The organism is uncultured Oxalicibacterium sp. (assembly GCF_913776015.1).
In the GTDB taxonomy this organism is placed as follows: domain Bacteria; phylum Pseudomonadota; class Gammaproteobacteria; order Burkholderiales; family Burkholderiaceae_D; genus Oxalicibacterium.
The window spans coordinates 1-57,671 of record NZ_CAJYMD010000074.1 but is presented as its reverse complement, the minus strand read 5'-3'; the positions used below and the strand labels follow the sequence as shown (position 1 = coordinate 57,671).

Here is a 57,671-nt window from a genome sequence, read left to right as displayed (position 1 = left end):
CCAGACAACAGGCTGGCAGCGATCTGCTTGGCTTCAGCCGATGCGACAATACCCGTGAAACCGGCAGGCGCTGCAACACCACGTGCTTCCGCAACCGCAGCAATGACTTCACCCAGCGCAGCCAGCCATTCGGATGGTGCCTTGATCATCTTGTTGGCAATCGGCATCAACAGATCATCGTCCGTTGCGTGCAGGATGCTGACATTTGCACCACCCTTCACTGCCAGACGCAAACGCGCTGCCAGCAATGGATGATCCTTGCGCAGGAACGAACCGATCACGAATGCGCGCTTGAGCGATGCAAATTCGTTGATCGACATACCCAGCCATGGCTTGATCGATGCATCCAGCGAGGCATCAGCCTGACGTGGACGGAAATCAATGTTTTCGGAACCCATACCGCGCACCAGCTTCTGCAGCAGCGACAGTTCTTCTAGCGTTGAATTCGGGGTCGCCAATGCAGCGATCGAATCGGCACCATGCTCGTGACGGATATTGCGCAGACCATGAGCAACATACTCAAGCGCCGTCTGCCAATCGGTTTCCTGCCACTTGCCATCCTGCTTGATCATCGGATTAGTCAGACGATCTGCGCTGTTCAAACCTTCGTAGGCAAAACGATCCTTGTCCGAAATCCAGCATTCGTTGACATCTTCGTTTTCCAGCGGCAGCACGCGCATGACCTTACCTGCCTTGACCTGAACGATCAGGTTGGCACCCAGACCATCGTGTGGGCTGACGGACTTGCGACGCGACAGTTCCCAGGTACGGGCGCTATAACGGAAAGGTTTGGACGTCAGTGCGCCAACCGGGCACAGATCGATCATGTTGCCCGACAGTTCGGAATCGACGGTCTTGCCCACGAACGAGGTGATCTCGGCGTGCTCGCCGCGATTCAACATGCCGAATTCCATGACGCCGGCAATTTCCTGACCGAAGCGAACGCAGCGGGTGCAGTGAATGCAACGGCTCATTTCCTGCATCGAGATCAGCGGACCAACATCTTTCGGCACCACGACGCGCTTCTCTTCTTCGTAGCGCGAGGAAGAGTCACCATAGCCGACGGCCAGATCCTGCAGTTGGCATTCACCGCCCTGATCGCAGATCGGGCAATCCAACGGATGGTTGATGAGGAGGAATTCCATCACGCCTTTTTGCGCCTTGACCGCTTTTTCGCTGTTCGAGCGAACGATCATGCCTTGCGAGACAGGCGTCGCGCAGGCCGGCAATGGCTTCGGTGCTTTCTCAACCTCGACCAGGCACATGCGGCAGTTGGCCGCGATGGAGAGTTTCTTGTGATAGCAAAAATGCGGAATGTATGTGCCGAGCTTGTTGGCAGCATCCATTACCATGCTGCCTTCCTGCACTTCGACTTTCTTGCCGTCTATTTCAATTTCAACCATGGCTTTGCTTTTTCTGCGTCAGTGTTCTCACTAGGTATCAATGTACTAAGTGAGGGCTGCTATACGTAAGCGGGCACCAAGCAATGCTTATGCTCGATGTGGTACACGAACTCGTCGCGGAACTGCTGGATCATTGCGCGAACCGGCATCGCGGCGGCATCACCGAGGGCGCAAATCGTGCGGCCCTGGATGTTGTCGGCGATTGAATTGAGCATATCGAGGTCTTCTGCTCTGCCTTGACCGTTTTCGATACGCTGCACCATGCGATACAACCAGCCAGTGCCTTCACGGCATGGCGTACATTGACCGCACGACTCTTCAAAATAGAAGTAGGACAAACGCAGCAAGGACTTGACCATGCAACGCGTTTCATCCATGACGATGACAGCACCGGAACCCAGCATCGAACCGGCCTTCGCGACCGAATCATAGTCCATATCGGTTGCCATCATGACGTCGCCACGCACGACTGGCACAGACGAACCGCCAGGAATGACTGCCTTGAGCTTCTTGCCATCGCGCATGCCGCCAGCCAATTCCAGCAGCGTGGAGAAAGGCGTACCCAGCGGAATCTCGTAATTGCCCGGATTGGTGACATCACCAGAAACCGAGAAAATCTTTGTACCGCCGTTGTTTGGCTTGCCTAAGCCAGCATAGGCTTCTGCGCCAATCTGGAAAATGAATGGCACTGCCGCGAACGTTTCGGTATTGTTGATCGTGGTCGGCTTGCCGAACAGACCGTAGCTTGCAGGGAAAGGCGGCTTGAAACGCGGCTGGCCTTTCTTGCCTTCGATCGATTCCAGCAAGGCGGTCTCCTCACCACAGATATACGCACCGTAACCGTGGAAAGCATGCAGCTGGAAGCTATGCGACGAACCAAGAATGTTATCGCCCAGGAAGCCCGCAGCGCGCGCCTGCTCCAGCGCTTCTTCAAAGCGTTGGTATTCGCCGAAAATCTCGCCGTGAATATAGTTGTAGCCGACCGTCACGCCCATCGCGTAAGCAGCAATGGTCATACCCTCGATCACGGAATGCGGGTTGTAACGCAGGATGTCACGATCCTTGAATGTACCTGGCTCGCCCTCATCCGAATTACAGACCACATATTTCTGACCTTCGTAATTCTTCGGCATGAAGCTCCACTTCAAGCCGCTCGGGAAGCCTGCACCACCGCGACCACGCAGTGTGGATGCCTTGACTTCCGCGATCACCTGATCCGGCGTCATGCCTTCTTTGAGAATACGCTTCAGGGATTCGTAACCACCACGTTTGACGTAGTCTTCCAGACCCCAGTTGTCGCCGGTGAGACCAGCGAAAATCAATGGCTTGATATGACGATTGTGCAAGCTGGTCATTTCTTCAATTCCTCTACCAGAGCATCGATTTTTTCATTCGACATGAAGCTGCACATACGATGATTGTTGACCAGCATGACCGGCGCATCGCCGCAAGCGCCCATGCACTCGCCTTCCTGCAGCGTGAACTGACCGTCCTCGGTCGTTTCACGATAATCAATGCCCAATTTTTCTTTCAAGTAGTGCGCCGCACGCTCACCACCAGACAGCAGGCATGGCAGATTGGTGCAAACCGAAATCTTCGTCTTGCCAACTGGCTTGGTGTTGTACATGTTGTAGAACGTCGCCACTTCCTGCACGGCAATGGCAGGCATGTGCAGGTAATCGGCGATTTCCTGCATGACCTCTGGCGACAACCAGTTGGTTTCAACTTGCGCGATGGCCAGCGTTGCCATCACGGCAGACTGACGCTGCTCGGGCGGAAACTTGGCGATCTCGCGATCGATTTTTTTGTACGCTTGTTCTGATAACAGCATTTTTATGCCTCTACTCATTGCCCGCGATCAGCGGTCAATCTCACCAAACACAATATCCTGCGTACCAATGATGGTCACAGCATCTGCCAGCATATGGCCTCGGGACATCTCATCCATGCCTTGCAGATGGGCAAAGCCTGGCGCACGGATCTTCAAACGATACGGCTTGTTTGCGCCATCCGAAACCAGATAGATACCGAATTCGCCTTTTGGATGTTCAACCGCCGCATACGCTTCACCGGCCGGCACGTGAAAGCCTTCCGTGAACAGTTTAAAGTGGTGGATCAGGTCTTCCATGTTCGATTTCATGCCCACACGCGATGGCGGTGCCACCTTGTGGTTATCGGTCATGACCGGACCAGGATTATTGCGCAGCCATTCGACGCATTGCTTGACGATGCGATTGGATTGACGCATTTCCTCGACACGTACCAGATAGCGATCGTAACAATCACCGTTGGTACCGACAGGAATGTCGAAATCCAGCAAATCGTAAACTTCGTATGGCTGGGTCTTGCGCAGATCCCATTCGATACCTGAACCGCGCAGCATCGGACCGGTAAAGCCCATTGCCTTGGCACGTTCAGGCGACACCACACCGATACCGACCAGACGCTGCTTCCAGATACGGTTATCCGTCAACAGGGTTTCGTATTCATCGACATAAGTCGGGAAACGATTGGTGAAGTCCTCGATGAAATCCAGCAAGGAACCTTGACGGTTTTCGTTCAGTTGCTTGATGGCCTTGGCATTGCGGATAACCGAGGCCTTGTGCTGCGGCATGCTGTCCGGCAGATCACGATACACGCCGCCTGGGCGATAGTAGGCGGCATGCATACGTGCGCCAGACACGGCTTCGTAGCAGTCCATCAGATCTTCACGCTCGCGGAAAGCGTACAGGAACACGGCCATTGCACCGACGTCCAGCGCATGTGCGCCGATCCACATCAGGTGATTCAGGATACGCGTGATCTCATCGAACATGACGCGAATGTATTGCGCACGCAAGGGCACTTCGAGGCCCAGCAGACGCTCGATTGCCATCACGTAGCCGTGCTCGTTACACATCATCGACACATAGTCGAGACGATCCATGTAAGGCACGGATTGCAGATAGGTTTTTTGCTCGGCCAGTTTCTCGGTCGCGCGATGCAGCAAACCGATATGCGGATCGGCACGTTGAATCACTTCGCCGTCCAGCTCCAAAACCAGACGCAGCACACCGTGGGCTGCCGGGTGTTGCGGGCCGAAGTTCAGGGTGTAGTTCTTGATCTCAGCCATTATTTCATCCCGTACTGTTCTTCGCGAATCACGCGCGGCACATTTTCACGCGCCTCAATCGTGACAGGCTGGTAAATCACACGCTTTTGTTCCGGGTCGTAACGCATTTCAACGTAGCCGGAAACAGGGAAATCCTTGCGGAATGGATGACCGATAAAGCCGTAGTCAGTCAGAATACGGCGCAGATCGTTGTGACCTTCGAAGAGGATGCCGTAGAAGTCGAATGCTTCGCGCTCGTACCAGTTGGCCGCCGCCCAGATATCGATGACGGATGCCACGACCGGCATTTCATCGTCAGGTGCGAACACACGCACACGCAGGCGCCAGTTGTGCGCAATCGACAGCAGGTGCGAAACGGCTGCAAAACGCGGACCTTCCCACACGCCATCGCCATAAGCCGAATAATCCATGCCACACAGATCGATCAGTTCTTCGAAACGAAGATCAGGATGATCGCGCAGTACGCGCATGGCAGATAGATAATCCGCCGCCTTGACAACAATGGTCACTTCACCGAGTGCCACCGTCAGATTTTGAAGCTGCTCGCCGAGCGCATTGCGCAAGGCCGCTTCCAAGTGATCGAGTTTGGTCGTCATATAGCTAAACCGCAATCCTTAACGGGCAATCGTGTACGTACGGCGAATCTTGTTCTGCACCTGCAGAATGCCGTAGAGCAGCGCCTCGGCGGTTGGAGGACAACCCGGCACATAGACATCAACAGGAACGATGCGATCGCAACCACGCACGACCGAATACGAGTAATGGTAGTAGCCACCACCATTGGCACACGACCCCATGGAAATGACCCAACGCGGCTCAGGCATCTGGTCGTAAACCTTGCGCAAGGCAGGCGCCATCTTGTTGCACAGCGTGCCAGCCACGATCATCACGTCGGACTGACGCGGCGACGGACGGAACACGATACCGAAGCGGTCCAGATCGTAACGCGCCGCACCCGCGTGCATCATTTCCACTGCGCAGCAAGCCAGACCGAACGTCATTGGCCACAACGAGCCGGTACGCGTCCAGTTGATCAGCTTGTCAGCCGTCGTGGTGATAAAACCTTCGTTCAATACGCCTTCAATAGACATGACTTACTCCCAATCCAGCGCGCCTTTTTTCCATTCGTATACCAGACCAAGGGTCAGCACACCAACGAAAATCATCATCGCCCAAAAGCCCAACATTCCCACATCATTCATTGCCACTGCCCAAGGAACGAGGAAGGCAACTTCAAGATCGAAGAGAATAAAAAGAATCGCAACCAGGTAATAACGCACATCGAACTTCATGCGCGCATCTTCAAAAGCCTCAAAACCGCACTCATACGGAGAGAGTTTTTGCGCATCAGGACTGTAAGGACCAAGGATGCGGCCGAGCACCTGAGGCACCACACCAACGCCGATGCCGACCAGAATGAAAAGCAGAACGGGGAAATAGTTTTCGAGATTCACGATGACAGTATATTGGCTAAGCGGTTGGCAAATTTCGCAAAAATACTTGTTTGACAGGACAGCGAGCCCTGTCGATAAAAAGCCAGCTTGGACTTACCCTTGCTGGCCTTTTCATTTATGGTGCCGACGGCGAGACTCGAACTCGCACAGCTTTCGCCACTACCCCCTCAAGATAGCGTGTCTACCAATTTCACCACGTCGGCAAGACTTCTATTTTAACCTGCTTTGATGCTTTTATTCAATGTGCAATCACATTAAAAAAGCATTAAGTCACATTTATTTTGGCACTTCGTTCGAACGATCATTCGCAGCTGGCGCGACAGGCTTTTCATCCGGCACAACGGTTGCAGCAGGCGCACCCGGCACTTCAGAAACAGGCGCATTTTCCATCACACCGCCATCAACATGCGCCGGGCGATTGCTCACAAAAGCCAGACCCAGCGTTGCCGAAAAAAAGATTACTGCAGCCAGCGCCGTCATCTTCGACAGAAAGTTGGAGGAACCCGTCGCACCGAACAAGCTGCCGGAAGCACCGGAACCGAACGATGCGCCCATGTCGGCACCTTTGCCATGCTGCAACAGCACGAGGCCGATAATCGCCAGCGCGGACAGCACCTGCAGGACGACGATGAGGGTATGCATGGTATTCATTTACGCAAGTTCCAGTTTTAGATAATCAAAAAATAAGTTCACGGACAAGGCCATTACACCTTGGACACAATGGCGAGAAAATCTGCCACCTTCAACGCAGCGCCACCAATCAAGCCGCCATCGATGTCCTGCATTGCCATCAATTCGGCAGCATTGTCAGGCTTCATGCTGCCACCGTACAAAATCTTCACTTCCGCTGCCGCAGCTTCCGAAATTTGCGCGAGGCGCTCACGCAATACTGCATGCACCTCTTGCGCCATTTCCGGGGTCGCCGTGCGACCAGTACCGATTGCCCAAACCGGCTCGTATGCCACAACAATCCGGGACACATCATCTACAGGCAATTGCTTGAGCACCGCATCGAGCTGCATCAGCACGACCGCCTCGGTTTGCCCTGCCTCACGCTGCGCCAACGATTCACCGACACAGACAATCGGGATCAAGCCCGAAGCCAGTGCACGCAAGGTCTTGCTTGCAACCAGCGCATCGCTTTCGCCGAAATAACTACGACGCTCCGAATGACCGACGATCACGTAGCGGCAGTCGAATTCACGCAGCATCGCAGCAGAGACTTCGCCGGTGTAAGCGCCGCTTTCGTGCATCGACACATCCTGCGCACCCAATGCGATCGGACTGTCGACAAGCAGCGATTGACACTGCGCGAGATACGGCGCCGGCACACAAACTGCCACATCACAGCGACTGCCTGCGCTTTCGGCCTTGATACCTGCCAGTAACGCAGCATTAGCAGCCAGGCTGCCATTCATTTTCCAGTTGCCTGCGACGAGTTTGCGGCGCATAAGTAATCCAGAATTCCGATAACCCGCTATTCTAGCCCGCCCTCTGGAAGACGGTCAAACTGAGAACGGCATTCCATAAAGAAAAACCGCCCTTGGCATACGCCGCGAGCGGTTTTTTCGATACTTCGCTTCTGCTAGGCAGGAATTATTCCTGAACGGCAGCCGTCTCCGGATTTTCTTCCACGACAACCGCCTTCATCGACAACTTCAGGCGACCACGGTCATCGGTTTCCAGAACCTTGACGCGGACTTGCTGACCTTCCTTCAGGTAGTCGGCAACCGCATTGACGCGCTCGTTGGCGATCTGGCTGATATGCAACAGACCATCCTTGCCTGGAATGACTTGCACGATGGCACCGAAATCCAACAGTTTCAGAACCGTACCTTCGTAGATCTTGCCCACTTCAACCGAAGCGGTCAGTTCTTCGATACGGCGCTTGGCTTCCTGGCCCGCAGCAGCATCAACCGAAGCAATCGTCACAACACCTTCATCACTGATGTCGATTTGGGTACCGGTTTCCTCGGTTAACGCGCGAATGACGGCGCCGCCCTTGCCGATCACGTCACGGATTTTTTCCGGATTGATCTTGATGGTGATCAGGCGTGGCGCAAAGTCAGACAACTGGCCGGTCGAGCCGCTTGGCACTGCCTTTTCCATTTCGCCGAGGATATGCACGCGGCCTTCTTTGGCCTGTGCCAGCGCGACCTGCATGATTTCCTTGGTAATACCCTGGATCTTGATATCCATCTGCAGCGCGGTAATACCGTTTGCGGTACCGGCAACCTTGAAGTCCATATCGCCGAGGTGATCTTCATCACCCAGGATATCGGTCAGAACGGCAAATTTGTTGCCTTCCTTGATCAGCCCCATTGCGATACCGGCAACGTGCGATTGCATTGGTACGCCTGCATCCATCAGCGCCAAGCAGCCACCGCACACCGATGCCATCGACGACGAACCGTTCGATTCCGTGATTTCCGAAACCAAACGAACCGAGTAGCTGAATTCTTCCGGTGCTGGCAATGCAGCAACCAGAGCACGCTTAGCCAGACGACCATGACCGATTTCACGACGCTTAGGCGTACCGACACGGCCGGTTTCGCCAGTCGCAAACGGCGGCATGTTGTAGTGCATCATGAAACGATCCGAGTATTCACCCATCAGCGCATCGATCTTTTGTTCGTCGCGTGCGGTACCCAGCGTAGCGATAACCAGCGCCTGCGTTTCACCGCGGGTGAACAATGCCGAACCGTGGGTACGTGGCAACACGCCCGTGCGGATCGAGATTGGACGAACGGTGCGCGTATCGCGACCGTCGATACGTGGCTCGCCTTCGAGAATCTGCGAACGAACGATCTTCGCTTCCAAATCGAACAGGATGTTGCCGACTTCAGCCGAATCAGGCGCCTCGCCACCGACCGATGCTGCCTCGGCAACCAGTTCCGCCATCACTTCAGCAGATGCATCCTTGAGCTTGGCCGTACGTGCCTGCTTGTCCTTGGTTTGATAGGCGGCGCGCAGCTTGCCTTCGGCAAAATGCGTCACGCGCGCGATCAGTGCGTCGTTTTTCGGCGCTGGCGACCACTGCACTTCCGGCTTGCCACCATCGCGCACCAATTCGTGGATCGCATCGATGACTGCTTTCATTTGTTCGTGGCCGTAGACAACAGCGCCGAGCATGACGTCTTCAGACAATTGCTGCGCTTCCGATTCGACCATCAGCACGGCGCGTTCGGTACCGGCAACCACCAGATCCAGTTGGGATTTGGTCAGTTGGGTAGCCGTCGGGTTCAGCACATATTGACCGTCGATATAACCGACGCGTGCAGCGCCAACTGGGCCAGCAAAAGGAATGCCGGCAACCGACAAAGCAGCCGAAGCGCCGATCATGGCTGGAATATCAGGATCGATTTCCGGATTGACCGACAGCACGTGCACGATAATCTGCACTTCGTTCAGATAGCCTTCCGGAAACAGCGGACGAATCGGGCGATCGATCAGGCGCGAGGTCAGCGTTTCCTTCTCGGAAGGACGACCTTCACGCTTGAGGAAGCCGCCAGGAATACGACCGGCAGCATAGGTTTTTTCAATGTAATCGACGGTCAAGGGGAAAAAATCCTGACCTGGTTTGGCGTCCTTCTTCGCAACCACGGTCGCAAGGACAACCGTATCCTCGATCGACACGACGACGGCACCGGAAGCCTGACGCGCGATTTCGCCGGTTTCAAGCGTGACCGTGTGCTGGCCGTACTGGAATGTTTTGGTGACTTTATTAAACACGAGTGTTCCTTTCTGATTTGCCGACAGATTTTCAGGGGCTGTCGTTCACCTCACCACAACGGCGCACGGAACATGCACCGTTCATCTCTCCTGCCCTACCTTCTGCTTTTTATTGAACTGCCGAAACGACAAATACAAACTGCAAAAAAACAAAATGCCCGCATCAGAAAACTGACGCAGGCATTTTTCAGTAAAGCTGGGTCGAATACTGCAACGACTTACTTACGCAGACCGAGTTTGGCGATCAGATCGCGATAGCGATTCAGATCCTTGCGCTTCAGGTAAGCCAGCAGGCTTTTACGACGATTGACCATCATGATCAGACCACGACGCGAGTGGTGATCCTTCGAGTGTTCCTTGAAGTGACCGTTCAGGTCGTTGATACGTGCGGTCAGCAGAGCAACTTGCACTTCTGGCGAACCAGTATCGTTTTGAGCGCGTGCGTTATCGGCAACAATGCTTGCCTTGGCGGATTTTTCGAGCGACATGATAAAACCTTTCACATGCGATGCGCGGAGTCGCAACCCCGTTACATCGTGAACAACATTAAATGAATTTGGTCGAAATGACCAAGGCGGGAGTATAACGGAAATACAAGCCTGCTTCAAACAACTTGTCTGTTTACCGCACAGGAAATCATGAAAAACCACCTCACAACCATGCGAAACAAGCTGGCAGCCGTCATTTTACTGCCTTTGATGCTGAGTGCCTGCGCCTCCTGGGAGCCGGCGAACCTCACTACAGGTGCCAGCGAGTCGGAAGTCATTGCCCAGCTTGGCCCACCGTCGTACCGTATTCCTGGCGGCGAAGGTGCCATTCTTGAATACAACCGCAATCCGTGGGGGCAAGCTACCCATCTAGCTAAATTCGATGCCAATGGCCGACTGCTCTCCTACGAACAAGTCCTGACGACACGACACTTTGCCTTACTGACCGTTGGGAGTGCGACCAAGATGGATGTCTTGCGCACCATCGGGCATCCTTCTGAAACCTCCTATCTGCCGCGCCAGCAACTGGAAGTCTGGTCTTATCCGTATCGGGAAAACAATGCCTGGAACTCGATCATGCATGTGCATTTCGACCAAAATGGCGTAGTAGCCTTGATGCAGAACACGCCTGACATGCGCTTCGAGCGAGATGGATTGTTCGGTTTCTTTGGCAACTGAAAGCAGAAACAGAATAAAAAAACCGGGGCATGCCCCGGTTTTTTGTTGGTCCGCCCGATCAGCGGACTGGAGAATCAAGCTCAGGCAGCAACGCGCTGCTCTTTTTCTGCCTGTTGTTGCATACCGGCTTCTTTCGCCAGCAGACGCTTGCGCATCGGGCCGAGGATCAGCTTGGCCGACAGACCTGCGAAGATCGTGATGCAAGCAGCAGCGACGAACACGCGGCTCCAGTTGCCATTGACCGCAAATACCGATGCCAGAGGAACCAGCAAGGCAGCCGTACCTTTTGCCGTGTAAAGGGTGCCCGAGTTACCTGCAGCAAACTTGGAACCGAAGATGTCGGCACAGGTTGCTGGGAAGATCGAGAAAATTTCGCCCCAGAACAGGAAAATCAGTGCAGCGAACACCATGAAGGCATACATATTGTGGCCCCAGGTCATCAAGCCCAGCAGTGACAAACCTTCACCGATGAAGACGATGAACATGGTGTTTTCACGACCGATCTTGTCGGAAATGAAACCACACAGAGGACGCGTAATACCGTTGGCGACGTTATCGATAGACAGCGTCATGGTCAGCAGCGGCAGGGTCACGCCGAACAGCGTGACAGGCAGCGAAGCCAGACCATAGTCGGTTGCGATCGGGCCCAATTGCGCGGTTGCCATCAAACCACCGGATGCGACCAGCACGAACATCATGTACAACACCCAGAACACGGGCATCTTCAACATTTGCTTGGTCGTGTAATCAACCTTGGTCGCCGTACCTGCCTTGGCGACGGCTGCTTTTGGCGCAACCGGTTTCACCAGCAACATGGACAGAACGAAGATGGCGACGCCCTGGATGATGCCAAACGTCAGCAGCGTTTTCTCGTAACCCGACGTCTGGATCATGTTGGCAATCGGGATCACCGTCACCGCAGCGCCTGCACCGAAACCGGCAGCCGTCAAACCAGCAGCCAGACCGCGACGATCAGGGAACCATTTCAGCGCGTTACCGACGCAAGTACCGTAGACGCAACCGGCGCCAATACCCGACACCACAGCGCCTGCATACAACATCGGCAGCGTGGAAGCGAAACTGTAGATGATCCAGCCCAGACCAGCACAAATCGCACCGCCGGCAACCACCGGACGCGGGCCGAATTTATCGACCAGATAGCCTTCGATCGGCACCAACCACGTTTCGGTCACGATAAAGATGGAAAACGCCAATTGAATGGCTGCCTTGCCCCAATGGTGAGCGTTATCCATTGGCGTGACAAACAACGTCCAGCCGTATTGCAGGTTGGCGACAAAAGCCATGCAGATAATGCCGATGAACAATTGTGCCCAGCGATTTTTGTAGCCGGTGCCGGCTTGTGCCGCAACGGCGGCTTGATTGTTGCTCATTTGATACCTCTCAAGAAGTCTTCTAGCGTTTGAGCGTCCGGTGATCGGGCTCACGTCGTGATGAAGGTCGGATATTCGCGAGAAGCGCAGTGCGATCGGCGGTGCATGCAACGGTCTTGCGCCGTTTCAATACATGTTGCGGAAAGCTTGCTGCATGCCAGGCATGCGAGGACGAATATCCTCAGGCGAGAGGAGGAGCGCGGGAAAAGTAATGCGGTGCAACGATGTGGAGGAACTGCGCGAATGCCCAATCCGCATGGGGAACGGCAACACTCGCAAATTGCGGCATGACCAACGCAGCCATGGGCGCATCGTCATACTCGTCGATCAGTAAATGTTTTGACAGATGGCTGTCTGCCGCATCGCCTTCTTCATAGGCGCACTGATGATCGAACGCTGTCTTCTGTACATGATCGAGCGCGCCCGCAAACGCGAACTGCTGCGAGAAAAGCAGCAGAAGCGATAAGCAGATATATAAAAAGGAGCGCGATTTCATGGATCAGCAGTTCATATCAAATTGGCAAATCAGCCTTCTTGAAACATTTCAAAACAATTTCAGTTATTGATATCTGTCATGACAGCGATTTGATTATAAGACGATTTGAAAATAAATGTGGGGAGATATTCAATAGGCGACTGACTGTTATTCAGAAAAACTACAACATGTGGAAAACACGCATATCGCTGCGCAGCATCTGCCTGGCAAAAACGGCATGCAAGTTGATGGGTTTAGCGGGCATGGATTGCGAGACCGCTACGCGACGATGCCGCATTTGTTAAGGCATGCATCCGCGCTGATGAAGCACGCAAGCTTTGTGCGTCCTGCAGACAGCCGTGACGGAGCCACCTGCCCCAGAGGCAAGCTCATGCAGGATCAAACAGAAGAAATGGGAAGAAGTCCGACGCAGAACAGGCCGGACGGAAGAGATCAGTCGAAAGAAATTAGTCGTTACTCGGCTTCAACAACGCCAACTGTGATGCATCCAGATAAGCCCACTCGCCCTCTTCGAGATGCAGCGAATCGAGCATCAACTCGCCGATCGCCACACGTCGCAACGCCGAGCAATGGTTGCCAGCCGCCGCCAACATGCGCTTGACCTGATGATACTTGCCCTGCTCCAGCACGATTTCCAGCGCATGCGTATCCAGTTTGCGGCAAGTTTGCGCGGCAAGCGGGGCGGGTTCGTCGTGTAATTGCACACCGGCCAAAAGCTGCGCTACCAGTTCCGGCGTCACCGGATCGTGCGTGGTCGCCACATAAACCTTGGGGACATGCCGCTTGGGCGAGGATTGCGCATGAATGAACGCGCCGTCGTCCGACATCAGCAGCATGCCGGTCGTATCGTGATCGAGACGCCCTACTGGCTGCAGCTCACGCCAGGTAAATTGTTCGGGCAACAGCGTCAGCACACCCGGATGATGGCTGGGCTTGCGCGAACACTCGAAATTGGCCGGCTTGTTCAGCACGATATAGACATGCTCGCGATACAGCCAGTCTTCCTCAAAGATGGTGAAAGTTAGATCGGTCGTATCGAAGCTCGCCCGATAATCGTCGATCACTTCACCGGCGATGCTGACTTCACCATCTTCAATCAGGCTGCGGCAATATTTGCGGGTACCGAAACCTTGCGATTGCAGGATACGGTCAAGGGACAGTTTGCTCATGGGCGGCACTCTACCAGAAGCCGATCAGGCAGTCATGGGCGAACCGGAAAGCATAGCCCCGCAGACATAACCCACCACAGTCATCGTCAGCACGCGTTACTCACTATAAAATGGCGCTCTGTCTATAAAGGAAATCGCATGAGTCAATTCTGGAGCCCGCTGGTACGTATGCTGACGCCTTATGTTCCGGGCGAACAGCCAAAGGTCAACAATCTGATCAAGCTCAACACCAACGAGAACCCTTATCCGCCCTCGCCTGCCGTCATCAAGGCCATGCATGCCGTGACAGCCGATTCGCTGCGCCTTTATCCCGATCCCGATTCGTCGCAACTCAAGCAAACCCTGGCCGATTATCACGGCATGGACACCAACCAGATTTTCGTCGGCAATGGCTCCGACGAAGTGCTGGCTTTTGCCTTCATGGCATTGCTCAAGCACGATGCGCCGCTGCTGTTCCCGGACATCACCTACAGCTTCTATCCTGTCTATGCGCGCCTGTTCGGCATCGATTATGTCGAAGTCCCACTGAACGACCAGATGGAAATCGACACCGCCGATTATCTCGGTCGCGACTGCGGTGCAATCATTTTCCCGAATCCGAATGCGCCGACCGGCATTCCGCTGGCGCTCTCGGCCATCGAAGACCTGCTCATCAAGCAGCCCAACAGTGTCATCGTGGTAGATGAAGCCTATGTGGACTTTGGCGCAGAAAGCGCGATTACCCTCACGCAGCGCTATCCGAACCTGCTGGTGGTACGTACCTTTTCGAAATCGCGCTCGCTGGCCGGCCTGCGTGTCGGCTTTGCCGTCGGCAACAAGGAATTGATCGATGGCATGGAGCGCGTCAAGAACAGTTTCAATTCCTACCCGATGGACCGCCTCGCCGTCGCCGGCGCAATTGCCAGCTATCAGGATGAAGACTATTTCCAGAAGATGCTGCAAGCGGTCATCACCACGCGTGAAAACACCACGCAAGCCCTGCAGCAACTTGGCTTCAGCGTTTTGCCTTCATGCACCAATTTCGTGTTCGCCAAGCATCCAGCCTTCTCTGCCGACAAGCTGGCCGCCGGTTTGCGTGAACGTGCGATCATCGTGCGACACTTCAAGCATCCGCGTATCGATCAGTATCTGCGCATCAGCATTGGCACGAACGAGGAATGCGACAAGCTGATCGCGGCATTACGTCAATTGACTGCCTGACGACTGCGGCCATCCTGTGCGTCAGGCACTGACTTTTCCTGTTTGGAAGGAGTAAGATATGACGACGCACATTCCCGCAGACCGTGTACTGACACTAACACGTCTCTTCGATGCGCCACCCGCTGCCGTATTTCGCGCCTGGACCGATCCGCACCTGATGCAACAATGGTTCGTACCCAAGCCCTGGAGCATTGCCAGCATCGAGCTTGATGTACGCGCCGGTGGCGGCAACCTGATCGTCATGCGCGATCCTGAAGGTAACGAATACCCCAACCGCGGCGTCTATCTGGAAGTCGTACCCGACCGACGTCTCGTGTTTACCGATGCGTACGTGTCAGCCTGGATTCCCTCTGAAAAACCGTTCATGACAGCGATCGTCATGTTCGATCCCGAAGACGAAGGCCGCAAGACGCGTTATACGGCGCAGGCTCTGCATTGGAGCGCAGCGGATCGCGAAGCGCATGAAAAAATGGGATTCCATGAAGGATGGGGCCAATGTGCAGATCAGTTGGCAGAATTGCTGCGTAGAGTCTGATCCTAGGCACATTTTGATCTCGACCATGTACGCCTGACGTGAAATAAGGCGGTCACGTACGACAGACATGGCGTCGGCAAGCACACGTCTTCACGGAGAATGGCATGCAGGAAAATAACACCCCGCGCAAGAAATCTTTCCTGGCGACATTGGGTGCCGTGTTCTGGTCATTCATCGGCTTGCGGCGACGCAGTGATTACGAAAGCGATGTGACCGGCCTCAAGCCCATTTACGTTGTACTTGCCGCACTGATAGGCGCCATCCTCTTCATCGGCGTTTTGCTGGCGCTGGTTTCCTTCGCGGTAAAAATGCATTGAAATCTCTGGATGGCATGCCGCTGGACTGAAGCCGCTCTGCGCAAACCCGCCATGCGTATGTGCAAAAGCAATCGCATCGAAATGCCGACCAATATGCATTCTCCCCGCCGAACAGTGAAACGCCTATATCAAGACACAGGACAATTGCTTAGCGCAACGCTCGCGGCACATCCCGGCCATGTGCAATCGCTGCTACCATGCAGGACATGACCGTCAAGGCTTCGCCCATCGCCACGCTTTTTCGTATGAGCCACCCGCTGCAACGCTGGCTGGCGGGTAGCTGGCGCACCTTGCTGTTCGGCGTTACGATGCTATCGCTACTATTTTCACCAGGTAGTTATCGACGCGAAAACCGGCGTGCCGTCGCCTACCAGATCGTGCTGGGCACCAATGCCAACCTGATCTGGTTCACGGTGCTGACCGCGCTGCTCAGTCTGATCCTGATCCGCATCGTCGTCGTGACGGCCGTCAGCTATGGCCTCTCTCGCTATGCGCTGGAAATGGTGGTACGCGTTCTGGTACTTGAACTCATTCCATTGACAGCAGCGCTGTTCATTGCCTTGCGCCGCACCTTGCCCGATGGCGTTGAACTCGCCGAAATGCGCGCACGTGGTGAGCTCCACGCCATGCAGGCACGCGGCTTCGATCCGATCCGGCTGGAATTCTTTCCGCGTGCGGTCGCCGGCATCTTTTCGGTGTTGATGCTGGCCGCACTCAGTTGCATTCTGTCGCTGATCCTTGCGTATGTTTCCATCTACGGTTTCAACCACTGGGCCTTGCCCGGCTACACGCGTATCGTCGGCCAGATTTTCAACCCCGCCGTCACCATGATTTTCGTACTGAAAACACTGTTTTTCAGTCTGGCCGTTTCCCTGATCCCGATCGCCTCGTCACTCTACACACAGCATCGCTATCCGTATCTGCATCCACTGAACAGTCGTTCAAAAGCCGCCAATGAACTGGCCGCCATGGTTCGGCTGTTCTTTGTCCTGCTGCTGATCGAAATCGCTTCCCTGATGGGCAACTATTACTGACTTCGCGACCTCATGGCTGAACCTCACCCTCCGAATCCATCCGACACCGAATCGCTACCGCCTTCCACGGCAGCGGCACTTACCTCCAGCAATCTTGAATTCAAGGCCGCCATCCTTCTCGCATTTCTGGTAGCGATGCTTTTGAGTGCGGTCGGCTACCTGATGTATGCACGCGGGGCATTCGAATCGACGCAGGAACTGGTGTTGCTGGCCGACGATGCCGAAGGCGTATCCGTTGGCATGGACCTGACTTTTTCCGGCTTTCCCATCGGTCGTGTCAGTCGCATTGAACTCGGCAAGGATGGCAAGGCACGCATGATCGTTGCCGTTGCGCAGAAGGATGCACACTGGCTGCGCAGTTCCAGCGTCTTCACGATGGAGCGCCCGATTGTCGGCAGCACCAAACTGCGCGCCTTCACCGGTCTGCCCGACGATCCGCCGCTCGAAGCAGGAGCGGAACGCGCCTTGCTGGTCGGCGACGTAGCCGCCGAAATCCCGCTACTGGTGGCCTCAGCCAAACAATTGATCGAAAACCTCAACGGTCTCAGCGATGCGCAATCCGCGCTGTATGCAACGCTGGCCAACGTGCAAGCCTTGACTGAAAAACTCAACGGTCCCAACGGCGCCCTTGGTGCGCTGTTTGGTAACGAAAAGGATACGCAAAAGATGGTAACGACCATCGACCGCGCCAACAGCGTGCTCTTGCGTGTGGATGGCCTGCTGGCAAAGACCGATACACAGGTATTCGGCAAGGATGGCAACAGTCAGGCCACCCTCGTGCAACTCAATGCCATGTTGGCTGAAGCGCGTGAAAGCCTGAAAAAACTTGATCAGGTGCTCACCGATGCGCAAGCGGTGGCCGGTAATGCGCGCAATGCCACGGCCGACCTCGACACCTTGCGTTCGGATGTGGACAAGAGCGTACGCAAAATCGAGCGGCTGGTTACTGAACTCAATCGCAAATGGCCTTTTGCGCGTGACACGGAGTTGAAACTGCCATGAATGCAAGCTCATCATTTTCATTGCTGACGGCTACCCTCCTGCTTGCCGCTTGTGCAGGCAAACCCGTCCCCGAATGGCAAAGTGAAGCGAAAGATGCCATGGGGCGTGCCAGCACCGCCTATCTGAAAGGAGAAAACCGGGTCGAACAGCAGGAATTCACTCTGGCTCGTGATGAAGTCAGCCGGACCGGCAAGATCGATTTGCTGGCACGACTGGAACTGACACGTTGTGCCGCACGCGTGGCGAGCCTTGTGCTGGAAGACTGCAATGGTTTTGATGCGCTGGCACGCGACACTTCAGCGGCCGAACAAGCGTATGCCGATTACCTCGCGGGCCGCGTGCGAGCCGAGCAAATTCGCCTTCTGCCCGAGCCACAACGCACGGTTGCCGGCGCTGGCAGTGAGACAGCAGCCGCTCGCGCCATGCAATCGATAGCAGATCCTTTTTCGCGTCTGGTGGCGGCAGGCGTACTATTTCGCAGCAATCGCGCCACGCCCGATGTTCTTCAGGCAGCGATCGATACTGCATCTGCACAAGGATGGCGACGCTCCTTGCTGGCATGGCTGAATGTACAAGCTTTGCGAGCCGAGCAGGTGGGTGATGGCGAAGAAGCGCAACGCATACGACGGCGCATGGCTCTCGTGGAAAACAAGGAAGATCGGAAGGTCACGCCATGATGGTAAATAACGACAAGGATCATCGGCAGCGACCGATCGATGTCCTGAAGCATGCCAGCTGAAAGCGGCTTGGTAACAACCGTGCTCACGCCATTAGGCTGTGCGCCTTGGCCAGCAACGCATCCCACCAGCCTTGCTCAACCGCTCACCATCCACGACAACGACCGTTCATGAAAGCCGCTCCATGTCCCTCGATTCCCGCTATCTGATCACGCGCCCCGAACAATTGGATGCCCTGTTCGATGCGGTTCCGGCACCATCACTGAAAAAAGAAGTCGATTACCTGCATCCGCTCTATCGTCAAATGATCGCAGCTTCACCTTTCTTTGCTCTGGCAACCAGCGGTCCTGACGGGTTGGATGTATCGCCGCGTGGCGATCCAGCCGGTTTTGTCGTCGTAGAGGATGAAAAAACATTGCTGCTGCCGGAAAGACGCGGCAACAATCGCATCGACAGCCTGCGCAACATGCTCACCGATCCGCGCATAGCCTTGCTTTTTCTGATCCCGGGCATTGGCGAAACCTTGCGCGTCAATGGCCGGGCCAGCATTTCCAACGCACCTGATCTCCTTGAGCGCTTTGTCATAGAAGACAAACCGCCCAAATGCGTCATCGCAGTCCATGTGGAAACCGTGTTTTTTCAATGCGCACGCGCAATCAAACGGGCCGATCTATGGCAAGCCGATGCCGACATTCGCTCACGTGTACCAACGCCCGGCGCCATTCATGCTGCCCTCGGTGGCACGGACGATGGCGCAACCTACGACAAGGAAATAGAAGCGAAACAGCGCGCCACCTTGTATTGATTTCACCCCGGTCACTGGCAATCGCTCTGCCAAGAAACTTGCCCAAATAGACATAGGCGTTGTTTTTCCAACAGCCGCAGCAACACCTTCACGCCAAGATATCGCCCAAGACTTTTATACTGTATATTTATACAGTATATTGATTGTGCGCTCTCGCACTCACGTCTGGAGGTCCCATGAGTCTTGCTTCTTTTTCTTCCCATTCGCCGCACCCGTCCCTACTGAACACGCTGCCGGAACATGTATGGCGTGGCGACCAGATGGGCTCCCATGCCGCTCGACCAGTCACCTCTGGTCATCGTGCACTCGATCGTGAATTGCCGAATGGTGGCTGGCCCTCTTCCGTCCTGATCGAATTATTGATGCGTCATCCAGGAATTGGTGAATTACGCCTTCTCGCGCCAACATTGTCACAACTGACGAAGGCTGGAAAAACGGTCGTGCTGATGGCACCACCACATATTCCATTCGCTGCCGCGCTTGCCGAACTTGGCTTGGATCTTCAGCATGTTTTGCTGATCGAGGCAGACAAACCGGCCGACCGCATGTGGGCGGTGGAACAAGCGCTAAAAAGCGACTGCTTTGGTGCCCTGCTTTGCTGGCTACCGCAAGCGCGTGCAGATCAACTACGGCGTCTACAACTGGCCGCCGCCGGTAGCGAAGGACTGGCTTTCGTATTCCGCCCCCTGATCGCACGCGAGCAATCGTCGCCCGCGCCTCTGCGCATGGTCTGCCAGCCCGCTCCCGCCGGGAGCATGTCGGTTGAAATCATCAAGCGGCGCGGCCCTGTTCATGCTGCGCCCATCATCTTGCCGCTGACCGTTCCCGAGATTCTGATCAAACCCTTTAATTCACGGACCATGGTCGACTCAACCCTGTCTTTTCCACGCCATGCTATGGATCGCTTTACATCTGCCGCAGCTACCGCTCGAAGCCATTCTGCGCTCGCAGCCTGAGAGCGAAACGGAAAGACGCGTCGATCATCCGCTGGTTGTCTGTGAACACAAGACCGTCGGCTGGCATAACGGCCCGGCAGGTGAAGCCGGCATCCGGCCCGGCATGTCGGAAGGTAACGCGCGTGCACTCGCGGCCGACCTACAGATCCATACGCGCCAGCCGTTAGCCGAGCGTCAAGCTCTGCAGGAAGCCGCGCTGTGGGCATTGCATTTCACACCCCTCGTCGCCTTACAGGAAGCGGGAGATGGATTCATGGCCGACATCAGCGCCAGCTTGCGTCTGTTTGGCGGCAAGCAACGTTTGGCGACACGTCTTCTCGAAGGGATCGGCATGCTGGGATTAAGGGGCGCGATCGGTCATGGCTCGACGGCAAGTGCGGCCTGGCTAATGGCAAAAGCCGGGCGGTCCGATCCACATGACACGCGCAGCGATGCCATGCGACTCGATATCCTGCCTTTGCAGGTATTGACACAAGTACAGCCCTATCTCGACACCTTGCACGGAATCGGCTGCCATTGCCTCGGTCAGCTACGCCAGCTACCGCGCAGCGGAATCGTTCGCCGCTTTGGTCAAGCACTCCTAGACGAATGCGATCGCGCTTATGGCCAACTGCCTGAGGTACACGGCTGGTTTACCGCACCACCGGTATTTGAGGCACGCCTCGAACTTGCGGCGCGCGTTGAACAGGCAGAGTCCTTGCTGTTTGCCGCACGCCGACTTCTAGTCCAACTGACGGGATGGCTATCTGCACGCCACGCTGCTGCACATTTGCTCGTGCTCCAACTGCATCATGAACCATCACGTCGCCGTGACCATCGTTTTACGAGCTTGACGCTTGCACTGGGAATGGCAAGTCGCGATCTCGAACATCTGACGCTTTTATTACGCGAACGTTTGGCGCAACTCGTATTGGAAGCACCCGTGATCGAACTGTCACTCAAGGTAGAGCAGATCAGTGAGCAGGTTGCGCCGAACACGGAATTGTTTCCAACACCTGCGCATACTGCGCAAAGTCTCAACCGCCTGATGGAACGCCTACAAAGCAGACTCGGTAACGATGCCGTCCAACGACTACACATTCTGGCCGACCATCGCCCCGAACGCAGTGTCGAACGTGCAAGCATCACAACAACGGCATCATTCGCAAAGCGCATGCGCAATCCGCAGGAAATCCCCTTGAAAGCGGGAATGCGACCGGTTTGGTTGCTTGCCATGCCATTACCACTCCGCACACACCAACACAAACCTTACTACCACACGCCATTGCAGCTATTAACAGGGCCCGAACGGATCGAAACCGGCTGGTGGGACGATGATTTGGCCACGCGCGACTATTTCATCGCACAAAGCGAATCCCACGTTTTGTACTGGATATTTCGCACCCGCATTAACAATACCTCTTCAGAAAGCGGCTGGTTTCTGCACGGACTTTTTGGATAAAACTGAACGATCGCTCAATGGCGAAACGCCGTGATTAGTTGCCTTATGGTCTGAATGAATATTCATAAATATGTTTTCCATCCCGGACTATATCGAGCTGCATTGCCGCTCCAATTTCACCTTTCTGCTTGGGGCATCGCACCCGGAAGAACTCGTGCAACGCGCCATCGAACTCGGTTATCGCGGCCTAGCCATCACCGACGAGTGTTCTCTCGCGGGTGTGGTGCGCGCCCATGTCGAAGCAAAAAAGCATGACGCGAATTTCAAATTGATTATTGGCAGCGAGTTGACCTTGTCTTGCGGCATGAAACTCGTACTGCTGGCGCAAAACCTCGAGGGCTACGGCAATCTTTCCGAATTGATTACGCTGGGTCGACGGCGTGTCGAAAAAGGGCATTACCTGCTGCATCGTGAAGATCTGGCCAAGCCATCAGCGCCTTATGCACACTTGGCCCGCATGCCGGATTGCCTAGCATTGCTGCTTCCACAGTACGATACGCCGCAAGAGATACTGCATGCGCAAGCAGAGTGGCTGCGGCAAACGTTTGGGACACGATGCTGGATTGCAGTGGAACTGCTGTATCAGGGTGACGATGCCGAATGGCTTTTGGGTCTGGAGGAACTCTCGGAAAAAATTCAACGCCCGCTTGTCGCATCCGGCGATGTACTCATGCACGTACGATCACGCAAACCCTTGCAAGACACGCTGACCGCCGTTCGCCTGAACAAGTCATTGGCGGATTGCGGTCTGGATCTCCAGCCCAATGCCGAACAGCATCTGCGCACACGCTTACGACTCGCACAGATTTATCCAGAAACGCTGCTAAAGGAGACATCGGCCATTGCCGATCAGTGCAACTTTTCTCTTGCGGAAATCAGTTATCAGTATCCAAAGGAAATCGTTCCGGAAGGCGAAACCTTGCGCAGTTACCTGCGACGATTGACGTATGAAGGCGCGCAGCAACGTCGCTACCCGAATGGCGTTCCCCCTTTCATAAACGAAAAGATCGAGCATGAACTCAAGCTCATTGCGCATTTGGGCTACGAACCTTTTTTTCTGACCGTCTACGACATCGTCCAGTTCGCGCGCGGCGAAGGTATTCTTTGCCAGGGACGCGGGTCCGCCGCCAATTCGGTTGTCTGTTATTGCCTGGGCATCACCGAAGTCAATCCTGCAGAAAGCAGCGTGCTTTTCGAACGCTTCGTCTCGCAAGAACGCAACGAACCGCCCGACATCGATGTCGATTTCGAACATCAGCGTCGTGAAGAAGTCATGCAGTACATCTATCGTAAATATGGACGCCATCGCGCAGCGATTGCGGCTTCACTCATCACTTATCGACCACGCTCTGCCATGAAAGACGTTGGCAAGGCATTGGGACTGGATTTCGAACAGGTCAACCGACTTTCGCAGTCGCATAAGTGGTGGGATGGCCGGGAGATCAGCGAGGAGCGTCTGCGCGAAAGCGGTTTCGATCCCGAGGCATCCGTGGTCAAGAAACTGGTCGAACTCACGCAAACGCTCATCGGCTTTCCGCGGCACTTGTCTCAACATGTGGGCGGCTTCGTGATTGCGCAGGACAATCTCGCTCGCCTCGTTCCGATCGAGAATGCGTCGATGAAAGATCGCAGCGTCATTCAATGGGACAAGGATGATCTCGATGCACTGCGTTTGCTGAAGGTCGACGTACTAGCGCTTGGCATGCTGTCGGCGATACGGCGTGCACTGGACATGATTTCTCTGCAACGCGGCCAGACGTTCCGCATGCAGGACATTCCGGAAAACGATACAAAAACCTATGACATGATCTGCAAAGCCGACACGATCGGCGTATTCCAGATTGAATCGCGCGCGCAGATGTCCATGTTGCCACGCCTGCGGCCACGGGAGTATTACGATCTGGTGGTGCAAGTCGCCATCGTGCGTCCGGGACCGATCCAGGGCGGCATGGTCCATCCTTATTTGACCCAACGTCACATTCCGAAGGATCAACTTGTATTGCGCGACGATCTCAAAAAAGCACTCGAACGTACCCATGGCGTACCGATTTTTCAGGAACAGGTCATGCAGATCGCCATCGATGCAGCCGGTTTTACCCCCGGCGAAGCTGACCAGCTGCGACGTGCGATGGGTGCATGGAAACGCAAAGGCACGCTGGAAACCTATAACGGGAAACTCAGAGCAGGGCTTGCCAACAACAACTTCGAGCCAGAATTCGCGGAACGCTTGATCAAGCAGATCGCCGGTTTTGGCGAATACGGCTTTCCCGAATCGCATGCGGCCAGCTTTGCCCTGTTGGTCTATGTTTCAGCCTGGATCAAATGCCATTATCCGGCTGCCTTTCTTGCGGCCTTGCTCAACGCCCAGCCCATGGGCTTTTATTCCGCTTCGCAACTTGTACAAGATGCCAGGCGCAAGGGCGTACAGGTGCATCCGGTAGATGTACTGTCCAGCGATGTGGAATGCACATTGGAAAATATCCGCAGCCACTGCCCCGATGTACGGCTCGGACTCCAGATGATTAAAGGACTATCGACCGAAACCGCCGAACGGATTGTCATCGCGCGCAAAACGAAGAGATTTTCGAGTATCGATGACCTGGCGCAACGTGCGGAACTCGACCAGTTCGAACTAGCTGCCCTCGCACGCGCCAATGCGCTTTTGCCATTGACCGGCAACCGTCGCCAGGCGAAATGGCAGGTCGCCGCCATGCGCCCTGCTCCCGCGTTGTTACGTAATGCGCCCGTCGAAGAAGAACCGCTGCTACTCGCGGCAGCAAGCGAAGGCCAGGAAATCACTGCTGATTACGCAAGCACCGGCCTGACATTGCAGCGTCATCCGCTGGCCTTGCTGCGTCCCTTGCTGAAAAAGATGAATTTGTCGACTTCGCTCGAAATGCGCGGTTTTGCCGATCGCAAGATCGCACGCACATCCGGGATCGTCACCATGCGTCAACGTCCGCCTACGGCAAAGGGCACGATGTTTGTCACACTCGAAGATGAAACCGGCATTACCAACGTCATCATCTGGCCGGCATTGATTGACAAGCAGCGTCGCGAAATTTTGAATGCACAGCTGATGACAGTCTATGGCATCTGGCAAACCAGGGATGGCGTACATCATTTGGTAGCCAAACGCATCGTGGATCATTCCGAGTTATTGGGCAACCTGACGATTCACAGCCGCGATTTCCAATAATGCTCTTGAATACATGCACGATTACGCACACTGAAAATTACCTTTTCCGGTGCGCATCCGGTTGGAATTGCCGACCGAAATCGCTATCCTAGCTGCTTCGCGGCCATGTCTTTCCAGCAAGGCAGCATGCAAGGAGATGCATCATAGAACAGATCAATGCCGAATGGCTTCCAATCCTTCTGGCGGGAACGACCAATGAAATTTATGTGGTCGATGCTGCCAGCTTGCTTGTGTTGTATGCCAATCCGGCTGCACTCAGTAATCTGCAATACGACTTGGCCTACCTGCAAAAGCTGACATTGAGTGAATTGTCGTCCGAAATAATCAATGCAACATATACGGAACAAATAGGCAAAGTCGGCACCTGTTTGTCGCCGATTGCCGTTCATTTACGGCTTCGCCGCAAGGATGGCAGTGATTACCCCTTCGCCGGCCAACTATTCCGCCAAAGCACCCAGGGTGGTGACATCCTTCTTGCCATCGGCAACGACATCAGCGTACAGGATCGTTACGACAAGGCCTTGCTGGAAAGCGAGTCGCGACTCAGCGCCATGGTGTCCAACACGCCGGGGCTGGTCTACCGCTGCCTGCTGGATGCCGAAGAGAATTTTTCGTTTCCTTATCTGAGTGAAGGATGCGAAGCCTTGCTGGGGATCAGCGCCGAAGCCTTGCGCGCCAATCCGGTGCTGTTTGTGGAATCGATTCTTCCCGAAGATCGTGCCTCCTATTTCGACAGCATGCGTCAATCCATCGCCACCGCCCATAGCTGGAACTGGGAAGGCCGCATCCACATTCGTGCATGGAACGATATCAAGTGGATCAACCTGCGTGCCGCCCCGCTTGCATTGGAAAACGATGTGATGCAATGGGAAGGCATCATGACCAACATCACGGCAAGCAAACAGGAGCAGGAAGAAATCCGCCGTTCGCGCGCACAACTGGCCGAACTCTCTGCCCATATCGATACTGTCAAGGAAAAGGAACGTACGCGCATTTCGCGCGAAATCCACGACGATCTGGGCGGCAATCTGACTGCGATCAAGATGGCGCTGGCGCTATTGACACGTCGACTACCTGCCAAGGACAAATCGCTGAAGGAAAAAGCCGATTACGTCGATCAACTCGTCGATCGCAGCATCGAAACCGTGCACCGGATCGCTGGCGACCTGCGACCAGGCGTGCTAGATTTTGGTATCGTCGCCGCCATTGACTGGCAGGCCAAGGAATTCGAGAAACAATGTGGCTTGCCGTGTCACTTTCACTCGAACAAGAAGGAAATTGATCTGGAGCAGGATCACGCAACGGCTCTCTTTCGGATTTTTCAGGAAGCGCTAACCAATATCGCCAAACATGCCCAAGCCAGCAAGGTAGACGTGGCGTTGACGCATACCGATCAGTACGTGCGACTGGAGATTGTGGACAATGGCCGCGGCATCGCGGATCTAGATCAGCAGAAATCGAAGTCATTCGGTATCCGCGGCATGGTAGAACGCTCGATCGCCCTCGGCGGCAGCGTTTCGGTAAGCACGGCACCAGCGGGCGGCACGATTGTTGCAATTAACGTACCTTTGGCAACGACCATATAAATACATACCTGCTGCGGGCGGATTGCATTTGCACACCACCTTCCCGTAAGCTTGTCGTTTTCACAAATCGCCTCACCCGCCCATAAGCCGACGACTGCAGCACGATCAACATGAAAAGCAAGAACGCCATCAGAGTCCTCATCGCCGACGATCACGCCATCGTTCGCGAAGGACTGAAACAGATTCTGGCCGATACCAAGGATATCGTCGTCGCCGGCTATGCTGAAAACGGTAGTGATGCGATTCGCCTGTCACGCGACGACAGTTGCGATGTGCTGCTGCTGGATATTTCCATGCCTGATCGTAGCGGCATCGATGTCCTCAAACTGGTGCGCAAGGAATCGCCAAAGATCGCCATTCTGATGCTGTCCATGCATCGTGAAGACCAATACGCCATCCGCTCGCTCAAGGCCGGTGCGGCCGGCTATCTCAACAAGCAAAGTGCGCCGGCGGAACTGGTTAACGCGATTCGACAGGTAGCCAGCGGACGGAAATACGTCAGCACGGCGCTGGCGCAGGAACTAGCCAACCAAATCGGCGACGACCACAACATCCCGTTGCACGAAACCTTGTCCGACCGCGAATACCAGACACTGATCATGATTGCCTCGGGCAAAACGGTTAGCGATATTGCCGCCGAACTGACGCTGTCGGTGAAGACAATCAGTATGTATCGCTCGCGTTTATTGCTAAAAATGAAGCTGCGTCACAACGCGGAACTGACGCACTATGCAATCAAGAATCGTCTGGTCGACTAAGCCTTCCATGCTCAATTAACAAAAAGACATGCAGCAAATTGACAACAATTTGCCCCGCTGTTTTTTATATCCGCTGACGCCGCTTGGCATATGATGGCAGCACAAAACCGAGCATCGGTGATCTCCGCAAGCGTGCTGCAGTCATGCAAATTAAATCCGACAATTCGCCTCAAAATCCCGCCGATATCGCGCGGGAAGCCTTTCGTTACCTCGCCATCCGCCGTATCGCGCCGACACCGGACGCTTATCGCACCGCCTATGACGAGATTGCGGGCTATGCCAAACAACCGACCGCCGAAGAAGTTCTGGGCGCTTTCGCCGAGAGCTTACTCAACGCGCCAGATGGCCTGGCCACACTGGGTGAAACCATGCAGCGCGCCGCCGCCATCCCGCACTGGCCGGACTACGGCAAGGCACTCACGCAGCTCGTGGATCAATTACGGCTACAAGTAGCTCGCTCCGGCAGCAGCAACGGCGCGACGCTACTCAGTGCCAATACCGCTTTGGTGGACGACCAGCAGACCGCCCTGCTACGCGACTTGCTGACCCGCACACTCACCTTGGCAGTGGCCTCGCTGCTGCAAGCAGTGCCGACGCTGGCGCAGGAAGCCGATACACTGGGCCGCTCGATCAAGGATGCAACGACCGAGCAAGCCTTGAACGAGGTTTCTACGCAACTCAAGCAGTTGTGCTTCAAGATCGAACTCAAAAGCGGCGACATGGCCGAACAGCATGAAATGCTGATGCGCCTGTTCAAGCTGCTACTGGAGAACGTCAACGAGTTACTGGAAGATGACTCATGGATGCGCGGCCAGATCGCTGCTGTCCAGACCTTGCTCGATGGCCCAATTGATGACATCTCCCTACGCGAAGTCATGCGCAGTCTCAAGGATGTCATCTACAAGCAAAGTGTCTTGAAGGACAGCCTGACAGAGGCCAAGGATTCGGTCAAAAACATGATGGAAAGCTTCATAGGTAGTCTTGGCGACATCGCCACCACCACCGACAACTATCACAAGAAGATCGATCAGTACTCACGCCAGATCACCGAAACCAGCGATCCGACCAAGGTAGGCAAAATCCTCGACGAAGTCATGAAGGAAACGCGGCTTACGCAAAACGAGGCGTTGCGCTCGCGCGCTACTATTCTTGCTGCCCGCAAAAGCGTGGAAGAAGCGGAGGCACGCATTCATGCGCTGGAAAGCAAGCTGGAACAGATGAGTGAACTGGTGCGCGAAGACCAATTGACCGGCAGCCTCAATCGACGCGGCCTGGAAGATGTCTTCGAGCGTGAAATCGCGCGGGCTGATCGCAAACAGGCACCACTCTGCATTGCCATGCTTGATCTCGACGATTTCAAGAAGATCAACGACAAATACGGCCATGCAGCAGGCGACGAAGCCTTGATTCATCTGGTACGCGTCATTAAGCACACCTTGCGTACCATGGACGTGATTGCCCGATTCGGTGGCGAGGAATTCATGATCGTGTTGCCCGAAACCGACATCGAAGAAGCCGTGCAGACAGTCACACGTGTACAGCGCGAACTGACCAAGCAAATCTTCATGCACAACCATACCCGCCTGCTCATGACCTTCAGCGCCGGTGTCGCACAGCGGCAAGATACGGAAGATCAGCAATCCTTGATCAAACGCGCCGATCAGGCGCTTTATGCCGCAAAAAAAGCAGGAAAAAATCGCGTCGTAACAGCCAAGTAAGGGTTTTTCTTTTCCTTGTGGCGGGCATTTGCCTCTCATCACTCGAAGAAATTGTTTTTCTGACACGCGTTTTCTTTTCATGAAAACGCGTTTTCACTTCAAGACACGTTTCTTAACAATTCCCCCGTCATTTTTTTTCACACTACATTTGTTCTTCGAAAAGAAAAAACGCGCCGTGCCCAATCGACAGCTTTTTTAAAAACTGTAGGGTAGAAATCCACATTTTTCTTGCAGAAAAAGCTTAAAGATTTCCAGAGGGAAACCGACAAAAGGCTTATCTGGCTGCAGCAAGGGCGAGACCGGAAAATTTAGTTTCAAAGCGACGCTAAACTTTTTCCGGGACCGTCCGATAAAACTTTCAAGGGCGCAGTGATTGCAAAGTAGCAGGCAAGCATGCGTTGAAAGACAAAGCAGTCAGACTTCTATCGGACTACCCACAGGAGAAACACCATGGCATCAGTAATCAACACCAACATCCCGTCGCTGAATGCACAACGCAACGTCACGACTTCGCAAACCTCGCTCAACACCTCCATCCAGCGCCTGTCGTCCGGTCTGCGCATCAACAGCGCCAAGGACGATGCTGCTGGCCTGGCGATTTCCCAACGCTTCACCACCCAGATCAACGGCCTGAACCAAGCTGTCCGTAACGCCAACGACGGTATCTCGCTGGCACAAACGGCTGAAGGTGCAATGACCGAAATCGGCAACAACCTGCAACGTATCCGTGAACTGTCGGTGCAATCGGCCAATGCAACCAACTCGTCGACCGACCGTGCCGCACTGGATTCGGAAGTTCAACAGTTGAGCGCTGAAATTGATCGTGTTTCGCGTCAAACCAACTTCAACGGCACCAAATTGCTGGATGGTTCGTTCACCGGTGCATTGTTCCAAGTCGGCGCCGATTCGGGTCAAACGATTGGTATCAACAGCATCGTCAATGCGGGCACAGCGTCGCTCGGTTCTGCCAAGTTTGCTGCTGATGTCACCAGTGCTGGTGTGAGCGGCACTGCCACGGCCTCCGGTACGATCACGGGCATGAGCATGGTATTCAACAATGCGGCCGGTACTTCGAAGACTGTCACAATTGGCGACATCAATGTTGCCAATGGCGATACGGCAGAAACCGTCAACAACAAACTCGTTGCTGCCATCAACGACAAATTGGATCAAACCGGTTTCTACGCTTCGGTCTCCGGCACCACGATCAAACTGGAATCGCTGAAAGCTGGTCAAGACTTCACGTCGCTGAGCGCAGGTTCGGGTACCCCAGCTGGTCTGACCGCCATGACCGCGTTCGGTACTGCATCAGCAGCATCAGGTGCCACGGCAGTCACGTTGAGCAGCCTCGACATCTCGACCTTCCAAGGTGCACAAAAAGCACTGGATATCGTCGACAAGGCGCTGACTTCGGTCAACTCGTCGCGTGCTGACATGGGTGCGATCCAGAACCGCTTCAGCTCCACGATCGCCAACCTGCAAACCAGCTCGGAAAACCTGTCTGCATCACGTAGCCGCATCCTGGATACCGACTTTGCAGCGGAAACCGCAAACCTGACCCGCGGTCAGATCCTGCAACAAGCTGGTACTGCGATGCTGGCACAGGCCAACTCGCTGCCTAACAGCGTGTTGAGCTTGCTCCGCGGCTAATCCGAGTAATTTGTGGTGATATGAACAGTCCCCGGCGCCAGTGGTGTCGGGGATTCGTCATCAGGGGACGAACATGAATATTGGTCAAATTGGCGCAGCAAGCAAACCAGCTGGTTGGAGTGAAGCTCCAGGGATTGCACACGTTGGCTCTCCCAATACTGCTCCCAACCCCGCAGCAGCCGTGATCACGGAAAATGCCGTTACGGCCACACAACAAACTGCAGCCGGCGCCCCTGTCGGGCAGGCGCTGCAAAGCATCAACTCCTTTCTGGAATCTGTTTCTTCCAGCCTGCAATTCTCGCTTGATCAAGATTCCAAGCGGGTAATCGTCAAGGTCGTGGACAAGGAAACAAACGACGTCATTCGTCAGATTCCCAGTGAAGAAGCCATCGAAATTTCAAAGGCCCTGGACAAGCTGCAAGGGCTGCTGGTCAATTCGCAAGCCTGATCTTTTGAAAACAAAGAGGGAAAAGTCCTTCTTACTTGCGGCTTGACACGCCTCGGCCTCCTTTACAGTGCATGTGTTGTTAAAAGCAGGAGAAGCAAGTGGCAAGCATAACGTCGACAGGCGTCGGTTCAGGATTGGACATTGAAAGCATCGTCAGCAAACTGATGACTGCTGAAAGTGCGCCATTGAACGCACTCGCTAAAAAAGAAGCTTCCTACCAGGCAAAACTATCCGCGTACGGTTCGCTGAGCAGCGCGGTCGCGTCGTTTCAGACTGCGATGAACAACCTCGGCAAGTCGTCCACCTTCGATGCGCTGAAAACCAGCATCGGCGATAGCAAAATTCTCGGTGCCACTGCGACCGCCAAAGCCATCGCCGGTAACTATCAAGTCAACATCACGCAACTGGCTCAGGCACAGAACTTGTCGACTGCCGGTCAGGTCAGTAAAACGGCAACCATTGGTAGCGGCACAACGACCACGATTTCGTTCCAGTTCGGCACGATCAGCGGCGGCACGCTCACCAATGGTGCTTACACAGGTGCGACATTCACCCAGGACGCCGATCAGGCAACCGGCTCCATCACGATTGATGGAACGAACAATTCCTTGCAAGGCATTCGCGATGCCATTAACGCCGCCGGCATTGGCGTGACGGCGACCATCGTATCGGACGGTAGCAGCGCACCAAACAAGCTGGTATTAACGTCGACCAAAACCGGCGAAGCTTCGAGCATGAAAATTTCAGTGGATGGCGATGCCGCCCTGACAAGCATGCTCGAATACGATCCTGGAGGGACGCAGAAACTTATCCAGAATAATGCTGCACAAGACACCAAACTGACCGTCAATGGTTTGGCGATCAGCAGTGCCACCAACAAAATTACGGATGCGGTGCAAGGCGTCACAATCGATGCCCTCACGACCGGTACCACATCGTTGAACATTACGAAGGATTCTTCGGCCGTTGAAACCAACGTCAATGCTTTTATTAAAGCATACAACGACCTTAATACGACCATATCCAATCTGACCGCTTATAACGCAAAGACAAAAAGCGCGTCCCCTCTGGTAGGCGATTCAACGGCGCGCTCAATTCAGGAACAGTTGCGCAAGATGCTCAATACGTCTCTGGAAGGCATGAGCAATAGCAATATGTCGTTGTCGAAGATTGGTGTGGCGTTTCAGAAGGACGGATCACTCGCGCTTGATTCAAGCAAGCTCAGCAAAGCCATCTCCGACAACTTCAGCGATATTTCCGCCCTCTTTGCTACCGTAGGCAAAACGACCGACAGTCTTGTCAGCTTTGCCAATTCAAGTACGGCGACCAAGGCGGGCAGCTACGACATCAAGGTCACACGTATGGCGACTCAGGCCACGATGACCGGTACCGTCAACGTCGGAAGCTCGACAACCATTGCACCGAATACGACGATTACCGTTACCTTGGATGGCATCACTTCCAAGGTGTATCTGACCGAAGGCAGTTATAACGCCAAGGATTTGGCGGCCATGCTGCAATCATCCATCAACGGCACGACCGCATTCAAATCCGCGAGTTCTGCAGTAACGGCGAAGATTGACGACAACGGTTTCCTGCAAATCACCTCTGATCGCTACGGCTCGGGCTCCAAGCTGAGCATCGATTCCAACCAAGGCACGCCGATTTCCACCTACTTGGGTACCACCAACGCCGGGACGACTGGTGTGGATGTTGCCGGCACCATCGGCGGCTTTGCCACGACGGGCTCCGGTCAATTTCTCACCGGAATGCCGGGTACAGATGTAGAGGGATTGAAGGTGGAAATCACCGGCGGCACGATCGGCTCACGTGGCCGAATCGATTTCTCGCAAGGCTATGCCGATCGTCTTGGCAAATTGGCCGGAACATTTATTGGCAATGACGGTTCAATCACGGCCAAGACTACCGGCTTGAACAACACGATCAAAGACTTCGACAAGCAGCAGGAAGCGATGCAGACGAAACTGACGGCAATTGAAAAACGCTATCGAGCGCAATTCACCGCGCTTGACGTGGCCGTAGCCAGCATGAATTCAACAAGCACTTATTTGACACAGCAGCTTGATCTCATCAAAAAACAAACCGCGTAAATACCAATAATACTGAAGGAAACATCATGTTTGGAACAATGAAAAGCGGTGTTAATGCGTACGCCAAAGTCGGCGTGGAAACCGGCGTGATTGCCGCCAATCCGCATAAGCTGATCGTTATGCTATTTGAAGGTGCCCAGGTCGCTTTGAATAACGCACTAAATTCCATGCAGTCAGGTGACATTGCTTCCAAGGGAAAATCCATCTCCAAAGCAATCATGATTATTGATAACGGCCTGCGCGCAAGCCTGGATAAAAAAATCGGGGGCCAGATTGCCGTCAACCTAGATGCGCTTTATGAATACATGAGTAACCGTCTGCTGCAAGCCAACCTTCACAATCAGCCCGAAGCCGTTCAAGAGGTACTTGGCTTGTTGGGCGATATCAAAGGCGCATGGGATGGTATTGCTCCGCAAGATACAAGCATGGCGCCGCTATCATCCGCGCCCGCTACCACTGCACCGTCTTATGACGCACTCGAACCGCATGTGACCCGCTTGATGAAAGCCTGAACAGAAAATGATGAACGAAGAAGAAGTCATGTGCCTGTATGAGAATGTGGCCAGCCTGACCAACGAGATGCTGACCGCAGCTCGGGAAGGTGAGTGGGAGAAACTGGCAGAATTGGAAGCGCGTTGCTCCAGTCAAGTCAGTGTGCTCAAACACGGCGAAGCCCCTGTTCCATTGTCCGGTGCACTGCGCGAACGCAAGGTCGAAATCATTCGCAAAATTCTCGCAGACGACCGCGAAATCCGTAATCTGGCCCAACCCTGGATGGAGCAGCTTTCGTTACTGATCAACAGTACCGGTGCCGAACGCAAACTCAACCAGGCCTATCGCTGATACAGGACTGAATGCTGCCGCGGGCCGACATCACGGGGACACGCCCCGTCCTGCTGATCGAGGCCAGTGTTCCCTCGGCAGGAGTCGGACAGCCGCGTCAGGAAACACTCGACCGGTTGCAGCAACTGATACTGGGCAAGGAGTATCAGGCGCAGGTCATGTCACGGCTCACGGACGGTAATTACCTGGTCCGCATCGATAACGCCGCAGCCAGCATGAAGCTGCCCGTCGGCATACAGTCAGGCGACACGCTCGAGTTGACGCTGGTCGCTACCGATCCACGCCCTACTTTTCTGCTCGGCAAAGGCGACCCCAACGCCGCCGCAATGACCTCGCTCAGCACTACCGGACGCCTGATCGGCCAATTGCTTCAAATGGCACAAGAGGAAGGCGGCAATGCCGCCATCATCGGACGGACTCCCCTGCTGCCCACAGGCACGCTGATGACCGCACCATCGTTACCCAGTCAACTTGCGGCAGCCATGCAACAGACGCTGGCGGCATCTGGCCTCTTCTATGAATCACACGTTGCACAATGGGTTATCGGCAACCGCCCTTTCGCCGACCTCTTGCGCGAACCTGCAGCCAAAAGAAATGGCGGCTTGACGAACACGCAGCCCCCCTCCACAGCAGGCGAGGCGACTGCCGCTGCCGCAGTTGAAACCAAGCTCGGCAACGATATACAACGGATGGTAGGCACATTGCGCGATATGGTCGCAGGCAACCGCCTTCCTGGAGACACATCCTCTGCGTCATCGCTCCCGCTGCACCAGCGTGCCGATCTTGACTTGACGGAACTCGCACCTCTATCGACAAAGGGATTACCGGCAACCGAGCTGGAGCAGGCACGCCTGATTAATCAGCAACTCGATACGTTGGAACAGCGGCGCATTCTGTGGCAAGGCGAGCTTTTTCCTGGCCAGCGGCTGGAATGGGAAATTGCCGATGAGTCGCCTGGCAAACAGCACCCGGCAGAAGAAGTGGAGGCAGTGTGGCGTAGCACCCTGCGATTTTCGTTACCCGGCCTTGGCAATATTGCCGCGAATTTGCACTTGACCGGAAGTCGTGTGCAATTGCACCTGAAAACGGACGACGAAGAAACCGCCACTCTGTTGCGCCAACATGGGATCGAATTGGCATCGGCCCTCGAAGCAGCAGGTTCGCGGCTGGATATGTTGCAAGTCAGCCAGCAGGATGCATGATGGAAATACCCAAACCACCTGCTACTGCTGTGGCACTGGCTTACCAGGCGGGCGATACCGCGCCACGCGTTGTCGCGCAGGGGCGCGGCGTGCTTGCCGAAGAGATCATTGCCCGCGCCCGTGAACATGGCATCGCCATCCATGAATCGAAGGAACTGGTGGCACTGCTGATGCAGGTTGATCTCGACGATCACATTCCCCCTGCCCTTTACCGTGCTATTGCCGAGCTTCTGGCATGGCTTTACCGTGTCGAAGCCGCCCAACAGGGGCGTAGCGATGTATCATGATGCCCTTCGGCGGATTCCCGCAAAGGCACACCCGATTGATGAATCAGCAATGACCGCAGCCAGCAATTACGAAAACGAAGACATGAATCCGTTCCGGGTGACCTCGCGTCGCGAGATCATCGCTTTGCTGCGCAGCATCGGTGAACGCAATCAACTGGTCCGTATGGTGCTCAATCAGGGCGCGGATACCGTTGTCACGTCGATTCTCGATGTGGATGATAGCAACGACACCGTACTGCTCGATTGCGCACCGACGCAATTCATGAACGAACGCGTGCTGGAAAGTCAGAAGCTTTCTTTCGAAACCATGCTCGACAGCATCCGTATCCTGTTCTCGACGGGCGAAGCTGAAAGTTGCGAGCACGAAGGCTTGCCCGCCTTCATCGTCCCGCTGCCGGACTACATGATTCGTCTGCAACGCCGCGAGTTTTATCGTGTACAAACGCCCGTTACCAATCCGGTGCTGTGCACGATACCGGTAAAGACCGAATCGGAACCCATGCCGGTGGTCGCCTCGTTGTACAACATCAGCGCGGGCGGCATTGCCTTGATGGATGACAAGAAACTCATCGATTCCACATTCGGCCGCGTCTACGACAATTGCCGTATCGACTTACCAACGGGTCCGGTGGCTGTATCACTACAGATTCGCAATGTGCTCGAACTGAGCCTGCCCAACGGCCGTAGCACGCATCGCCTGGGTTGCCAGTTCATCAATCCTTCGAATGCGGCAATGGCGGCCATCCAGAAATACATTACCAAACTGGAACGGGATCGTAACGCCAAGGCGACAGGCCTAGGTTGAAAACAAAATGGCATCCCGCGGGATGCCATTTTTCTTGATACGGCCCATATGCAAACGCACAAACGGGTAAAGCTGAATCAACTTCAAACCTGCATGTTCATCATTTCCTGGTAGGCCGACACGACCTTGTTGCGTACTTGCACCGTTGCCTGGAAAGAAATACTGGCTTTCTGCATCGAAATCATGACATCCGACAGATTGACGCTGTCATCGCCCATCGTGAAACGCTGGCCGAGCGCATCGGCACTATTTTGTGCGCTGGCGACGTTGTCCAGCGAGTTTTTCAGCGCCTGCGAAAAATCCACCTTGCTGGCCGGTTTGTCGACTGACGCCGTCGAAGCGGTCGCACTGCCCACGGATGCCGGTTGCGTTCGTGCGGCTGCCGCCTTCAGTTGCGCAACCATCGCCTCGATTGCACTGGAATCGATTCCACTGACTTTCATTCTTTCTCTCCTGCAATCCGTGAGCCGACTATAATCGGCTCACCTATCCTGTCGATGACCATACGGCCATCCACGCTACACCGTCACGTTACCATCGACGCCACGCGCGAACGGTCGGATAAGCCATGAAAACCCTGCTCTATTCCCACGATTGAAATCCACGCGAAAGCTGACAATCACGATACGGAAAAAAGTTTGCAGAGCGAGATCCCGATGAACATCCCCACCCCAGTTCGCCGTACAGGAGCACAATCATGGCTGTAGTTGTCGCAGGCGAAAACCCGCTGACTCCCGGCACCAATGGCGAAGCAGGCGTTGCGCAGAAGAATTCGCTGATGGATATGGCGAGATCGACCAATGGGCGTCGCATCGTCATGATGATCGGTGTTGCGGCCGTCATTGCCGCCATGGTCGGCATCGTGCTGTGGAGCCAGAAGCCCGATTACCGCGTGCTGTTCTCCAACTTTTCGGATCGCGACGGCGGTGCCATCGTCGCCTCGCTGCAGCAAGCCAACGTTCCCTACAAGTTTGCCGAAGGCGGCAGCGCCATCCTCGTGCCGGCCGACCGTGTGCATGATCTACGGCTGAAACTGGCCGCAGAAGGCTTGCCCAAGGGTGGCAATGTCGGTTTCGAATTGATGGAAAACCAGAAACTCGGCATTTCGCAATTTCTGGAGCAAGTGAATTTCCAGCGTGCGCTTGAAGGCGAGCTCGCGCGATCCATCCAATCCGTCGGCTCAGTGCAATCGGCGCGCGTCCATCTGGCAATGCCGAAACAAACCGTGTTCGTGCGCGATCAGCAAAAACCGACCGCGTCCGTCCTGCTGAACCTCTATCCGGGCCGTTCGCTCGATCAACAACAGGTGAGCGCCATCGTGCATCTGGTTGCCAGCAGCGTGCCCGACCTGCCACCGAAGAACGTCACCATCGTCGATCAATCGGGCAACCTGCTTTCCGAAAACAACAGCAAGCCGGCGGGTGCCAATACGCTGGACCCTTCGCAACTCAAGTACGTGCAGGAACTGCAGCAAAGCATCGCCAAACGCGTCGAATCCATCATCACACCGATCGTCGGCAGCAATAACGTCCGTGCCGAAGCGACCGCCGATGTGGATTTCTCGACCAGCGAGCAGGCTGCCGAAATCTACAAACCCAATCAGGGCAGCAACAGCGCGACCGTACGCAGCATGCAGTCCAGCGAATCGAACAACGGCAGCGGCAATAATGCGTCCGGCGTACCCGGCGCACTGACCAACCAGCCTGCCGCCAACGCCACGGCACCGTTGAACACCACACCGCCGGCCACGCCAACAGCACCGAATGCACAGGGTGCCAATGGTGCGAATGGTGCTACCACCGGCACAGCGGGTGCCGCCGGTGCAACTGCGGCTGCGACCACACCAACGCAACGAGACGTCACCACCAACTATGAAGTGGACAAGACTGTCCGCTACGTGCAACAGCCAATGGGCGGCGTCAAACGCCTGTCGGTGGCGGTTGTCGTCAATTACAAGCGGGTGGTGGACAAGGATGGCAATGTGAGCTTCCAGCCGTTGTCCGATGTGGAAAAGAATCAGATTCGCGATCTGGTCAAGGAAGCGATGGGTTTCAACCAGGATCGTGGCGATACGCTCAATGTCGTCAACAGCCCGTTCGCTGGCATGAACAATCCTGATCCCGAGCCGCTGCCACTTTGGGAACGTCCTGAAATCATCGATATGGCCATTCAAGCTGCCAAATATCTGGCGCTGGCTATCGTGCTGCTGATCATGTACCGCAAGATTCTCACCCCGATGTTCAAGAAGATCAATCCGGAGCCACAGCTCGCACTACCGAATGAAACCGATGGCGATGCAGCGATTCGCCATAACCGTGACGAAGTGCAAAATCTCGAAGCCGAGATCAAACCGATGGGCGTGTCGCAGCATACGTACCAGCAGAATCTCGAGGCGGCCAAGGAATTGGCCCGCAAGGATCCAAAAGTCGTCGCCAACATCGTGAAAGCGTGGGTGGGAAATGAATGACGGTGTCAACAAAGGCGCAATCCTGATGCTCGCGCTCGGTGCCGATGAGGCCGCCGAAGTCATGCGTTATCTGGGTCCGCGTGAAGTGCAAAAACTCGGCGCGGCCATGTCCACCATGAAAGCGATCCAGAGCGAAGAACTGGTCAATGTGCTCAGCGACTTCCGTGCTGAAACCGAGAAAAACACGTCGCTCGGCCTGGATTCCGATGATTACATCCGCGATGTGCTGACCAAGGCGTTGGGCGACGACAAAGCAGCCTCGCTGCTCAACCGCATCCTCGGCGCGCGCGATGCCAGCGGTATCGAAAGTCTCAAGTGGATGGATGCACAGTCGGTGGCCGATCTGGTTCGCAATGAACATCCGCAGATCATTGCCACGATCCTGGTTCACCTCGAACGCGATCATGCCAGCGAAGTGCTCGACAACTTCACCGAGCGTCTGCGCAACGATGTCGTGCTGCGTATTGCGACGCTAGATGGCGTGCAGCCAACGGCACTGCGCGAACTCAACGAAGTACTGACCAAGCTGCTGACCGGCAATGAGAATCTGAAAAAGAAACCGATGGGCGGCATTCGCGCTGCTGCAGAAATCCTGAACTTCTTCAGCGGCGAAAACGAGCTGTCCACGATGAACAATCTCAAGGGCTACGATCCCGACATGGCGCAGAAGATCATGGATGAGATGTTCGTGTTCGACAACGTCATGGATATCGAAGATCGCGGTATCCAGCTGCTGCTGCGCGAAGTACAGTCGGAAACGCTGATCATCGCGCTCAAGGGTGCCTCGCCGGAACTGCGCGAGAAATTCTTCAAGAACATGTCGCAGCGTGCCAGCGAAATGATGCGCGAAGATCTGGAATCGAAAGGACCGGTGCGCCTGTCCGAAGTCGAGGCAAACCAGAAGGAAATTTTGCAGATCATTCGCCGTCTGGCCGACGAGGGCCAGTTGACGCTGGGAGGCAATGCACAAGATGCTTATGTCTAATCTGATCCCGAAGGAAAAGCAGTCGGCCTATCAACGCTGGGAGATGGAGTCGTTCGGCGACGATCGACCATCTGCACGGCAAAGCACCGCCGCCGAGCAACCGGATTTGCAGCAATTGGCACTGCAAAAGCAGATCGATATGGCTCGCGCCCAGGCGCATGCCGAAGGCCTCGCTGCCGGTTTGCAGGAAGGCCGTGACGCCGGTCGGCAAGAAGGTTATGCAGCGGGCCTGGCCGAAGGCCGTGCGGCGGCAGAAGAAGAACGTCAACAATTGCTGGCGATTGCTGAAACCTTCGGTACCGAGGTGGCCCAGGCCAATGAGCTGATCGCAGCCGATATGCTGTCCCTGTCACTCGACGTGGCCAAGGCGATGCTGAAAACTGCGCTCCAGGTCAAACCCGAGCTTGTCGTACCGATCGTCCGCGAATCGATCCATTATCTGCCGACCTTGCAGCAACCTGCCCTGCTGCATCTGCATCCGGAAGATGCTGCGCTCGTCAGCGCGCACATGAACGATGAATTGACCGTCGCCGGCTGGCGCATTGTTGAAGACATCCATCAGGAACGCGGTGGCTGCCGGATCGAAACGGCGACCAATCAGGTCGATGCATCAACCTCCACGCGCTGGCAACGCATTGCAGCCGCGCTAGGCAAGGAATCGGACTGGCTGGATCGACCATGACGCCTCCGACCTCGACACTCGACGGCAAACCCGCAGGCACCGCACACAGCGGGCGCTGGCAAGCCTATCTGCGTGATTGCAGCGCGCTGCTGGATATTGCCGAGCCGATGCAAGTGTCGGGCCGCGTCACGCGTGTCGCCGGCCTCGTCATGGAAGCGGTTGGTCTCAAGCTGGCCGTCGGCAGCGCCTGCACGATTCCTCTGCCTAACGGTTCGCGTATCGAAGCCGAAGTCGTTGGCTTCGATGACAACAAGCTGTTTCTCATGCCGCAAAGCGATGTCGAAGGCATCGTTCCCGGTGCCCGCGTGTTTCCTGTCGAAGTCGTGCAGTCGCTCCCCAAGCCGGGAGCGGTCAATCATCCGCGTCGTCGCCCCAGCGACCGCGGGCGTCATTTGCCGGTCGGCGCCGAATTGCTCGGTCGCGTGCTCGATGGTGCTGGGCGGCCGCTCGATAGTCTCGGCCCCTTGCAAGCCATCCACTCTGCGCCGCTGAACGTGCGTGCCGCCAATCCGCTGGGTCGCGCGCCGATCACCGATGTGTTGGACGTCGGCGTACGTGCGATCAATAGCATGCTGACGGTCGGTCGCGGCCAGCGCATGGGCCTGTTCGCCGGTTCCGGCGTCGGTAAGAGCGTGTTGCTGGGCATGATGGCGCGCTACACGACGGCCGATGTGATCGTCGTCGGTCTGATCGGTGAGCGGGGTCGCGAGGTCAAGGAATTCATTGAGCAGATTCTCGGTGCGGAAGGTTTGGCGCGCTCGGTCGTGGTCGCCGCCCCGGCCGATACGCCACCACTGATGCGTCTGCAAGGTGCCGCCTACGCTACGGCGATTGCCGAGCATTTCCGCGACGAAGGCAAGGATGTCCTGCTGATCATGGATTCGCTGACGCGCTATGCCATGGCACAACGTGAAATCGCGCTGGCCATCGGCGAACCGCCCGCAACCAAGGGCTATCCGCCATCGGTGTTTGCCAAGCTGCCGGCGCTGGTCGAACGGGCCGGCAATGGCAAGGAAGGCGGTGGCTCGATCACGGCTTTTTATACCGTGCTGACCGAAGGCGATGATCAACAGGATCCGATTGCCGATTCGGCCCGCGCCATTCTGGACGGTCATATCGTGCTCAACCGTTCGCTGGCCGAAGCCGGCCATTATCCGGCCATCGATATCGAACAGTCGATCAGCCGAGCGATGCATAACATCACCAGCAGCGACCACCAGAAAGAAGCACGCAAGCTCAAGCAGTTGACCTCGCGTTATCAGCGCAACCGCGATCTGATCAGCGTGGGCGCCTACAGCGCCGGCACCGATCCTGTGCTGGACGAAGCGATTCATCTGCACCCGCAAATTGAAGCATTTCTGCAACAGGACATTACCGAGCGTTCTGGCATAAACGAAAGCTTGGGCCAATTGTCGGCCCTGTTCTCCTGATCATTGCCGCCGACAGTCCTGCATAATCGGAAAATATGGCAACCTCATCCGCCCTTGAAACCCTGATCGATCTGGCGACGCGTGAAACCGATGACGCGGCCAAGCGACTGGGCGTGGCCATGAAAGGGGCGGAAGACGCACAACAGAAACTGAATCTGCTGAACCAGTACCGCGACGATTACATGGTGCGCTTTCAACAGAATTTAAGTACCGGCCTGACGGCCATGGCCTATGCCAACTATCAGCAGTTCATCGGCAAACTCGACCAGGCCATCGATGGTCAGCAGCTTGTGGTACGAGATGCAAAACTGCGTGTCGAACGCGAGCGCGAGAACTGGCAAGCCAGCGAACGCAAGCGCATGTCATACGGCACGCTGGCAGAACGTGCGGAAAAGGTACAGCAGGCCAAGGACAACAAACGCGAACAAAAGCAGATGGACGAGTACGCCGCCAGACGCGTACAGCCGAAACAGTAAAGGAATTGCCGCATGAATACGCAAGCCATCAGCAACATCGTCAATACGCTGCCAACGCCGGCTGGCACCAAGCAAGACAGCGGCACGGCCACCGATCCTGGTGCCTTCAGCCAGATGCTGTCGCGCGAAATGGGTGATCGCTCGTCGCCTGCACCTGCTCCCTCTGCCAGCGCGAAAAACGACACGCCGGTTGCAGGCGAAAAATCCAGGGACAATGGTGCGCACGCCTCGCCATCCAATGGCAATAGCGGAACAAACACAAGCGATAACACCAAGGTCGCGCAGGACGAAACCGGCACCAGTGAAACCGCCAAGGCTGAAACCAAGGTCGATGAAAGCGAAACCGATCCGGCTGCTGCTGCCGAACTGGCAGCCTTTGTCGCTGCCATGACGCAAGCCAATCCGACACCGGCCGCCGTTGTCGGCCAAACCGGGGAAGAAGCCGCGCTTGGTGCGGTTGGCAAGCGTATCGGCAAGGATGATGCGCTGGCCGATCTGAAACCGGGCAACACGCAACTCGATGCTGCCGTTGATGGCAAGAAGGAAGCTGTCGGCAAACCCGCCGATTTTGTCGCCGCGCTCGACAAGGCTGCCAATACTGCCTCTGCCAATGCGAGCAAAGGCACATCCATCACGCAGGCCGATGTCGAAAAAGCCTTTACGCAAACCATCAAGACGGTGGACGCGCCCAACGCTTCGAACGTCTCGCCATTGGTTGCCAATAGCGCCACCAGTGCCTTGCAACAGCTTAACGATGTACAGAATCAGCAGGCAGCCAATCGCCTGACACCACACCTGGGCAGCCAGGATTGGAATCAGGCACTGGGCCAGAAGGTGGTCTGGATGGTGCAAGGCTTGCAGCAAACCGTCACCCTGACCCTGAATCCGCCAGATATGGGCCCGATGCAGGTAACGGTGAACGTACACAACAATCAGGCAACGGCCAATTTCACCGCGCCCCAGCCCGAAGTACGTCACGCTCTCGAAGCGGCCATGCCACGGCTACGTGAAATGCTGAACGATGCCGGTATTCAACTTGGCGAATCCAGCGTCAGCGCAGGCAATCCCAACCAGCAGGGCAATGCCTTCAGCGATTCCCGCCAAGGCCATCGCCATACTGGTGACGGCAATATCGTCGATACCAGCCCGGTGGTCAGCCAGATTTCCGTCACTGCGGGCGGTAACGGTCTGGTCGACACCTTCGCCTGATCTTTCTCTGCATATGGGCGGAGCTATGCTGCCCATATAGCTTCCTCCAGCCCGCCGGCACCTGTGTGCAAAAAATCATGTTGTTTTCCCATGAGATGGATGCCGCACGCCAGTAATAATGGTTAAATAGCAGCCTGAAAAGATGCAACATCGTCACTCCGGCGAGACGGCCTCTTCTCTGATCGGCCCGGGAAGCGCAGTGTCACGAATACGTCGAACTGGCGCGTGTTCGCCTCTCTTTTCGCTGCATCCTGCGTGCCGCTTTTTTTTGATAATGGCATCGTCGTGGTAGCGGTCTTCTGTACCGCACGCGAGTAACTGAGGAAAACAGATGGCAACAGCGGGCAAAAATGCGCCGAAAAAAGAAGCAGAAGGAGAGGCCAAGCCGAAGAAATCCAAGCTGCTTCTGATCGTTTTGATCCTGGTGGTCGTATTGGGTGCCGGTGGCGGCGCTGCATGGTACTTCCTGATCCACAAGCCTGCCTCAGCAGAACATGAAGCACCGAAAGTCGAAGCGCCAAAACCACCCGTGTTTCTCGCGCTCGATACATTTACCGTCAACCTGCAATCGGAAGAAGGTGAACGTTTCCTGCAAACCGGCATGACCTTGCAAGTAGCCAGCCAAGAACAGGTCGATCTGATCAAGCTGTACATGCCACATGTGCGCAGCCGCCTGTTGCTGCTGCTTTCCAGCAAACGTGCTCAGGACATCCTTCCGGCCGAAGGCAAAAGCAAGCTGGCGCAAGAGATCATGGACGTCCTGAACCAGCCTTTCTCGCCAGGCGGTCCAAGTATCAATGTGACGAGCGTACTGTTTACAGCGTTCGTCGTTCAATAACGCCAATAGAGCCATGGCCGAAAATTTTCTCTCTCAGGAAGAAGTCGATGCACTGCTGAAAGGCGTCACGGGCGACCAGGACGATGGCAGCAAGCAGGAAGACACGTCCGGCGTTCGTCCTTACAACCTGGCGACGCAGGAACGTATCGTTCGCGGTCGCATGCCGACCCTGGAGATCATCAACGAACGCTTTTCGCGTTTGCTGCGTATCGGCCTGTTCAATTTTCTGCATCGTAGTTCGGAAGTGTCGATTGGTCCGGTGCGCGTATCGAAATACAGCGAATTCATTCGTAACCTGGTGGTGCCAACCAACCTGAATCTGGTACACATGAAACCGCTGCGCGGTACCGGCCTGATCGTGCTGGATCCAAACCTCGTGTTCCTTCTGGTGGACAACCTGTTCGGCGGCGATGGACGCTTTCATACGCGTGTCGAGGGCCGCGACTTCACGCAGACAGAGCAGCGCATCATCCAGCGGATTCTCGCCATCATCTTCGAGAATTACGCCAAGTCGTGGGAGCCCGTGTATCCGATCGAGTTCGAATACATCCGCTCTGAAATGAATACGCAGTTCGCCAACATCGCCACGCCCAACGAGGTGGTGGTATCGACCACCTTTACTATCGAGCTGGGGCCAGTCAGCGGCGACATGCACTTCTGTGTGCCCTATTCGATGATCGAACCGATCCGCGATCTGCTGACCAGCAGCATGCAGGGCGAAACGCTGGAAATGGACAAGCGTTGGATCCGTCTCATGACGCAGCAGATCCAGACTGCCGAAGTCGAGATTCTCGCCAACATGGGCACGGCCCACGTCACGCTCGGCGACATCCTCAACATGAAGTCCGGCGACGTGATCCCGATTTCCGTACCGGAACGCGTGACGGCGGAAGTCGATGGCGTGCCAGTGATGGAATGCTCATATGGCAAGCTCAACGGACAATATGCATTGCGCGTGGAAAAACTGATCTACAGCGCCAACGATTCAACGCAAGGAGAAGAAAATGGCTGACGAAAACCAGACCTCTACAGACGACGATTGGGGTGCGGCCATGGCCGAGCAGGAGCAGGCCGAAAGCGCCTCCCTGAACGCGCAAGCTGCGACCGCCACGGTATTCAAGGACTTCTCGGGCGGCGATATCAAGACCGGTACGCATAACGATATCGATTTCATCCTCGACATCCCGGTGCAATTGACGGTGGAGTTAGGCCGTACAAAAATCGCGATCAAGAACCTGCTGCAGCTAGCGCAAGGTTCGGTCGTCGAGCTCGATGGCCTGGCCGGCGAACCGATGGATGTGCTGGTCAATGGCTGCCTGATCGCGCAAGGGGAAGTCGTGGTCGTCAATGACAAGTTCGGCATTCGTTTGACCGACATCATTTCGCCATCCGAACGCATCCGCAAGCTGAATCGCTAATGGATCGTCGCACGCTTTCCTTCGCCGCACTGGCAACATGGGGCAACCAGGCATGGGCCGCGGCGCCCGCCAAGCCGGTTGCCGTGATGCCGGCAGCCACCTCCGCCGGCAATCTGCTGCAAGTGTTGCTCGGGTTGATTGTGGTGCTCGCCCTGCTGGCCGCACTGGCCTGGGTACTGCGTCGCTTCAATGCAGGCAAGGTCATGGGCAATACCGATATTCGCATCGTCGGTGGTGTCAATGTCGGAACGCGCGAACGCGTGGTCGTCGTGGAAGTGGCAGATCAGTGGATCGTGGTCGGCGTCGCGCCAGGGCGCGTGAATGCGCTGGCGACCATGCAGAAACAGGAAACCACGCTGACCACCGACCCGGTGCCCTCCAAGAATTTTTCCACCTGGCTTGCCCAGACAATCGATAAACGCAATGGCTGATTCCGCATTCGTCCGGCGCGCGTTGCGCTTTACTCCGGCGCTGGCATTGCTTGCCACGCCGCTTGCCGCCATGGCACAACAAGCCGGCCTGCCCGCCTTCACCAGCACACCGACTGGCGGCGGCGGTCAAGCTTATTCGCTGAGCCTGCAGACGCTGATCCTGCTGACCAGCCTGACCTTCCTGCCAGCCGTGCTGCTGATGATGACGAGCTTCACGCGTATCGTAATCGTGCTGTCACTGCTGCGGCAGGCGCTGGGTACCCAAAGCGCCCCGCCCAATCAGGTCATCATTGGCCTCGCCTTGTTCCTGACCTTGTTCGTGATGAGCCCGGTCATCGATCGCATCTACATCGATGCCTATCAACCCTTATCCGAAAACAAGATTCAGATGCAGGAAGCCATGCAGCGTGGTGCCGGCCCGCTGAAGGAATTCATGCTCAAGCAGACGCGCGAAGCGGATCTGGCGCTTTACGTCAAACTCTCCGGCACGCCGGAACTGCAAGGCCCGGAAGACGTACCCTTGCGCGTGCTCGTACCCGCCTTCATTACCAGCGAACTGAAAACGGCATTCCAGATCAGCTTTGCCATCTTCATTCCCTTCCTGATCATCGACATGGTGGTCGCCAGCGTATTGATGTCGATGGGCATGATGATGGTGTCACCGGCCATCGTCGCCCTCCCCTTCAAGTTGATGCTGTTCGTGCTGGTCGATGGCTGGCAGTTGCTGATCGGCTCACTGGCGCAAAGTTTCTACTAGAGGCCGACCATGACTCCCGAAAGCGTTTTGACCATGGGCCGCCAGGCCATCGAAGTCACCTTGATGGTGGCCGCACCGATGTTGCTGCTGGCGCTCATCATCGGCCTCATCGTCAGTATTTTCCAGGCAGCCACGCAGATCAACGAGCAAACGCTCTCCTTCATTCCCAAGCTGGTCGGTGTCTTGGTTGCGTTGGTGATTGCCGGCCCGTGGATGCTGTCAATCATGCTGGACTACATGCGCCAGATGTTTACCAATATTCCCCTGTTCGTCAGTTGATGCCCTTGCTCGCTGTCGTTCCCCTCGCCTGAGCGCACATGCTTTCCGTCACCAGTGCCGAACTGCAAACGTGGATTGCCTCGTTCATATGGCCATTGACGCGTATTCTCGGCCTGATCGCCGTCGCCCCCTTGTTTGGCAATGTCAGCGTACCGGCACGCGTCAAGCTGGGACTGGGAATTTTGCTCGCACTTGTGATTGCACCGACGGTGCCTGAGATACCGGCGCTCGATCCGATGTCATGGCAAGGCCTGATTATTCTGCTGCAACAACTGGTGATCGGTCTGGCGATGGGCTTTGCGATGCGCATTGTCTTCGCCGGTGTCGAAATGGCCGGCGAAATCACAGGCATGACGATGGGCCTTGGTTTCGCCAGTTTCTTCGATCCGCAAACCCGCGCTCGTTCCTCAGCCATCAGCCAGTTTCTCGCCTTGCTGACAATGATGATTTATCTGGCAACGAACCTGCACCTGGTTGTGCTGTCGACCCTCGCGCAAAGCTTCGAACTGCTACCGATCTCCAGCAGCGTCTTTTCAAACAATGGCTTCTATCAGGTCGCTAGTTGGGGCGGACGAATTTTCAGTGCGGGCGTGCAGTTGTCGCTGCCGATCGTGGCTGCCCTACTCATCACCAACACGGCACTCGGTATTCTCACCCGTGCGGCCCCGCAACTGAATATTTTTGGCATCGGCTTCCCGATCACAATTGGCGTCGGCTTCCTCATGATCGCCGCCGTACTGCCTTATTTGATGCATCCCGTCATCAATCTGCTACAGGAAGGCATTACGGCGATGTCGCGCATCACCACGGCATTTGCACCGCTCAATTGATCTTCGAGAAAAGAAAAAGCGCCCGGGAATATCGCGGGCGCTTTATTTCGTGTTGCTCAGGGTCAGATGTAATTAAATAACGATAGGCCAGTCAGCTTGACAAAGCTTTGTTGCGCGGCCTGCAAAGTGTATTGCTGCTGCGTGAAGAGCGAATATGCCGCCACCAAATCGATATCACGCAGATCCGCCATGGTGGCCGTGTATTGAACATTCAAGTCATCGCCCGTGCTATCCAAGCTTTCGATTTCGTTCAGACGCGAACCCACACCGCTACGCACCGTCGCGACTGTATCGAGCGTGCGATCGATATGATTGTTGATCGCGGAAAGAGCATTGTTCAGTTTGGCCTGATTGACGCCGCCCGTTCCCGGCTGCGAAATCGCCGAAATCAAATCCTTGAGCGTCGTGAAGATACTCTGGCTTTTGCTTGGTTCTACCTTAAAGGTATCGCCATCGGCAGGCTCACCTTTGATTGTGAACTGCATGCCGTTCACTTCGATCGGCTGATCACTGGTGTATGGCTGTGCGGTATGCGGTGTCGCCGGTGCCGGCACTTCATTGATGAGATACGTTCTGTCGCCTGTCGTGGCATCTACGCTGAAGGTCACGGTATAGGTCGCGCCATTCAGTTGCGTCAGGTTGGTGACAGAACCGATATCGATTACCCCGGTACCGGCATTTGCTGCACCGGCCGACGTAGTAAAACTGCCATTCCCCGTCAACGTACTCTCGAAAATCCGTGTGCCGGAATCGCTGGTCGCGATCTGGCGCGAAGCCGATACCTGCATTGCGCGCTGTCCCTGATCGCCGTTGTAGTTTGCTCCGGTTGACGTTTTGGTGAACGGCACGTTATCGGTATTAAAACCACCGAAAATATAATCGCCCTTGGCATCGCGCGTATTTGCCAAGCCAAGCAGTTCTTCGTAATTGCTGTTGAGCTGCGCCAGATATTGCTTGCGCTGTTCATCGTTCATCGAAGCGTTGCCCGCACCGACTACCGCCGTTTTTACCGATTGCAGGAGCGTCGATATGCTGTTGAGGATGCTGTCTTGCTCAGACAAGGTGCTCTTGGCACTGGAACGATTGGTCGCGAACTGATCGTTCATTGCCATCGACTGCGACAGATTGATGATCGATGCCGCCGCAATTGGATCATCCGCCGGCGTCAATACACGGCGGTTGGTCGAAATTTGCTGCTGCGTCTTGATCAAGGCTGCCTGCAGGTCCGAAACCTTGCCGCCGCCCATCTCATAAAGCATGTTGGTGCTGATACGCATGATGGTTTTCCTTATCGGCCGCCGAGAGCAATCAGGGTGTCAAACATATCACTGACGGCCTGCATGACCTTGCCGGCAGCCTGATAGGCTTGTTGATAACGCAGCAAGTTGGTGGCTTCCTCATCGAGGTTAACGCCGGATTCCGACTGCTGCGCATTCTGAATCTGTTGGAGCAAGCCGGATTCGGCTTCGCTGTTCACCTTCAATTCACGCGTTTTGTTACCTACCAAGCTGACGATCTGGCCGTAAGCACTGTTAAAACTTGCGGTCCCACCCTGCAATACATTTTTTGTTTGCAAGGCACCCAGCAGCAACATGTTGCGGTTGTCACCGGCGCTACCGCTGACGTTGGCACCAATGGTGAAGGTATCGCCACTGGTCGGCTGACCCGAAATCTGTATATCCACACCGCCAAACGAAATTTGTGCGTCGGCCGTGTAAGGTACTGCGGTGCCTGCCGGGTAAGTCGTGGTCGTGCCATTAGCAGTCACCGTGACCGGCAAAGTCGATGGAAAACCACTGAGGGTTGCAGGTGTTCCGGCGTTGTACGTCAGTGTGACGCCTGGCGTTACGGTTGCCGACGTATACGCCGAATTCACCGCACCCTGACTGATGCTGCCCGTCCCGGCATTTCCGGTTGTAGCGGCTGTCACGATGGGCGCCGCTGCGGCAATCTGCCGCACGTCTTTCAGCAGCACACTGAATTCCGACGCGCCGCTTGCCGTAGGACGAATCAGGAATTCATCGCCCGCAGCCATCGCGCCCGTTTCCGTCAGCGTTACTCCCGGGATCACGCCGGTTGGGAAGGTCGAAGATGAGTGAATTGCCACACCGTCAGGCATTTGCACGACACGATAATTGGTGCCGTCGTAGGACAGTTTGTAATCGTTGGTCGTCAACGCGTTGACATCGGAAAATGCAGCGCTAATATTCGCGCCGGCCGAATTGTTACCGGCATTGATTTGTGGCGAGGCGACATTAAAGAAATCCGTGCCCATCGCGCCGCTCTGATCCTGCCCCAAACGATGCTGCGCGTTGAATGTTGTGGCCAGACCGATCGCAATACGGCCAAGCGCATTCTGAATCTGGTCGAGCGAATTGGCACGATACTCGAAAAGACCGCCGAGATTACCGCCGACCATCGAACTTTCCGGAATCGTCAATACGGTGCCATTAAGCGTGTAACCCACCTGCAGTCGTCCCGAATCCGTCGAGGACGACACCACCGACAACTGCTGTGCTTCCGGGCCGATTACCAGCGGCTGGCCGTTACCGATGAAAATGCCATAACCGGTTTCCTGCTTGACGACTGTAACCTTGGTCTCCTGTGCCAGCTTGGACACCAGCAGATCACGTTGATCCAGCATGTCGTTAGGCTGCGATCCGGTCGTCCCCTGCGCCTTGGCAATCGCCTGATTCAGTTTGGCAATCTGTTCCGCATAGGAATTGATGTTAGTAACGGATGCCGTGATTTCTGCATTGACGCCGTCGCGCATCGTCTGCAACTGACCATCGAGACTCTTGAAGCGTGCTGCCAGCGACTCACCGCCGGAAAGCAGTGCTTGGCGTGAAGCGGGCAAGCCCGGATTGTTGACCAGATCCTGTACGCTCGAGAAGAAAGTTTGCAATACGGGCGCGAGACCGGACGTCTCGTCAGCCACCATGTTGTTGACCTTGCCGAGTTGGTTGTAATAGCTGGTCAACTGCCCGGCAGACGACTGAGCGGCAATTGCCTGCGTTGCCAGAAAGCTATTGTAGACACGCTGAATGCCTTGTACCGATGTGCCGATACCGGCGTAGCCGCCGCCTTCCGACATATCGCTTAGCGCTGTCTGGATCACAATCTGGCGGCTGTACCCTGGCGTGGCTTGATTGGCAATATTGTGCGCCGTCGTCGCCATGCCGACTTGAGCAGCGTTCAGTCCGGTTTTCGCAATGCTAAGGATGTTAGCCATGATGGATTTTTTGAGGAGTTAACGGTTACAACGGCAACGCACAGCGAAACTTGAGCGAAAACGCCATCAACCGTTAACTGGAAAAATGCTTGTTGATGATACTGGTCAACTTTGCAGCGTAATTTGGATCCGTGGCGTAACCGGCGCGCTGAAGACCCTTGGCAAATCCCTGTACATCGCTCGCATTGGCGATAACTTTTTCATAACGAGGATTGTTACGCAGTAGATTGGCGTAATCTCGGAACGAGTCCGCATAAGAATCATATGCCCGAAATTTCTCGATACGTTTTTGTGCAACGCCATCAACGTATTCGGTCGTGACGGCGTCAACCGTTTTGCCCTTCCAGTTGGCAGTCGCCTTGATACCAAAGAGGTTATGGCTGTTCGTACCATCGGTCGTACGGATCATGCGCTTGCCCCAGCCACTTTCCAATGCCGCTTGACCCAACATGAACTTGGCAGGAATGCCGGTCGATTGCTCGGCCTCCCGTGCGTGCGATTCGAGCTTGTCCTGGAATGCCTGGACGTGCGCCGGTTTGTTCTTGCTGCTGGTGATTGCGTCGCCAGCCTCTTGCGTCGTCCGTGGCGAAGCCTTGACGGTGCCTGGCGCCATTGATTGCAACAGGTCGGTCTTGAGTGTTTCGGTCAGGCTGGTCTGTACACCGCCACTACCGTTCGTACCATCATCACTTGCCTGATTGGTCGAGAGTTGGCGAATCAATACGTCTGCCAGACCGATACCGCGGCTCGCCATGGTTTGCCCAAGTTGCTGATCCAGCATCGAGGTGTACATCTTGGTTTGCTGACTATCGAATAGCCCTTCCTGCGGCGTTGCATCACGCATGCTCTTGAGCATCATGTTGACAAATAACGCCTCGAACTGCTGCGCGGCAGCCTTCAGCGATTCCGGTGAATTCTGCTTCGCGGATTGCTTGAGCGACTCGATACTCTTGGTATCGATCGCTAGGCTGGCAGTGGTATCGGTCGGCGTGATCATGATGCAGTTCGCGTCGGCATGAATGAATGTTTAGATGATTTCCAGCTCGGCACGCAACGAGCCTGCTGCCTTCATGGCCTGCAGAATCGCCAGCAAATCCTGTGGCGTCGCACCAATCGAATTGAGTGCCTTGACGACATCGGCCAGAGAGGCGGAATTTTTCAACAGGATGACCTTGCCCGGATCCTTGTTGATCTCAATTTGCGATTGCTGTGCAACTACAGTCTGCCCGCCAGAGAATGGCGCTGGCTGGCTGATCACGGGTTGCGTGTTAATCACGACGGACAGATTGCCGTGCGAGACTGCACACGCATCCAGCGTGACGGCCTGATTCATGACCACGGAGCCGGTACGCGCATTCATGATGACCTTGGCCGCAACTTGTGCAGGTGTGACGTTGATACTCTCCAGCGCCCCCAGAAAAGCCACGCGAGAATCATTCGCTTGCGGTGCCTGAACGCGGATCACACGACCGTCCTGGGCCGATGCGGTACCAGGACCAAAGCGTGCATTGACGGCATCCACGACACGGCTGGCATTGGAGAAGCTGCTTTCCTTCAATTCAAGGAAAATCATGTCGCCCTGCCCCAGCATCGTTGGTACCGCACGTTCTACCGTAGCACCGGCAGAAATACGTCCCACGCTCAAATGGTTCACCTGTGCCTTGCTGCCATTTGCAGCGGCACCGGCACCACCGACCACCACATTCCCCTGAGCCATGCCGTAAATCTGACCATCCGCACCTTTGAGCGGTGTCATCAGCAGCGTCCCGCCACGCAGGCTCTTGGCATTACCCATCGATGACACCGTGATATCCAATGTCTGACCTGGCTGGGCAAACGCTGGCAACGAGGTTGTGACCATCACAGCGGCAACGTTTTTCAATTGCAAATTGGTTCCGGCCGGCAGATTCACGCCCATCTGCTTGAGCATGCTGACCACGCTTTGCACGGTAAACGGCGTTTGCGTTGTCTGATCACCGCTGCCATCGAGACCGACGACCAGACCATAACCAATCAACTGGTTTTCCCGCACGCCTTGTACAGAGGCCAAATCGAGCAAACGCTGCGCATGAGCGACCGTCAGTGGAAAGGCAAGAGAGATAACACATGCGCAAGCGCCCAAGGCACGCATGAGTGTGGAACGAGAAAAAACTTGCATGTTCAGATCCTTTGGCACGGCACGATCAGAGCGGTACAACACTCAGGAAGAAACGCGTGAGCATGCCCATGACGGCCGCAGCATCAATGCGGCTGTTTGTACGATATTCGATGCGTGCATCCGCCACGTTGGTCGAGGAAACAATGTTGTTACCCGACACCGTGTTCGGATTGACGACTCCGGAGAAGCGGATAAATTCGGCACCTTTGTCGAGTGATACCTGCTTTTCGCCAGCCACCAGCAGATTCCCGTTTTGCAGCACTTCGATGACGGTGACGGTCAACGTACTCGCAAAGTTATTACTCGAGGTCACCGCCCCCTTGTCTTCGAATTTGCTCGATGTCGATGCGGTGGCGGAAAGATTGTCCGTCACGCCACCAAACAGACCGAACAGATTCGGCGCAGCGGCGGCGACACTGCCGGTTTTGCTACCCGAGCTGCCAGCATTCTTGCCTGCACTGCTGTTTTCATTAATGACGATCGTGATCGTATCGCCTACCAGACGCGCGCGACGGTCTTCGAAAATCGGACGATATGTCGCGTTCTGGAAAATCGCGCCGTTTGCCGGCGGTGCCATTGCCGTTGCCGCCTGAGGACGCGCAGTGAGTGGCGTCTGCACGACGGTTTCGGGAAGCGTGCCACAGCCCGCGAGAAGCGTTGCAGCGAGCATGGCTGCCAGCGAAAACGTTTTCATGTCGATTTCCTAGTATCCGATTAGCGATCAAATCTGCGTCAGGCGCTGCAGCATTTGATCCGACGTCGTGATCGCTTTGCTATTGATCTCGTAGGCGCGCTGCGTTTGGATCATGTTGACCAGTTCCTCGACCACGTTCACGTTCGATGTTTCGACGTAATTCTGTTGCAATAAGCCTGCGCCGTTGGAGCCTGGCACGTTGGTGATCGGCGTGCCAGAAGCGGTCGTTTCAACGTACAGATTCTCGCCGCGACTTTCCAGACCACCTGGATTGATAAAGGTGGCCAGCTGCATCGCGCCGATCTGCACACTTGCGGTACTCCCGGCGGTCGTCACGCTGACAATACCGTCGCGCGAAATGCTGAGGCTGGTGGCGTTCTCCGGAATCACGATGGCAGGTTCGAGCAAATAGCCGCTGGAAGTCGTCATCTGGCCCTGGCTGTTGGTCTTGAACGAACCATCGCGCGTATAGGCCAACGTGCCATCCGGCATCGACACCTGGAAAAAACCATCACCACGGATTGCCACATCGCGTGCATCGTCCGTTTTTTGCAGATTACCCTGCGTGTGAATGCGCTCTGTTGCCACCGGCTGTACACCGGTACCCAATTGCAAGCCCGTGGGCAGTTCGGTCTGTTGCGACGACGCCGCGCCAGGCTGGCGCATCGTCTGATACAGCAGATCTTCAAAAACAGCGCGTGAGCGCTTGAAACCAGTCGTACTGACGTTTGCCAGGTTATTGGAGATGACGTCCATCTGCGTTTGCTGCGCATCCAGACCAGTCTTGGAAATCCATAGTGAGCGAATCATTTCATTCTCCGTTTCGGCAAAGTGCAGACAACTTTTTCAACCCGTCTCATTTTGCCTGTGTGTACGTCAACTCAAAGAGAGGAACTCAGTGGCTTTTGCCGCGTTACTCTCGGCATGCTTGAGCATATTCATGTGGACTTCAAACTGCCGCGACAAGCTGATCATGTTCACCATCGCATCAACCACATTCACGTTGCTGCTTTCAACCGCGCCACTCAGAACTGCGACATTGGCATCTGGCTCGGCTGGCTGACCATCCTTCGTCACGAACAACCCCTCGGAGCCGCGCACGAGATTGCCCTCGTCGGGGTTGACCAGTTTCATACGAGCCAACTGGATCGTTGCCCCCGGAACCGATCCAGCTTGCACCGTAGAAATCGTGCCGTCCTTGGCAATCGTGAAACGTGTGTCGGGAGGAATGGTGATCGGTCCGGCATCACTCAGGACATTGAGGCCGCTTTCCGTCTGCAAAACACCGTTTTCATTGATCTTCAAATTGCCGGCACGCGTATAGCCTTCCGACCCATCGGCGCGCTCGACGGTAATCCAGCCTTTTCCCTGGATCGCGACATCGAGATTACGCCCAGTTTGCTGGATCGCGCCGGCGCGAAAATCAGTGCCAACAGTCGAATCGACCACATACGTCCGCGTTGGCATATTGGCACCGACGACGGGCACGGCACGAAAGGTATCGAGCTGTGCACGAAAACCGTTCGTTGAAACATTGGCCAGATTGTTGGAAGTCGTCGCCTGCTGTTCGAGAATCTGCTTGGCCCCCGACATGGCGGTATAAATCAGACGATCCATCTTTTTTCTCCTGATGCCCGGTCGCGCGACAAGCGATCAACCGGGCAATCCGTACATCATTTGGCTTGCGTGGCCATTAACGGAGGTTCACCAGCGTCTGCAGAATCTGATCCTGCGTCTTGATGGTCTGGGCATTGGCTTGGTAGTAGCGTTGCGCCGTAATCATGTTGACCAGCTCGGCCGTCAGATCGACGTTCGAATCCTCTACACGCGACGACTGCACGGCACCCAATCCGCTGCTGCCCGGCGTACTGACCATGGGAACGCCGGACTCGGCTGTTTCCACCCACTGATTGTCACCGCGATTTTGCAAACCGTTGGGATTGGCAAAGTTGGCAAGGATCACCTGACCCAGCAAATTGGTTTGTCCGTTCGAGTAGCGTCCGACGATTTCACCGTTGGTCGACACACTGAAATCGACGAGCGTGCCGGCAGCATAACCATTCGGCAATTGCTTGCTGACACCGAAATCCTGCGCAAACTGTTGCGTCCCCACGTTATCGATGGTGATTGTGTAAGGTGTCGCACCACCCGTTGTGACGTTCATCTCAACCGTCATTGTGGTCGGCGTAGTGGTCAATACACCGGCGTTGTTGAAAGTCAGCGTTCCGATTCGGCCATCTGCTGGAGTCGGTGCAGGCGTTGTTGCACTGGATGCCTGTACGCCATCGTTCGTCGCAAACACTGCCCATTCATTGGCAGCCGTCTTCACATAGAACGTGCGCAAGGTGTGGACGTTACCCAAACTGTCGAAAACGGGGGCCGAAGTCGAATCACTGAACGTCGTCGCATCCGTCGGATTGAAATCTGCCGCAACCAGTGTTCCCTTGCGCGAATCCAGCGTCAGTTTGAGATCGTAGGTGCTGCTTGCGGTAGGTGCCAGATCGGCTTTATTGATCACCAGTTCTGCTGGCGCGCCGACTGCTACCACACCGTTTGCATCGGCTGGATAGCCTGTCAAACGCGCACCTGCAGCATTTTCAATATAGCCTTCCTTGCTCAAGGTGAACTGACCATTACGCGAATAGGTGATCGCACCGTTATTGCTCATACGGAAAAAGCCATTACCGCTGATCGCCATATCCAGCGGATTTTCGGATTTGCTGATATTGCCTTGGCTAAAGAGCTGCGCCACGCGTGCGACCTGCGTACCGATGCCGATCTGGTTACCGCCAGAACCCGTCAACGTGCCGGCATAGATGTCCGAGAACTGGACCTGTGACTGTTTGAAACCCGCCGTATTCGCGTTGGCGACGTTGTGACCGATGGCTTCAAGACTTTGCGAAGCGGCACTCAAACCGCTCAAACCTTGTTGGAAACTCATTGTATTTCTCCTGGGTTAAGTGCGCGCTATTAAAGAACCTGGCGAATCTTCGAAACATCGAGCGACCCGAGGCCGGGCACGCTGACCTTGGCACCGTCGCTATTGGTCGTCACAGCGGTCACGACACCAAACTGCAGCGGCGTCGTTGCTACGGCGCTACCAGCCAACGTGGCCTTGACTTCAAAGGTATAGGTGCCATCAGCCGCCTTGGTGCCATCTGTGGTTGTACCGTCCCAAAGCAGCGGTATGGCGCCAGCTTCCTGCTTACCGAGATCAACCGTATGCACGACGTTGCCCGACGCATCCTTGATGATCACTTGAGCGGCATCGGCAGCACTTGCAAATTC

59 protein-coding genes and 1 tRNA gene (1 of these 60 running past the window's edge) are annotated in these 57,671 nt (G+C 55.4%); 35 read left to right on the top strand and 25 right to left on the bottom strand.

From position 1 onward, the window contains the following. The 12 genes from nuoG to rpsO all read right to left on the bottom strand — a co-directional run. Window positions 1-1,403, bottom strand: the 5' portion of a protein-coding gene (nuoG, locus tag QZ725_RS13225; RefSeq protein ID WP_293780416.1) for an NADH-quinone oxidoreductase subunit NuoG. Its footprint begins 934 nt before the window's first position; 1,403 of the gene's 2,337 nt are visible here — the first part of the coding sequence; it begins with the start codon at window positions 1,401-1,403; the stop codon falls past the left edge of the window. A 59-nt stretch (window positions 1,404-1,462) separates the two neighbouring features. After that, window positions 1,463-2,758 carry an NADH-quinone oxidoreductase subunit NuoF gene (nuoF, locus tag QZ725_RS13220; protein WP_293780413.1) on the bottom strand — a complete coding sequence of 432 codons (1,296 nt, stop codon included), beginning with the start codon at window positions 2,756-2,758 and terminating at the stop codon, window positions 1,463-1,465. Next, complete coding sequence (nuoE, locus tag QZ725_RS13215) at window positions 2,755-3,234, bottom strand: NADH-quinone oxidoreductase subunit NuoE (RefSeq protein ID WP_293780410.1); 480 nt, start codon at window positions 3,232-3,234, stop codon at window positions 2,755-2,757. Before nuoE ends, nuoF begins: the two co-directional genes overlap by 4 nt. 27 nt (window positions 3,235-3,261) lie before the next feature. Then, the gene (locus QZ725_RS13210) at window positions 3,262-4,515 is read right to left on the bottom strand and encodes an NADH-quinone oxidoreductase subunit D (RefSeq protein WP_293780407.1); all 1,254 of its coding nucleotides are present in this window, start codon (window positions 4,513-4,515) and stop codon (window positions 3,262-3,264) included. Beyond that, window positions 4,515-5,111 carry an NADH-quinone oxidoreductase subunit C gene (locus tag QZ725_RS13205; RefSeq protein WP_293780404.1) on the bottom strand — a complete coding sequence of 199 codons (597 nt, stop codon included), beginning with the start codon at window positions 5,109-5,111 and terminating at the stop codon, window positions 4,515-4,517. Before QZ725_RS13205 ends, QZ725_RS13210 begins: the two co-directional genes overlap by 1 nt. A gap of 18 nt (window positions 5,112-5,129) precedes the next feature. Continuing rightward, on the bottom strand, window positions 5,130-5,606 hold the full coding sequence (locus QZ725_RS13200; RefSeq protein ID WP_293780401.1) for an NADH-quinone oxidoreductase subunit B family protein: 477 nt from the start codon (window positions 5,604-5,606) through the stop codon (window positions 5,130-5,132). Between the two features lie 3 nt (window positions 5,607-5,609). Then, complete coding sequence (locus tag QZ725_RS13195; protein WP_293780399.1) at window positions 5,610-5,969, bottom strand: NADH-quinone oxidoreductase subunit A; 360 nt, start codon at window positions 5,967-5,969, stop codon at window positions 5,610-5,612. Window positions 5,970-6,087: 118 nt separating this feature from the next. Next, window positions 6,088-6,172: transfer RNA gene (locus QZ725_RS13190), tRNA-Leu, on the bottom strand. Window positions 6,173-6,245: 73 nt separating this feature from the next. Continuing rightward, window positions 6,246-6,620, bottom strand: a complete 375-nt coding sequence (secG, locus tag QZ725_RS13185) for a preprotein translocase subunit SecG (protein WP_293780397.1) — start codon at window positions 6,618-6,620, stop codon at window positions 6,246-6,248. A gap of 53 nt (window positions 6,621-6,673) precedes the next feature. After that, window positions 6,674-7,420, bottom strand: a complete 747-nt coding sequence (gene tpiA / locus QZ725_RS13180; protein WP_293780395.1) for a triose-phosphate isomerase — start codon at window positions 7,418-7,420, stop codon at window positions 6,674-6,676. A gap of 145 nt (window positions 7,421-7,565) precedes the next feature. Beyond that, window positions 7,566-9,701, bottom strand: coding sequence for a polyribonucleotide nucleotidyltransferase (gene pnp / locus QZ725_RS13175; RefSeq protein WP_293780392.1), 2,136 nt, complete (start codon window positions 9,699-9,701; stop codon window positions 7,566-7,568). 218 nt (window positions 9,702-9,919) lie between these two features. Further along, on the bottom strand, window positions 9,920-10,189 hold the full coding sequence (gene rpsO / locus QZ725_RS13170) for a 30S ribosomal protein S15 (RefSeq protein WP_293780389.1): 270 nt from the start codon (window positions 10,187-10,189) through the stop codon (window positions 9,920-9,922). Window positions 10,190-10,339: 150 nt separating this feature from the next. Between rpsO and QZ725_RS13165 the strand changes: the two genes are divergently transcribed. Further along, complete coding sequence (locus QZ725_RS13165) at window positions 10,340-10,867, top strand: hypothetical protein (RefSeq protein WP_293780386.1); 528 nt, start codon at window positions 10,340-10,342, stop codon at window positions 10,865-10,867. Between the two features lie 80 nt (window positions 10,868-10,947). Here QZ725_RS13165 and oxlT read toward each other — a convergent pair whose 3' ends face one another. The 3 genes from oxlT to QZ725_RS13150 form a co-directional block, all read right to left on the bottom strand. Next, on the bottom strand, window positions 10,948-12,258 hold the full coding sequence (oxlT, locus tag QZ725_RS13160; protein WP_293780383.1) for an oxalate/formate MFS antiporter: 1,311 nt from the start codon (window positions 12,256-12,258) through the stop codon (window positions 10,948-10,950). 181 nt (window positions 12,259-12,439) lie between these two features. Further along, on the bottom strand, window positions 12,440-12,754 hold the full coding sequence (locus QZ725_RS13155) for a hypothetical protein (protein WP_293780380.1): 315 nt from the start codon (window positions 12,752-12,754) through the stop codon (window positions 12,440-12,442). A gap of 446 nt (window positions 12,755-13,200) precedes the next feature. Continuing rightward, window positions 13,201-13,923, bottom strand: coding sequence for a 16S rRNA pseudouridine(516) synthase (locus QZ725_RS13150; RefSeq protein WP_293780377.1), 723 nt, complete (start codon window positions 13,921-13,923; stop codon window positions 13,201-13,203). A 138-nt stretch (window positions 13,924-14,061) separates the two neighbouring features. Between QZ725_RS13150 and hisC the strand changes: the two genes are divergently transcribed. The 21 genes from hisC to QZ725_RS13045 all read left to right on the top strand — a co-directional run bounded on the left by hisC (window position 14,062) and on the right by QZ725_RS13045 (window position 36,497). Beyond that, window positions 14,062-15,123 (top strand): histidinol-phosphate transaminase, encoded by a 1,062-nt coding sequence (gene hisC / locus QZ725_RS13145; RefSeq protein ID WP_293780374.1) that lies wholly within the window; start codon window positions 14,062-14,064, stop codon window positions 15,121-15,123. Window positions 15,124-15,181: 58 nt separating this feature from the next. Next, window positions 15,182-15,658, top strand: coding sequence for an SRPBCC family protein (locus QZ725_RS13140; RefSeq protein WP_293780371.1), 477 nt, complete (start codon window positions 15,182-15,184; stop codon window positions 15,656-15,658). A 104-nt stretch (window positions 15,659-15,762) separates the two neighbouring features. Further along, window positions 15,763-15,975, top strand: a complete 213-nt coding sequence (locus QZ725_RS13135; RefSeq protein ID WP_293780368.1) for a DUF2970 domain-containing protein — start codon at window positions 15,763-15,765, stop codon at window positions 15,973-15,975. A 206-nt stretch (window positions 15,976-16,181) separates the two neighbouring features. Next, complete coding sequence (locus tag QZ725_RS13130) at window positions 16,182-17,009, top strand: ABC transporter permease (protein WP_293780365.1); 828 nt, start codon at window positions 16,182-16,184, stop codon at window positions 17,007-17,009. A gap of 12 nt (window positions 17,010-17,021) precedes the next feature. Continuing rightward, entirely contained in the window at window positions 17,022-18,011 is a 990-nt protein-coding gene (locus QZ725_RS13125; protein ID WP_293780362.1) for an MlaD family protein, read from the top strand. Next, the gene (locus QZ725_RS13120) at window positions 18,008-18,688 is read left to right on the top strand and encodes a hypothetical protein (protein WP_293780359.1); all 681 of its coding nucleotides are present in this window, start codon (window positions 18,008-18,010) and stop codon (window positions 18,686-18,688) included. Before QZ725_RS13125 ends, QZ725_RS13120 begins: the two co-directional genes overlap by 4 nt. Window positions 18,689-18,872: 184 nt before the next feature. Continuing rightward, window positions 18,873-19,493, top strand: coding sequence for a pyridoxamine 5'-phosphate oxidase family protein (locus QZ725_RS13115; protein WP_293780356.1), 621 nt, complete (start codon window positions 18,873-18,875; stop codon window positions 19,491-19,493). A 176-nt stretch (window positions 19,494-19,669) separates the two neighbouring features. Then, window positions 19,670-20,449, top strand: a complete 780-nt coding sequence (gene imuA, locus QZ725_RS13110; protein WP_293780353.1) for a translesion DNA synthesis-associated protein ImuA — start codon at window positions 19,670-19,672, stop codon at window positions 20,447-20,449. Next, entirely contained in the window at window positions 20,385-21,890 is a 1,506-nt protein-coding gene (locus QZ725_RS13105) for a DNA polymerase Y family protein (RefSeq protein ID WP_293780350.1), read from the top strand. The genes imuA and QZ725_RS13105 overlap by 65 nt, the downstream gene beginning before the upstream one ends. 70 nt (window positions 21,891-21,960) lie before the next feature. After that, on the top strand, window positions 21,961-25,089 hold the full coding sequence (locus QZ725_RS13100; RefSeq protein ID WP_293780348.1) for an error-prone DNA polymerase: 3,129 nt from the start codon (window positions 21,961-21,963) through the stop codon (window positions 25,087-25,089). Between the two features lie 206 nt (window positions 25,090-25,295). Further along, a complete protein-coding gene (locus QZ725_RS13095; RefSeq protein ID WP_293780346.1) occupies window positions 25,296-26,675 on the top strand; it encodes a histidine kinase in 1,380 nt (459 codons plus the stop codon). A gap of 110 nt (window positions 26,676-26,785) precedes the next feature. Then, window positions 26,786-27,433 carry a response regulator transcription factor gene (locus QZ725_RS13090; RefSeq protein WP_293780344.1) on the top strand — a complete coding sequence of 216 codons (648 nt, stop codon included), beginning with the start codon at window positions 26,786-26,788 and terminating at the stop codon, window positions 27,431-27,433. A gap of 143 nt (window positions 27,434-27,576) precedes the next feature. After that, complete coding sequence (locus QZ725_RS13085; protein WP_293780341.1) at window positions 27,577-29,151, top strand: GGDEF domain-containing protein; 1,575 nt, start codon at window positions 27,577-27,579, stop codon at window positions 29,149-29,151. 450 nt (window positions 29,152-29,601) lie between these two features. Beyond that, a complete protein-coding gene (locus tag QZ725_RS13080) occupies window positions 29,602-30,801 on the top strand; it encodes a flagellin (RefSeq protein ID WP_293780338.1) in 1,200 nt (399 codons plus the stop codon). 73 nt (window positions 30,802-30,874) lie between these two features. Then, the gene (locus QZ725_RS13075) at window positions 30,875-31,249 is read left to right on the top strand and encodes a flagellar protein FlaG (protein ID WP_293780335.1); all 375 of its coding nucleotides are present in this window, start codon (window positions 30,875-30,877) and stop codon (window positions 31,247-31,249) included. 98 nt (window positions 31,250-31,347) lie between these two features. Beyond that, on the top strand, window positions 31,348-33,360 hold the full coding sequence (gene fliD, locus QZ725_RS13070) for a flagellar filament capping protein FliD (RefSeq protein ID WP_293780332.1): 2,013 nt from the start codon (window positions 31,348-31,350) through the stop codon (window positions 33,358-33,360). Between the two features lie 26 nt (window positions 33,361-33,386). Beyond that, complete coding sequence (fliS, locus tag QZ725_RS13065) at window positions 33,387-33,872, top strand: flagellar export chaperone FliS (RefSeq protein ID WP_293780329.1); 486 nt, start codon at window positions 33,387-33,389, stop codon at window positions 33,870-33,872. 10 nt (window positions 33,873-33,882) lie between these two features. Beyond that, window positions 33,883-34,203, top strand: a complete 321-nt coding sequence (locus tag QZ725_RS13060) for a flagellar protein FliT (protein WP_293780504.1) — start codon at window positions 33,883-33,885, stop codon at window positions 34,201-34,203. An 11-nt stretch (window positions 34,204-34,214) separates the two neighbouring features. Next, window positions 34,215-35,405: a flagellar hook-length control protein FliK gene (locus QZ725_RS13055; protein WP_293780326.1), complete on the top strand. Its 1,191-nt coding sequence runs from the start codon at window positions 34,215-34,217 to the stop codon at window positions 35,403-35,405. Then, window positions 35,405-35,692 carry an EscU/YscU/HrcU family type III secretion system export apparatus switch protein gene (locus QZ725_RS13050; RefSeq protein ID WP_293780323.1) on the top strand — a complete coding sequence of 96 codons (288 nt, stop codon included), beginning with the start codon at window positions 35,405-35,407 and terminating at the stop codon, window positions 35,690-35,692. The genes QZ725_RS13055 and QZ725_RS13050 overlap by 1 nt, the downstream gene beginning before the upstream one ends. Before the next feature lie 49 nt (window positions 35,693-35,741). Further along, window positions 35,742-36,497 (top strand): flagellar brake protein, encoded by a 756-nt coding sequence (locus QZ725_RS13045; RefSeq protein ID WP_293780321.1) that lies wholly within the window; start codon window positions 35,742-35,744, stop codon window positions 36,495-36,497. A gap of 83 nt (window positions 36,498-36,580) precedes the next feature. On the opposite strand, the gene fliE is transcribed toward QZ725_RS13045, so the two are convergent. Then, on the bottom strand, window positions 36,581-36,940 hold the full coding sequence (gene fliE, locus QZ725_RS13040; RefSeq protein WP_293780318.1) for a flagellar hook-basal body complex protein FliE: 360 nt from the start codon (window positions 36,938-36,940) through the stop codon (window positions 36,581-36,583). A 254-nt stretch (window positions 36,941-37,194) separates the two neighbouring features. On the opposite strand from fliE, the gene fliF reads away from it, so the two are divergent. The 13 genes from fliF to fliR all read left to right on the top strand — a co-directional run bounded on the left by fliF (window position 37,195) and on the right by fliR (window position 48,299). Then, window positions 37,195-38,964 carry a flagellar basal-body MS-ring/collar protein FliF gene (fliF, locus tag QZ725_RS13035; RefSeq protein WP_293780315.1) on the top strand — a complete coding sequence of 590 codons (1,770 nt, stop codon included), beginning with the start codon at window positions 37,195-37,197 and terminating at the stop codon, window positions 38,962-38,964. Continuing rightward, on the top strand, window positions 38,957-39,949 hold the full coding sequence (fliG, locus tag QZ725_RS13030) for a flagellar motor switch protein FliG (RefSeq protein ID WP_293780312.1): 993 nt from the start codon (window positions 38,957-38,959) through the stop codon (window positions 39,947-39,949). The genes fliF and fliG overlap by 8 nt, the downstream gene beginning before the upstream one ends. Next, window positions 39,942-40,631: a flagellar assembly protein FliH gene (gene fliH / locus QZ725_RS13025; RefSeq protein WP_366774284.1), complete on the top strand. Its 690-nt coding sequence runs from the start codon at window positions 39,942-39,944 to the stop codon at window positions 40,629-40,631. Before fliG ends, fliH begins: the two co-directional genes overlap by 8 nt. Next, complete coding sequence (gene fliI / locus QZ725_RS13020) at window positions 40,628-42,061, top strand: flagellar protein export ATPase FliI (RefSeq protein ID WP_293780309.1); 1,434 nt, start codon at window positions 40,628-40,630, stop codon at window positions 42,059-42,061. Before fliH ends, fliI begins: the two co-directional genes overlap by 4 nt. 35 nt (window positions 42,062-42,096) lie before the next feature. After that, complete coding sequence (fliJ, locus tag QZ725_RS13015; RefSeq protein ID WP_293780306.1) at window positions 42,097-42,537, top strand: flagellar export protein FliJ; 441 nt, start codon at window positions 42,097-42,099, stop codon at window positions 42,535-42,537. A 12-nt stretch (window positions 42,538-42,549) separates the two neighbouring features. Beyond that, a complete protein-coding gene (locus tag QZ725_RS13010) occupies window positions 42,550-43,746 on the top strand; it encodes a flagellar hook-length control protein FliK (protein ID WP_293780303.1) in 1,197 nt (398 codons plus the stop codon). Between the two features lie 331 nt (window positions 43,747-44,077). Next, a complete protein-coding gene (gene fliL / locus QZ725_RS13005; protein WP_293780300.1) occupies window positions 44,078-44,584 on the top strand; it encodes a flagellar basal body-associated protein FliL in 507 nt (168 codons plus the stop codon). Between the two features lie 13 nt (window positions 44,585-44,597). Further along, window positions 44,598-45,596: a flagellar motor switch protein FliM gene (gene fliM / locus QZ725_RS13000; protein WP_293780297.1), complete on the top strand. Its 999-nt coding sequence runs from the start codon at window positions 44,598-44,600 to the stop codon at window positions 45,594-45,596. Continuing rightward, a complete protein-coding gene (gene fliN / locus QZ725_RS12995) occupies window positions 45,589-46,002 on the top strand; it encodes a flagellar motor switch protein FliN (protein ID WP_293780294.1) in 414 nt (137 codons plus the stop codon). Before fliM ends, fliN begins: the two co-directional genes overlap by 8 nt. Then, window positions 46,002-46,433, top strand: coding sequence for a flagellar biosynthetic protein FliO (gene fliO / locus QZ725_RS12990; RefSeq protein WP_293780291.1), 432 nt, complete (start codon window positions 46,002-46,004; stop codon window positions 46,431-46,433). The genes fliN and fliO overlap by 1 nt, the downstream gene beginning before the upstream one ends. 70 nt (window positions 46,434-46,503) lie before the next feature. Then, window positions 46,504-47,190, top strand: a complete 687-nt coding sequence (fliP, locus tag QZ725_RS12985) for a flagellar type III secretion system pore protein FliP (RefSeq protein ID WP_293780498.1) — start codon at window positions 46,504-46,506, stop codon at window positions 47,188-47,190. Window positions 47,191-47,199: 9 nt separating this feature from the next. Next, a complete protein-coding gene (gene fliQ / locus QZ725_RS12980) occupies window positions 47,200-47,469 on the top strand; it encodes a flagellar biosynthesis protein FliQ (RefSeq protein WP_293780288.1) in 270 nt (89 codons plus the stop codon). 38 nt (window positions 47,470-47,507) lie between these two features. Further along, window positions 47,508-48,299: a flagellar biosynthetic protein FliR gene (gene fliR, locus QZ725_RS12975; protein WP_293780285.1), complete on the top strand. Its 792-nt coding sequence runs from the start codon at window positions 47,508-47,510 to the stop codon at window positions 48,297-48,299. Between the two features lie 62 nt (window positions 48,300-48,361). Here fliR and flgL read toward each other — a convergent pair whose 3' ends face one another. The 9 genes from flgL to QZ725_RS12930 all read right to left on the bottom strand — a co-directional run. Continuing rightward, entirely contained in the window at window positions 48,362-49,576 is a 1,215-nt protein-coding gene (flgL, locus tag QZ725_RS12970; RefSeq protein ID WP_293780282.1) for a flagellar hook-associated protein FlgL, read from the bottom strand. An 11-nt stretch (window positions 49,577-49,587) separates the two neighbouring features. Beyond that, on the bottom strand, window positions 49,588-51,531 hold the full coding sequence (gene flgK / locus QZ725_RS12965) for a flagellar hook-associated protein FlgK (RefSeq protein WP_293780279.1): 1,944 nt from the start codon (window positions 51,529-51,531) through the stop codon (window positions 49,588-49,590). A 73-nt stretch (window positions 51,532-51,604) separates the two neighbouring features. After that, window positions 51,605-52,528: a flagellar assembly peptidoglycan hydrolase FlgJ gene (gene flgJ / locus QZ725_RS12960; protein ID WP_293780276.1), complete on the bottom strand. Its 924-nt coding sequence runs from the start codon at window positions 52,526-52,528 to the stop codon at window positions 51,605-51,607. A 30-nt stretch (window positions 52,529-52,558) separates the two neighbouring features. Then, a complete protein-coding gene (locus QZ725_RS12955; protein ID WP_293780495.1) occupies window positions 52,559-53,662 on the bottom strand; it encodes a flagellar basal body P-ring protein FlgI in 1,104 nt (367 codons plus the stop codon). A 52-nt stretch (window positions 53,663-53,714) separates the two neighbouring features. Then, complete coding sequence (locus QZ725_RS12950) at window positions 53,715-54,383, bottom strand: flagellar basal body L-ring protein FlgH (protein ID WP_293780273.1); 669 nt, start codon at window positions 54,381-54,383, stop codon at window positions 53,715-53,717. A 27-nt stretch (window positions 54,384-54,410) separates the two neighbouring features. Then, complete coding sequence (gene flgG / locus QZ725_RS12945; protein ID WP_293780270.1) at window positions 54,411-55,193, bottom strand: flagellar basal-body rod protein FlgG; 783 nt, start codon at window positions 55,191-55,193, stop codon at window positions 54,411-54,413. Between the two features lie 66 nt (window positions 55,194-55,259). Further along, window positions 55,260-56,000 carry a flagellar basal-body rod protein FlgF gene (gene flgF, locus QZ725_RS12940; RefSeq protein WP_293780267.1) on the bottom strand — a complete coding sequence of 247 codons (741 nt, stop codon included), beginning with the start codon at window positions 55,998-56,000 and terminating at the stop codon, window positions 55,260-55,262. Between the two features lie 76 nt (window positions 56,001-56,076). Further along, window positions 56,077-57,324 carry a flagellar hook protein FlgE gene (flgE, locus tag QZ725_RS12935; RefSeq protein ID WP_293780264.1) on the bottom strand — a complete coding sequence of 416 codons (1,248 nt, stop codon included), beginning with the start codon at window positions 57,322-57,324 and terminating at the stop codon, window positions 56,077-56,079. A gap of 29 nt (window positions 57,325-57,353) precedes the next feature. Next, window positions 57,354-57,671 (bottom strand): FlgD immunoglobulin-like domain containing protein (locus QZ725_RS12930; RefSeq protein ID WP_293780261.1); only part of this gene is annotated, 318 nt, incomplete at its 5' end.

Excerpts from the sequence above, each read along its gene's own strand:
- nuoF (WP_293780413.1), bottom strand. The coding sequence starts at position 2,758 with ATGACCAGCTTGCACAATCGTCATATCAAGCCATTGATTTTCGCTGGT.
- nuoE (WP_293780410.1), bottom strand. The coding sequence starts at position 3,234 with ATGCTGTTATCAGAACAAGCGTACAAAAAAATCGATCGCGAGATCGCC.
- QZ725_RS13210 (WP_293780407.1), bottom strand. The coding sequence starts at position 4,515 with ATGGCTGAGATCAAGAACTACACCCTGAACTTCGGCCCGCAACACCCG.
- QZ725_RS13205 (WP_293780404.1), bottom strand. The coding sequence starts at position 5,111 with ATGACGACCAAACTCGATCACTTGGAAGCGGCCTTGCGCAATGCGCTC.
- QZ725_RS13200 (WP_293780401.1), bottom strand. The coding sequence starts at position 5,606 with ATGTCTATTGAAGGCGTATTGAACGAAGGTTTTATCACCACGACGGCT.
- secG (WP_293780397.1), bottom strand. The coding sequence starts at position 6,620 with ATGAATACCATGCATACCCTCATCGTCGTCCTGCAGGTGCTGTCCGCG.
- tpiA (WP_293780395.1), bottom strand. The coding sequence starts at position 7,420 with ATGCGCCGCAAACTCGTCGCAGGCAACTGGAAAATGAATGGCAGCCTG.
- rpsO (WP_293780389.1), bottom strand. The coding sequence starts at position 10,189 with ATGTCGCTCGAAAAATCCGCCAAGGCAAGCATTGTTGCCGATAACGCA.
- QZ725_RS13165 (WP_293780386.1), top strand. The coding sequence starts at position 10,340 with ATGAAAAACCACCTCACAACCATGCGAAACAAGCTGGCAGCCGTCATT.
- oxlT (WP_293780383.1), bottom strand. The coding sequence starts at position 12,258 with ATGAGCAACAATCAAGCCGCCGTTGCGGCACAAGCCGGCACCGGCTAC.
- QZ725_RS13155 (WP_293780380.1), bottom strand. The coding sequence starts at position 12,754 with ATGAAATCGCGCTCCTTTTTATATATCTGCTTATCGCTTCTGCTGCTT.
- QZ725_RS13150 (WP_293780377.1), bottom strand. The coding sequence starts at position 13,923 with ATGAGCAAACTGTCCCTTGACCGTATCCTGCAATCGCAAGGTTTCGGT.
- hisC (WP_293780374.1), top strand. The coding sequence starts at position 14,062 with ATGAGTCAATTCTGGAGCCCGCTGGTACGTATGCTGACGCCTTATGTT.
- QZ725_RS13140 (WP_293780371.1), top strand. The coding sequence starts at position 15,182 with ATGACGACGCACATTCCCGCAGACCGTGTACTGACACTAACACGTCTC.
- QZ725_RS13135 (WP_293780368.1), top strand. The coding sequence starts at position 15,763 with ATGCAGGAAAATAACACCCCGCGCAAGAAATCTTTCCTGGCGACATTG.
- QZ725_RS13130 (WP_293780365.1), top strand. The coding sequence starts at position 16,182 with ATGACCGTCAAGGCTTCGCCCATCGCCACGCTTTTTCGTATGAGCCAC.
- QZ725_RS13125 (WP_293780362.1), top strand. The coding sequence starts at position 17,022 with ATGGCTGAACCTCACCCTCCGAATCCATCCGACACCGAATCGCTACCG.
- QZ725_RS13120 (WP_293780359.1), top strand. The coding sequence starts at position 18,008 with ATGAATGCAAGCTCATCATTTTCATTGCTGACGGCTACCCTCCTGCTT.
- QZ725_RS13115 (WP_293780356.1), top strand. The coding sequence starts at position 18,873 with ATGTCCCTCGATTCCCGCTATCTGATCACGCGCCCCGAACAATTGGAT.
- imuA (WP_293780353.1), top strand. The coding sequence starts at position 19,670 with ATGAGTCTTGCTTCTTTTTCTTCCCATTCGCCGCACCCGTCCCTACTG.
- QZ725_RS13105 (WP_293780350.1), top strand. The coding sequence starts at position 20,385 with ATGCTATGGATCGCTTTACATCTGCCGCAGCTACCGCTCGAAGCCATT.
- QZ725_RS13100 (WP_293780348.1), top strand. The coding sequence starts at position 21,961 with ATGTTTTCCATCCCGGACTATATCGAGCTGCATTGCCGCTCCAATTTC.
- QZ725_RS13090 (WP_293780344.1), top strand. The coding sequence starts at position 26,786 with ATGAAAAGCAAGAACGCCATCAGAGTCCTCATCGCCGACGATCACGCC.
- QZ725_RS13085 (WP_293780341.1), top strand. The coding sequence starts at position 27,577 with ATGCAAATTAAATCCGACAATTCGCCTCAAAATCCCGCCGATATCGCG.
- QZ725_RS13080 (WP_293780338.1), top strand. The coding sequence starts at position 29,602 with ATGGCATCAGTAATCAACACCAACATCCCGTCGCTGAATGCACAACGC.
- QZ725_RS13075 (WP_293780335.1), top strand. The coding sequence starts at position 30,875 with ATGAATATTGGTCAAATTGGCGCAGCAAGCAAACCAGCTGGTTGGAGT.
- fliS (WP_293780329.1), top strand. The coding sequence starts at position 33,387 with ATGTTTGGAACAATGAAAAGCGGTGTTAATGCGTACGCCAAAGTCGGC.
- QZ725_RS13060 (WP_293780504.1), top strand. The coding sequence starts at position 33,883 with ATGAACGAAGAAGAAGTCATGTGCCTGTATGAGAATGTGGCCAGCCTG.
- QZ725_RS13055 (WP_293780326.1), top strand. The coding sequence starts at position 34,215 with ATGCTGCCGCGGGCCGACATCACGGGGACACGCCCCGTCCTGCTGATC.
- QZ725_RS13050 (WP_293780323.1), top strand. The coding sequence starts at position 35,405 with ATGGAAATACCCAAACCACCTGCTACTGCTGTGGCACTGGCTTACCAG.
- QZ725_RS13045 (WP_293780321.1), top strand. The coding sequence starts at position 35,742 with ATGACCGCAGCCAGCAATTACGAAAACGAAGACATGAATCCGTTCCGG.
- fliE (WP_293780318.1), bottom strand. The coding sequence starts at position 36,940 with ATGAAAGTCAGTGGAATCGATTCCAGTGCAATCGAGGCGATGGTTGCG.
- fliF (WP_293780315.1), top strand. The coding sequence starts at position 37,195 with ATGGCTGTAGTTGTCGCAGGCGAAAACCCGCTGACTCCCGGCACCAAT.
- fliG (WP_293780312.1), top strand. The coding sequence starts at position 38,957 with ATGAATGACGGTGTCAACAAAGGCGCAATCCTGATGCTCGCGCTCGGT.
- fliH (WP_366774284.1), top strand. The coding sequence starts at position 39,942 with ATGTCTAATCTGATCCCGAAGGAAAAGCAGTCGGCCTATCAACGCTGG.
- fliI (WP_293780309.1), top strand. The coding sequence starts at position 40,628 with ATGACGCCTCCGACCTCGACACTCGACGGCAAACCCGCAGGCACCGCA.
- fliJ (WP_293780306.1), top strand. The coding sequence starts at position 42,097 with ATGGCAACCTCATCCGCCCTTGAAACCCTGATCGATCTGGCGACGCGT.
- QZ725_RS13010 (WP_293780303.1), top strand. The coding sequence starts at position 42,550 with ATGAATACGCAAGCCATCAGCAACATCGTCAATACGCTGCCAACGCCG.
- fliL (WP_293780300.1), top strand. The coding sequence starts at position 44,078 with ATGGCAACAGCGGGCAAAAATGCGCCGAAAAAAGAAGCAGAAGGAGAG.
- fliM (WP_293780297.1), top strand. The coding sequence starts at position 44,598 with ATGGCCGAAAATTTTCTCTCTCAGGAAGAAGTCGATGCACTGCTGAAA.
- fliN (WP_293780294.1), top strand. The coding sequence starts at position 45,589 with ATGGCTGACGAAAACCAGACCTCTACAGACGACGATTGGGGTGCGGCC.
- fliO (WP_293780291.1), top strand. The coding sequence starts at position 46,002 with ATGGATCGTCGCACGCTTTCCTTCGCCGCACTGGCAACATGGGGCAAC.
- fliP (WP_293780498.1), top strand. The coding sequence starts at position 46,504 with ATGGCACAACAAGCCGGCCTGCCCGCCTTCACCAGCACACCGACTGGC.
- fliQ (WP_293780288.1), top strand. The coding sequence starts at position 47,200 with ATGACTCCCGAAAGCGTTTTGACCATGGGCCGCCAGGCCATCGAAGTC.
- fliR (WP_293780285.1), top strand. The coding sequence starts at position 47,508 with ATGCTTTCCGTCACCAGTGCCGAACTGCAAACGTGGATTGCCTCGTTC.
- flgL (WP_293780282.1), bottom strand. The coding sequence starts at position 49,576 with ATGCGTATCAGCACCAACATGCTTTATGAGATGGGCGGCGGCAAGGTT.
- flgK (WP_293780279.1), bottom strand. The coding sequence starts at position 51,531 with ATGGCTAACATCCTTAGCATTGCGAAAACCGGACTGAACGCTGCTCAA.
- flgJ (WP_293780276.1), bottom strand. The coding sequence starts at position 52,528 with ATGATCACGCCGACCGATACCACTGCCAGCCTAGCGATCGATACCAAG.
- QZ725_RS12955 (WP_293780495.1), bottom strand. The coding sequence starts at position 53,662 with ATGCGTGCCTTGGGCGCTTGCGCATGTGTTATCTCTCTTGCCTTTCCA.
- QZ725_RS12950 (WP_293780273.1), bottom strand. The coding sequence starts at position 54,383 with ATGAAAACGTTTTCGCTGGCAGCCATGCTCGCTGCAACGCTTCTCGCG.
- flgG (WP_293780270.1), bottom strand. The coding sequence starts at position 55,193 with ATGATTCGCTCACTATGGATTTCCAAGACTGGTCTGGATGCGCAGCAA.
- flgF (WP_293780267.1), bottom strand. The coding sequence starts at position 56,000 with ATGGATCGTCTGATTTATACCGCCATGTCGGGGGCCAAGCAGATTCTC.
- flgE (WP_293780264.1), bottom strand. The coding sequence starts at position 57,324 with ATGAGTTTCCAACAAGGTTTGAGCGGTTTGAGTGCCGCTTCGCAAAGT.